Origin of the sequence: Sphingopyxis sp. P1IMeth2 (genome assembly GCF_900185685.1) — a bacterium.
GTDB lineage: Bacteria > Pseudomonadota > Alphaproteobacteria > Sphingomonadales > Sphingomonadaceae > Sphingopyxis > Sphingopyxis terrae_A.
On record NZ_FYAT01000016.1, the window covers coordinates 1 to 55755 of the forward strand.

Below are 55755 nucleotides of genomic sequence, written 5' to 3' on the forward strand. Positions count from 1 at the left end.
GCCCAAGCTCCCCAGCGGTCTCGAGAACCTAGGTGGCAACGGGCTCGCAGACGGCGCGGGAGGGTCCGCTAGCGGACCCTCCCGCAAACGCGCTTATGCATCATTATCAAGATACAAGGTGGCAGCCTGAAGGGCTGACGGAGGGGCGGCAACGTCGCGCCCCTCCACCATCCTTCGGATGGTCCCCCTCCCCATCGCGTCGCGACAGGGAGGACCGATATCATTTCACCGGAACCAGCCAGATGGCGACATTGGCGAACATGATCAGCGCCGCGACAACCATCAGCAGCGCGCGGCGGCGGTCGCCGCTGCGAAACACCATGACCCCACCGCCCAGCAGCGCGATTCCGCCCAACATGACGATAGAAAGCAATAGGTCGCCCATGCCCGGCGCTCTACGGGCGGCAGGCCGGCCGGTCAAACCCGCTTTGTGACAAAATAGCGGCGAAAAAGCCGCTGCCGCTTATGGCCAATCCGCGGCGCTTCGCTTAAAGCGCGCTCATCCGATTCCCTCAACGCCCCAGCGGGAGACGCGCCGTGCGCATCGCCATTGCATCCGACCATGCCGCCACCGACCTGAAGGCGCTGCTCGCCGACTGGCTGCGCGGCGAAGGGCATGAGGTTGCCGACCTCGGCACCCATGGTCCCGAGAGCGTCGATTACCCCGATTATGGCTACCGCCTCGCCGCTGCGGTCGCCAATGGCAGCGCCGATAAAGGCATTGCGCTGTGCGGGTCGGGCATTGGCATCTCGATCTCGGTCAACCGCAATCCGGCGTGCCGCTGCGCCCTGGTGTCCGAGCCGCTGTCGGCGAAGCTTGCCCGCGAACATAATGACGCGAACGTCATCGCGATGGGTGCGCGGCTGACGGGCATCGACATGGCCAAGGCCTGCGTCACCGCCTTCCTGACCACCGACTTCGCCGGCGACCGCCACGCGCGCCGCGTCGACAAGCTTTCCCACCCGCCCGTCCTGGAGAACAGCCAATGACCACCGACACGCTCGACAAGCCCATCAAATCGGCCGGCTATTTCACCGACGGCGTCGCCGCTACCGACCCTGCAGTCGCCGCAGCGATGAAGCATGAGCTGGAACGCGAACAATATCAGATCGAACTGATCGCCTCGGAAAACATCGTCTCCAAGGCGGTGCTCGAGGCGCAGGGGTCGGTCTTCACCAACAAATATGCCGAAGGCTATCCGGGGCGCCGCTATTATCAGGGCTGCGCGCCGTCGGATGAAGTCGAACAGCTCGCGATTGATCGCGCGAAGCAGCTTTTCGACTGCAACTTCGCGAACGTCCAGCCACACTCGGGCGCGCAGGCGAACGGGGCGGTGATGCTGGCGCTGACCAAGCCCGGCGCGACGATCCTCGGCATGAGCCTCGATGCCGGCGGCCACCTCACCCACGGTGCGGCGCCTGCCATGTCGGGTAAATGGTTCAACGCCGTCCAATATGGCGTGCGCGCCGACGATCATCTGGTCGATTTCGACCAGGTCGAGGCACTGGCGAAGGAACATCGCCCCGCGCTCATCATTGCGGGCGGCTCGGCCTATCCACGTACGCTCGACTTCGCGCGCTTCCGCGCCATCGCCGACGATGTCGGCGCGCTGCTGATGGTCGATATGGCGCATTTCGCGGGCCTCGTCGCCGGCGGCGCCCACCCTTCGCCGATGGAACATGCCCATGTCGTCACCACGACGACGCACAAGACGCTGCGCGGCCCGCGCGGCGGCATGATCCTGACCAATGACGAGGCGATTGCGAAGCGCATCAACTCGGCGGTGTTCCCCGGCCTGCAGGGCGGCCCGCTGATGCACGTCATCGCGGCCAAGGCGGTGGCATTCGGCGAGGCGCTGCGCCCCGAGTTCAAGGACTATGCGAAGGCGACGATCGCCAACGCGCAGGCGCTCGCCAATCGGCTCAAGGCGCGCGGCGCCGACGTCGTCGCGGGCGGCACCGACACGCACCTCGCCCTCATCGACCTGCGTCCGCTCGGCATCACCGGCCGCGACGCCGACGAGGCGCTCGAACGCTCGGCGATCACCTGCAACAAGAATGGCGTGCCCTTCGATCCGCTGCCGCCGGTCAAGACCAGCGGCATCCGCGTCGGATCGCCCGCGGGAACGACGCGCGGCTTCGGGATCGCCGAGTTCGAGGAAATCGGCGACATGGTCGCCGACGTGCTCGAAGCGCTGCGCGACAAGGGCGAGCATGGCGATGCCGATGTCGAAGCGAATGTCCGCGCCCGCGTCCGCACGCTGTGCGAACGCTTCCCCATCTATCAGGGATAACGGCGATGGCGCGGCAGCACCCCGAGGAACCGACGCTGGTCGAACTGACGATCGAAGAGGTCAAGGCGATGGGCAAGCAGGGGATCGACCATCCCTCGACGCGGCCGGTCATCACCGGCGGCGTCGTGGGTGCGATCGCGGGTGCGGTGCTGCCCGTCGTGACCTGGCCGGTCGGGTTGTTCGCGGGCGCAGCCATCGCACTCTATGCGCGGGTGAAGCGATAGCCCATGCGCTGCCCCTATTGCGGACATGAAGACAGCCAGGTGAAGGACAGCCGCCCGACCGAGGACGGCGCCGCCATTCGCCGCCGCCGCCAGTGCGAGGATTGCGGCGCGCGCTTCACCACCTTCGAGCGTATCCAGCTGCGCGAGGTCGCCGTACTCAAGGCCGACGGGCGGCGCGAACCCTTCGACCGCGAAAAGCTGATGCGCAGCGTCCAGATCGCGTGCCGCAAACGCCCGATTGACGGCGCGCGGATCGAACGACTGGTGTCGGGCATCCAGCGCCAACTCGAAACCTCGGGCGACAACGAGGTCCAGGCGACGCAGATCGGCGCGATGGTGATGGAGGCGCTCAAGGGCTTCGACAATGTCGCCTATATCCGCTTCGCCAGCGTCTATCGCGACTTTACCGAAGCCCGGGATTTCGAGGAATTCGCCTCGTCGATCACCGAGGCAGCGAAGCAGGGCTGACCGTGACGGATCTGGCCCCTCCCCCCGTCATTGTCCTCGTGCGCCCCCAACTTGGCGAGAATATCGGCAAGGCAGCGCGCGCGATGCTCAATTTCGGGTTGACCGAACTGCGCCTTGTCGCGCCGCGCGATGGCTGGCCGAACCCCGATGCGGGGCCCGCCGCATCGGGGGCCGACGTGGTGCTGGCCGAGGCGCAGGTATTCAATACGCTGGCCGATGCGGTCGCCGATTGCCAGACCATCTATGCGACCACCGTGCGCAAGCGCGGGGTTTCCAAGCCCGTGTTCACGCCCGAAGAGGCGGCAAGGCAGGTTCATGCCAGCGCCGGACGGTCGGCCTATATCTTCGGGCCCGAGCGCTCGGGACTGGAAACCGACGACGTCGCGTTGGCCCACAGCATCGTCACGGTGCCGATCAACCCCCAGTTCGGATCGCTCAATCTGGCGCAGGCGGTGATCCTGCTCGCCTATGAATGGTCGAAGCATGTCCCGAGCGGGGGCAAGGGAGGCATCGCGCTCGCCAGCCCGCCGGACGTCCCGCTCGATCCCCCCGCCCCGCACGGCGAGCTAGAGGAGTTGATCCAGCATTTCGTCCGCGACCTCGACAAGGCCGGCTATTTCTTTCCCGAGGAACGGACCGAGGCAACGCTGCGGACGCTGCGCACCGCGCTGACGAAGACCGGCTGGTCGCACAACGACATCCGGATGATGCACGGGATCGTGACCATATTGGGCCGCACGCCCCGCGCGCGGTAAGTCGTCCGCCGCAACGGAATTGACAATTTCTTCGCATCGTGCTGCGGTGCAGCATCGTTGGCCCGCCGCCGCAGAATTGCGACGCGGCTCTCCCCGGGAGTAGACTGAAGATGATGAGCCTGATGCTTTCGCTCGCCTTTGCAGCGGCGGGAACCGAAGCCCCTCCGCCGGCAAAGTCGGCCAAGCCGAAGAAGATTTGCGAAAAGGTCGAAAGCACCGGCAGCGCGGTGCCGAAGCGCATCTGCCGCACCGTCGTCGAATCGGCACCGCCAAAGGACGATGCCCACGCCGATGGCGACAAGCCCGGTACCGCCGCCACCAATTGAGCGACGGTTAGTCGGCGCGCAGGCGGTCCCAGCGGACGGCCTCATAGGCGATCGACTGTTCGACCAGTTCGTTCCACACCGCGCGGATACGCTGCGGATCGAGGCCCGCGCTTTCGGCTTCGCGCGCGACATTGTCGAGCACCTGCGCCTTGCGCGGCTCGTCGCGAACGGCGCTCCGCTCGGTCTTGATCCGCGCCGCCGCGTCCATATAGCCGAACCGGCGCACCAGCAGCGCGACAAGCTCGCGGTCGACCTGATCGACGCCGGCGCGCACGTCGGCCATGGTTTCGCATTGGTCTGGAAGTTTGGCAGAGGTCATGCGCGCTGCCTTTAGCGCCTTTTTGCGCGCCGTCCAGCGTCCGGCACGACTTGACTCGGCCGCGCCTACGGTCTAACCGCGCGCCTTCGCAAATTGACCCCGCACCCCGGTGAAGCGGCGGTCGCACAGGACAGCGGACCTGTGGTGCGATCCGGGATCCGCCGAAATCCTTCGGCACACAGCAAATTGGAGACGACATATGTCGAAGCGCCAGAGCGCCAAGTACAAACTCGACCGCCGGATGGGCGAAAACATCTGGGGTCGCCCGAAGAGCCCGGTCAACCGCCGCGAATATGGCCCCGGCCAGCACGGTCAGCGCCGCAAGGGCAAGATGTCGGACTTCGGCATCCAGCTCCGCGCCAAGCAGAAGCTCAAGGGCTATTACGGCGACATCACCGAAAAGCAGTTCAAGAAGAACTATATCGAAGCCGCGCGCATGAAGGGCGACACCGGCCAGAATCTGATCGGCCTGCTCGAACGCCGCCTCGACGCGCTTGTCTATCGCGCCAAGTTCGCGCCGACGATCTTCTCGGCGCGCCAGCTCGTCAGCCATGGTCACGTCTATGTGAACGGCGTGAAGTGCAACATCGCGAGCCGCCTCGTGAAGCCGGGCGACGAAGTCACCCTCGGCAAGAAGGCGCAGGAAATGGCGCTGGTTGCCGAAGCGCAGAGCCTGCCCGAGCGCGACCTGCCCGAATATCTGGCGCTCGACGGCACCAAGGCGACTTTCGTCCGCGTGCCGACGCTCGACGAAGTACCCTATCCGGTGAAGATGGAACCCAATCTGGTCGTCGAATTCTATTCGCGCTGATCCGGTTTCCACCGAAGCGACATCAAGGGGGCGGTCCGAAAGGGCCGCCCTTCTTGCATCGGGGCGGCCCGGCTGGCAAAAGCCTCCCGTCAAACACGAAAACCCAAGGAAATTCCATGCTTCGCTTCCCCCGAACCACCGCAGCTCTTGCGGTTCTGCTCGGCGTTGCCGGGTGCAATGCCGATGCGCCGACGACCGGGGCCACGGCGGCCGACGCTGTTGCCGTGCTGCCCGATGTCCAGTTCCCCGAGTTGTCGCTCCAGACTTTGCAGGATGTGACCAAGGAATTGTCATCGGACGCCTATGAGGGCCGCGCACCCGGGACGAAGGGCGAAGAAAAGACGATCGCTTATCTGACGAGCCAGTTCGCGGCGGCAGGGCTGAAGCCCGGCAACAACGGCCAGTGGACGCAGGAAGTCCCGCTTGTCGAGATCACAGCGAAGAATGCGACGCCGCTGCACTTCACCGGCGGCAAGGCGCCGGTCACGCTGCAATATGCGAAGGATTATGTCGCCTTCAGCTACCGCGTGCAGCCGAAGACCGAAATCAAGGACAGCGACGTCGTCTTCGTAGGCTATGGCATCAACGCGCCTGAAAAGGGCTGGAACGATTATGCCGGGCTCAATGTGAAGGGCAAGACGGTGGTCATCCTCGTCAACGACCCCGACTGGCAAACCCCGGAAACCAAAGGCGAATTCAACGGCCGCGCGATGACCTATTACGGCCGCTGGAGCTATAAATATGAAGAAGCGGCGCGCCAGGGCGCCGCCGCCGCGCTGATCGTCCACGACACCGAACCCGCCGCCTATGGCTGGAACGTCGTGGAAAGCAGCAACACCGGCACCCAATATCTCGCCGAAAAGAAGGATGGCGGCGCCGATCAGACTGCGGCGAACGGCTGGATACAGCTCGACAAGGCGAAGGAATTGTTCGCAAGCGCCGGGCAGGATTTCGACGCGCTGCGCGAAGCGGCGGGCAAGAGGGGTTTCAAGGCCGTCCCGCTCACCGGCGTCAAGGCCTCGCTCAGCTTCGACAATCAGATTTCCAAGAAGCTGTCGCATAACATCATCGGCATTCTGCCTGGCAAGAAGCGGCCCGACGAATATGTGCTCTATACCGCGCATTGGGACCATCTTGGCCGCTGCACGCCGGTGAACGGCGACGACATCTGCAACGGCGCCGTCGATAATGCGACCGGCACCGCCGCCTTGGTGACGCTGGCGCAGGCCTATCAGAAGGCGGGCGCGCCCGACCGCAGCATCGTGTTCCTGGCGGTGACGGCGGAGGAATCGGGTCTGCTCGGATCGGAATATTATGCCGCGAACCCGGTGTTTCCGCTCGCGCAAACGGTTGGCGGCGTGAATATGGACGCGCTCAACCCCAATGGGCCCGCGAAGGACATCGTCGTCGTCGGCCGCGGCAAGTCGCAGCTCGACGCCTATCTGGAGAAGATCGCCAAGGCGGCGAAGGTGACGATTGTCGATGAACCGACCCCCGAAAAGGGCTTCTACTATCGCTCGGATCACTTCAGCTTCGCCAAGCGCGGCGTGCCCTTCTTCAACTTCGGCGCCGGCGAGGATCTGTTCGCGGGCGGCAAGGACGCCGGCAAGAAAGCCGCCGAGGATTATGAGAAGAACCGTTACCACGCGCCCGGCGACGAATATGCTGCGATAAAGAATTGGGACGGCATGCTCGCCGATCTCCGCCTCTATTATGCCGCCGGCCGGATGCTCGCATCGACCGATAGCTGGCCCAACTGGAACGAAGGCGACGAGTTCCGCGCCGCGCGCGACAAATCGCGCGAAGGCAAATAAGCGAGGCGGCGCCCATGACGCTCCATATGCCCGCCGAATGGGCGCCGCACGCCGCAGTGTGGATCGGCTTTCCGCACCTCGATGACGAGTGGGCGGGGCAAATCGATGCGGCGCGTGCCGATGTCGCTGCTTTTGCCAACGTTGTCCACGACGGCGGCCGCGGCGAGGAGGTGCGGCTAGTGGTCAATGACGAGCGGCAGGCGCAGATTGCTGCGGCTCTCGTCGACCACGGGGTGCGCATCCTGGTGCAGCCGCTCGGCGACATCTGGCTGCGCGACACGGGACCGATCATCGTGGGAGCGGGCCTGAAAAGGCGCGCGCGCAACTTTCGTTTCAACTGGTGGGGCGAGAAATTCGTCATGCCGGGCGATCAGGAAGTCGGCGCCGCGCTGGCGACCGAAAGCGGCCTGCCCTTCGATGAGCAGGATTGGGTGCTCGAAGGCGGCGGGATCGACGTCGACGGCACCGGACTTTGCGTCACGACCGAGGAATGTCTGCTCAACATCAACCGCAACCCGTCTCTGACGCGCGCGGACATTGCCGTAAGGCTGCACCAGTCCCTCGGTATCGACCGCCTGCTGTGGCTCGGCAAGGGGCTGGTCGGCGACCATACCGACGGCCATGTCGACAATCTCGCCCGCTTCGTGGGCGAGGGGCGGCTTGCCTTGCCCGTGGCGGCGGGCAGCGACGACCCCAACGCCGATATTTACGAGGATGCGCGCGTGCGCGCCGCGGCGTTCGGTGGCATCGAGATCGTCGACCTCCCCTCGCCCGGCCGGGTCGAGATGGACGGCGAGATCGTCGCGGCGAGCTATATGAACTTCTACATCGGCAACACGGTTGTTGTCGTCCCGACCTATGGCGTCGCCAACGATGCTGCTGCAGTCGAGGCACTCGCGGTGCTGTTCCCCGATCGCCGCGCCGTCGGCGTTCCAGCGCGCGGAATCATCGCCGGCGGCGGCAGCTTCCATTGCTCGAGCCAGCAGGTGCCGGCGTGAGGCGACGCGTGGGCACGGATGGTGGTGCAAGCGTCGGTGTTGGGGTAGGAAACCGACGAAAGCGCGAATAGGTTTTGGCGCGGAGGACGAATACCGGGCCCACACGACAAGATCATTGCCAACGCCGCAACAGCGGCGCTGAGGCCCTTAGGCTTTCAGCGCAAAGGGCAATCGCGCTTATGGTTCTTCGATCATTCTTGGTGGCTCACTGTTGTCGAGTTCCAGCCAAGCTCTTGGAGCAAGGGCAGCTATCTTAACGTCGGAGCACACTGGCTTGGGATGGACGTTGCGCCGATCAGCTTCGACTTCGGCGGACGCTTGGAAGGCTTCGAGGAATACTTATCGGACGAACAATTTGCGGTGGCAGTCGCGCGCCTCGCCGACAGAGCGGCCGATGGAGCACGGCGACTTGCGGCAATGTTTAGTTCCCTACCCGATACGGCCGAGATTCTCCTGGAACAGGGACGGACCGAAGCGCGACAGGCACCGGCGCACCCAAGTTGGATGCTCTACAACGCCGGGGTCGCAGCAGGGCTAGTCGGGCGTAACGATGAAGCAGCCGAAATGTTCGGGCGTGTGTTGAATGGCCCCGGGGATCGAACATCGGTGCTTCGTCTAAAGGCCGAGCGCATGTCCAACCTCGCATCGGACGCGGCGACGTTAAGGCAGGAAGCGGCTTCGACGATCGTGCAACAAAGAGAACCTTTACGGCTGTCGCCGTGGGACGCGTCACAGCTTTGATGGCCCAATGACCGCCATCGGTCGCTAGCCGACGCCCCCGATCCTAACAACGCCAACCGCTCATCCGCTTTTGCGGTGGCAAGATGCGCTGGCTTGCTTATATCCGCCTCATGACCCGTACCATCACCGTCGCCGCGCTCCAGCTCCCCCTTCCCGGACCCGTGCAACCCAATATCGACGCGGTCACGGCGCTCGTCGAGGAGGCGGCGGCCAAGGGCGCGCAGGTCATCCTGCCGCCCGAGCTGTTTGAAGGCCCCTATTTCTGCCAGGTCGAAGAAGAGGCGCTGTTCGCTAGCGCCCACCCGACCGCCGAGCATCCGAGCGTCAAGGCGATGCAGGCGCTCGCCGCGAAGCTGAAGGTCGCGATCCCGACCAGCTTCTTCGAGAAGGACGGGCCGCATTATTACAACACGCTCGCAATGATCGGCCCCGATGGCGCGATCATGGGTATCTATCGCAAAAGCCACATCCCCGATGGGCCGGGCTATGAAGAGAAATATTATTTCCGCCCCGGCAACACGGGGTTCAAGGTGTGGGACGTCTTTGGCACCCGCATCGGCGTCGGGGTGTGTTGGGACCAATGGTATCCCGAATGCGCGCGTGCGATGGCGCTGATGGGCGCCGAACTGCTTTTCTACCCGACCGCGATCGGCAGCGAGCCCTATGACGCCGACCTCGACACCCGCCACATGTGGCGCCGCGCGATGCAGGGTCATGCGGTGTCGAACTGCATGCCGGTGATCGCCGCCAACCGCATCGGCGCAGAGGGTGACGCGAATTTCTATGGCCACAGCTTCATAACCGACGAATGGGGCGATCTGACGCAGGCGTTCGGCGCCGCCGAAACGGGGGTGCTGGTCGAAACGATCGATCTCGACCGCGCGGCGAAGCATCGTGCGGGCATGGGCTTTTTCCGCGACCGCCGGCCCCAGCTTTACGGACGGCTGGCCGAGGACATCTGACCGCGCGGATTGGGGGGATAACGCATGGACGTGCCGAACGACATCTTCACCGAGCCCGAGAATGTCGATCCCGACACGCTCGCCAATCTCGGCCCGCTGCGCCACTTCGCCGGTATCTGGGAAGGAAAGCGCGGCGTCGATGTCAATCCGAAGGCCGACGGCCCCGAAACCCGCAACTATTACGAACGGGTCGAAATGCAGCCGATCGACCCGCAAGCGAACGGGCCGCAGCTATTCTATGGCCTGCGCTACCATCTGCACATCAACACGCCCGAAGAGGATATCACCTTCCATGACCAGGTCGGTTACTGGCTCTACGAACCGGCGACCGGGCTGATCCTGCAGACGCTGGCGATCCCGCGCGGCCAGATCGCGATTGCGGCGGGGCACGCGGTGCCCGATGCGCGCAAGCTGTCGGTCCGCGCCGAGCGCGGCCAGACCGAATATGGCATCTGCTCGACCGCGTTTCTGGAAGCGGCGTTCCGTACCGACAGCTATCAGCTCGACGTCGAATTCCATGCTGACGGATCGTGGAGCTATGTCTCCGACACGATGCTGATGGTGCATGGCCGCGACGAGCCTTTCCGGCACCGCGACCACAACCGGCTGGTCAAGGTTGCCGAAGCCGATCTCAACCCTTGGGCGAAGATCGTCCGCGACGGCACGGCAAAGGCGATCGCCTGAACGGTTCAGCCCTCGAAGCGGCGAATGCTTTCCAGATCGACGCGGTTCAGCGGTTCGGTAAACCAGAGTCCCCCGCGGCCGCCGCGCGCCCATCGCACGATCGCCTTGCGCTCCAGCCCGTCGGCCAGCGTCAGGTGCAGATGGCGCCCGACCTCAAGATGTCCACCATGGACGAAGCCCGCGCCGCTTTGCGACATGTCGACAAGCTCGATGATGCTTTCGACCCCATCGACCTGCGCCTTGGCGCGCGAGTGGAGCGGGATGCGCGGGGCGCGATAGCCATAAGCGCGCTGTTCGGCAGCAAGCTGTTTGAGCACGCCGGCGCCGTCGATCTCCTCGTGAAAGGCGACGCCGCAGCGGCCACCGTCGGCCCATACGATCTTGCCCTTCAGCACGACACTGTCGGACAGATAGATGTCCAGATTTTCGTCGACATGGACGGGAACGTCGGCCGCAAGCTGCATGCCGCGGTCGGAAATATTGCGCACGCGCCACAGCCCGACATCATTGTCGCGCACGACTTTTGCGATCCGCCAGACCGTCCGGTAACGGTCCCCCCCACGACGATCGCCATCGGTCGCGGCCCTGGGTTCGTGCGCCGTGCCCGAAAAGCGGGGTTCGATCATTCCATCCTCCTGATCCACAATGCCATCCCGATGGAAGGAAATGGCATCGAACTAACGGAGAATATTCACGCCTAGTCGGGCAAGAATATCCGAATTCTGCAAAATATTCAAACATGTCCCGAGTAAGGTTAACCTGCTTTCAACAAGTTGACCGAACCACCCGATAAGCATGCATCCCGATTATGAATAATTTGCACATTTTCTCCATTTTAACGGTGCCAGAATTGCAACATTAAATGGCTAAGCATCGTTATTTTGCGGGCCTCGAAAGCGGGAGGATCGCAGCGCCGATGCGGGGTCAGATCGCGGGCAGCGCCTGCCGCGCAAATCCCCATCCCTTCAGCGTGGGGCTCGCGGCGCGATCGAGCAAGGCGCGGGCGTCTGCGATGGTCCAGTGACGCGCGCTGTCGATGGCGGCCAGCCCGTCCCAATCGATGGGAACCGCCACCGGCGCCCCCGCCCGCGCGCGCGCCGAATAGGGCATGATTGCGGTGCTGCCGCGCTGGTTGCGCAGCCAGTCGATGAAGATCTTTCCCTTGCGCTTTGCCTTGCTCATCGTCGCGACGAAGCGCTCGGGTTCGGCAAGGCTCATCGCCTCGGCAAAGCGTTTCGAGAAATCCTTATGCGCGTCCCAGCTGTGCCCCGGATCGAGCGGCACGACGACATGGACGCCCTTGCCGCCCGAGAGCATCGCGAAGCTGACGAGGCCGATGTCGGCGAGTTGGCGCTTCAAATTCGCCGCGGCCTTTTTGACGTCGGCGAAGTCGAGCCCTTCGTCGGGGTCGAGGTCGAAGACCATACGGTCGGGCTGTTCGAGCGTATCGACGTGGCTGCCCCAGCCGTGAAATTCGATCGTCCCCATCTGGACGCAGGCGAGGATGCCGTCCGCATCCTCGACATAGAGATAATCCTCGACGGCGCCGTCCTTCTCTTCGATCGGGACGTGGTGGACGTGCGGGCCGAAGCTGCCCGAGTCATGCTTCTGGAAAAAACATTGCTTCGCGCGCCCCTGCGGGCAGCGGACGAGGCTGACCGGGCGGCGCGCGAGGTGGGGGAGCATGACCGGCGCCACCGCGGCATAATAGTCGGCGAGGTCGCCCTTCGTCGCCTTTGCCTCGGGGAAGATGACGCGCTCGCGGCTGCTGATCTTCACGTCGCTGACCGGGCCGGGAGCCTTGGCCTTGGTTTCGGGTTTCACGTCCTTCGCCTCCTTGTCGGCGCGCAGCCCGACGAAGCTCGCGTGGCGGACCGAGCCGCCGGCGGTATATTCGGCGAAGGCGATCTCGGCGACAAGGTCGGGCTTTACCCAATGGACCTTGCGCGCCGCCACCTTGTCGACCTCGACCGGCGCAGTCTTGCGCGCGCGGCCCGCGAATTTCGCCGCGAGCATCGCCATCGTATCGGCATCGAAGCCGGTGCCGACATTGCCCTTATAGACGAGTTCCCCCTTTTCGCGCTGCGCAAGGAGCAGCGAAGCGAAGGGGCGTGCCTTCGTCGAACTCTCCTTCCAGCCGACGATGACGAATTCCTGGCGACGGGTGCATTTGACCTTCACCCAGTTTTTCGACCGGCGGCCGGCATAGGGTGCATCGGCGCGCTTGGCGATGATGCCTTCCTGCCCCGCGCCGCACATCGCCGCATAGAGCTTTTCGCCCGCGCCGATGACATGATCGGCGACCGCAATGGGCGGCGCTGCATCGCAGAGCAGCGCCTCGAGACGTTCCTTGCGTTCGAGATTGCCGAGCGCGGTGAGCGATTTTCCGTTCTCTTCGAGCAGGTCGAAGGCGAAGAAGTGGAGGTCGGTCGCCTCGTCCTGCGCGCCGTGGCCGCGTTTCAGGACCGCCTGGAGCGAGGAGAAGTCGGGATTGCCGTCCTTGCCATAGGCGACGATCTCACCGTCGATCAGGCACGGCGGCAGGTCGAGCGCGGCGATGTGGCGCGCGAGCGGCGCAAACTTGTCGGTCCAGTCGAGCCCGCTGCGCGTATAGACGACGACCCGCTCGCCCGCCGCGGCGACGAGCGCGCGATAGCCGTCGAACTTGATCTCGTGGAACCAGTTGTTGCCCGCCGGCACGCTGTCGACGAGCGTCGCCAGCTGCAGCTTGCGGAATTTGGGCGGCTTGGCGCCGGCTTTTGAGCCTTTGGCGACCTTGCGATTGTGCGCCGCCGCTGCCGCCATCTTCTTCGCGAAGGCTTCACCCTTTGCGTCCTTCAGCGATTGCTCGCCGTCTTCGTCGCCCGCAATCTCGGCCATCGGGCGGTCGGTGAGGACGCTGGTGAGGTATCGGCCGGTCAAGTCGTCGCTGCCGCCCGCATAAGCGTCGTCGATCTTGCGGAGCAGCCAGTTTTCGCGCTTTTCACCGGCGCGGGGCTTCATGCGGACGAGCAGCCATTCGCCCTTCATCCGCTCGCCGTCGAGGGTGAAGTGAAGATGGCCCTTTTCCAGGTCCTTCGCGCTCTTCCCCGCGACCGGCGCCCAGGTGCCGCGATCCCACAGCATCACCGAACCGCCGCCATATTCGCCCTTGGGGATCGCCCCCTCGAAATCGGCATAGGCCATCGGATGATCTTCGGTGCGCACCGCGAGCCGCTTGTCGTCGGGGTTCGCGCTCGGGCCCTTGGTGACCGCCCAGCTTTTCAGCACACCATCGACTTCGAGCCGGAAGTCGTAATGGAGGCGCGTCGCGTCGTGTTTCTGGACGATGAAGCGATTGCCGCCCCCCTTCGCAACCTTGCCCGCGGGTTCGGGGGTCAGCTTGAAATCGCGCTTCTTGTTATATTGGGCGAGAGGGTCGGCACGGGTCATCGCGTTCCACCTTGTCTGCGCCCCTGCGAAGGCAGGGGCCCATCACCGAAGCGGGCGATGCGAGCCGAACCGTAGGAAAATGGCGCGAGGCCGGATGATGGCCCCCTGCCTTCGCATGGGCACACAATAGCCGAGGGCAATCCGGCGCTCACGAGACTATGCCCGCTTTTTCGCCGGCGCCTTTTTGGCGGGCGCCTTCTTCTTCGTCGCAGCGGCGACCTTTTTCTTGCCGTCGACCGACGCCTTGAGCGCTGCCATCAGATCAATGACATTCGATCCTTCGCGCACGTCGGCGGGTTCCCCGACATCCTCGAGCACGCGCTTGCCCTTGGCTTTCGCTTTCTTGGAAATGACGCGCTTCAGCGCATCGACGTAGTGATTGTGATAGTCGGCGGCGTCGAACTTGCCGCTCTTCTTGTCGATCAGCGTTTCGGCGAGATCGAGCAGGTCGGCGTCGGGCTTGCTCGCGGGGACGTCGCGGAAATAGCTGGCCGCCTTGTTCACTTCCTCGGCATAGCGCAGCACTTCGAGCACCAGCCCCTTGCCGCAGGGACGCAGCCCGACGAGCTGTTCCTGACCGCGCAGCGCAAGCTGTCCCAGCCCCACCTTCTTCGTTCGCCGCAGCGCTTCGCGCAGGACGATATAGGCTTCCTCGGCCAGATCGTCGGCGGGGACGACATAATAGGGCTTTTCATAATAGAGGATGTCGATGTCGCTCGCATCGACGAATTGGACCAGCTCGAGCGTCCGCTTGCTCTCCAGCTTGACCGCCTCGATCTCTTCTTCGTCGAGCAGGACATACTGGCCCTTCGACACCTCATAGCCCTTGACGATATCATCGGTATCGATGGCGCCGATGCCGGGCACGACCTTTTCATATTTGACCGGTTTGCCGCTCGGTTCGTGGATCTGGCGGAAGCTGACGCTCGCCCCCGATTTGGTCGCCGGATAGATTTCGACCGGGATCGACACCAGTGCGAGGCGGATCTGACCCTTCCAATAGGCGCGTTGCACCATCTGCAAACCTCCATAGCGGAATGCGAGTGCAATGCGCGGCCTGCCATGCGGGTTCCGCCGGGGCCGTTACGCGCCTGAAGGTCGATGATCGGTTATGGTGCCCCTGGCCGGACTCGAACCAGCACTCCTTGCGGAACTCGATTTTGAGTCGAGCGCGTCTACCAATTTCACCACAGGGGCCTGCCACGGGCGCATCGCCCGAAAGCGCGGCGCTCCCCCTAGGGCGAAGCGCCGCCGCTTGCCAAGCTATTTCTTCAATTCCTTCGCCAGCGTCTTGGCGGTCGCTTTGCCATAGGGCGGCTTGAAGCCGGCGAGCCCGGCGACGTCGAGCTTGGGCTGGCGATAAACGGCGCGCGCGTGGCTGAAGGTGCGGAAGCCGTCCAGCCCATGATAATTGCCCATTCCCGACGGCCCGACCCCACCGAAGGGCAGGTCTTCCATCGCATTATGAAACAGCACGTCGTTGACCGTGACACCGCCCGAAATCGTCCGCGTCAGCACGCGGTCCTCCTCGCTTTTGTCCTGCCCGAAATAATAAAGGCCGAGCGGACGGTCGTGCGCATTCACATAATCGATCGCCTCGTCGATCGTCTTGTAGGTCTTGACCGGCAGGATCGGGCCGAAGATTTCCTCCTGCATCACCTTCATATCGTCGGTCGCGCCGCGCACGATATGAAGCGGCATCTTGTGGCCGTTGGCGCTCGCGAAATCCTCGTTCGCGGGATTGACCTCGATCACCTCGGCGCCCTTTTCGCGCGCGTCGGCCAGATAGCCCTGCAGGCGGTCGAAATTGCGGCCGTTGACGACCGACGTATAGTCGTCATTCTTGAGCAGCGTCGGATAGAGCGACGCGACGCCCTTGCTCACACTGTCGATCACCTCGCCCTCCTGATCTTCAGCGACGAGCAGATAGTCGGGCGCCAGGCAGATCTGCCCCGCGTTCATCATCTTGCCGAGCGCGACGCGCTGCCCAACAAGATCCTTGTTCGCGCTGCGCCCGATGAAGGTCGGCGACTTGCCACCCAGCTCGAGCGTCACGGGCACGAGATTATCCGCCGCCGCGCGCATGATATGCCTGCCGACGCTGGTCGCCCCGGTGAAGATCAGATGGTCGAAAGCCAGCTTCGAGAAAGCGACGCCAACGTCGGCCCCGCCCGTGAACACCGCCATTTCGCTCTCGTCAAAATAGTCGGGGACGAGGCGCGCCATCAGGTCGGAGACATTCTCGGTAAACTCGCTCGGCTTGATCATCGCGCGGTTGCCCGCCGCCAATATCCCCGCCATCGGCACGAAGACCATGCCGACCGGGAAATTCCACGGAGCGACCACACCGACGACGCCCTTCGGCTGATAGACAACCTCGGCTTTCGCGCCCAGCAGGCCGAGCGGAAAGGTGGGCTTGCGCTTTTCGCCGCGCGACCAGGCCGCCATATGCTTCTTGGCATGTTTGAGGGCGCTGACCGACGGCATGATGTCGGTCATCAACGTCTGTTCGCGGCTGCGATGGCCGAAATCTTCGCTCACCGCCTTGGCGAAATCCTCGGCATGATCGACCAGCAGCGCGATCGCGCGGTCGATGCGGTCGGTACGGACCGACAGGCTTTCGGGCATCGCGGCGGTAAAGCTGGCGCGCTGCGTTTCGAGCACGCGCTGCATCCGCGCGCTTTCGCTGGCGATATCTTCCTTGATGGCAGTGGCCATGACCCGTCTCCCCATGTGATTGCGCCTGTTTGACCACGCTCTGCAGCGGGTTTCAAGTTGAAACGCGCATCGTTTAGGGCGATCCCCCTACCCCACCCCCTTTCGCAAGTGCAGCAAAGGCGCTAATCGAGCCACCGATGACCTTTCCCCTACGGAGTCTTTTGCCATGACCGCCACCGATCCCGTCGTTTTCCTCTCCTATGCCCGCACCCCGATGGGCGGCATGCAGGGCGTGTTGTCGGACGCGAGCGCGACCGATCTCGGCGCGACCGCGGTGAAGGCGGCGGTCGAGCGCGCAGGCGTTGCCGGCGACGATGTCGAACGCATCTATATGGGCTGCGTGCTGCCCGCCGGGCTCGGCCAGGCGCCGGCGCGCCAGGCCGCGATCAAGGCAGGCCTGCCCAAGTCGGTGCAGGCCACCACCGTCAACAAGGTGTGCGGTTCGGGCATGCAGACCGTTATCATGGGTGCCGAGGCGCTCGCCGCGGGCAGCATCGACCTCGTCGTTGCAGGCGGCATGGAGTCGATGACCAACGCCCCCTATCTGCTCAAGAAGCATCGTTCGGGCGCGCGCATCGGCCATGACACCGCCTATGACCATATGTTCCTCGACGGGCTGGAGGACGCGTATGACGCCGGCCGCGCCATGGGCACTTTCGCGCAGGACACCGCCGACGCCTATCAGCTCAGCCGCCAGGCGCAGGACGATTATTCGATCGAATCGCTGAAGCGCGCCCAGGCGGCGATCGCCGACGGCGCCTTCGCCGCCGAAATCACGCCCGTCACGCTGACCACCCGCAAGGGCGAGGTTGTCGTCGACACCGACGAACAGCCCGGCAAGGGCAACCCCGACAAGATCCCGACGCTGCGTCCTGCCTTCGCCAAGGACGGCACGATCACCGCGGCGACCAGCTCGTCGATCTCCGACGGCGCTGCCGCGGTCGTACTGACGCGCCAGTCGGTCGCCGAAGCAAAGGGCAAGAAGCCGATCGCCAGGCTCGTCGCGCATGCCGCGCACGCACAGGAACCCAAGGATTTCACGGTCGCTCCCGTCGGCGCGATCAACAAGGTGCTGGCGAAGGCCGGCTGGTGGATCGGCGACGTCGACCTGTTCGAAGTCAACGAAGCCTTCGCCTGCGTCGCGATGTTCGCGATGCACGACCTTGGCATTTCGCACGACAAGATCAACGTCCACGGCGGCGCGACCGCGCTCGGCCATCCGATCGGCGCCAGCGGCACGCGCATCATCACCACGCTGATCGCCGCGCTTCAGCGCCACGGCAAGAAGCGCGGTATCGCCAGCCTGTGCATCGGCGGCGGCGAAGCCACCGCGGTCGCGGTAGAGCTGGTTTAGGCCAGCTTGATGCTGTCATTGCGAACCCGGCGAAAGCCGGGTGAAGCAATCCAGAGCGGTTTATGCCGGCTCTGGACTGCCGCGCGGCTCCGCCGTTCGCAATGACGAAGCATGGCGACGATCGCGCCGCGGCCATTTTCAACCCGCGCGACACTTTGCGACACTAATGTCCTCAAAATAAACGCGGCATTCCGGCTCCGTTCAAATCGACTCGCCTAATCCTTTCCCTGTCATCGGGCAGATCCCCTCCCCCTGACGGCAAGACAAGGAATGGCATTATGAAGAGCAAAATTCTCACCGCCGGCCTGATCGCCGCGATGATGGTACCCGCCATGGCGCAGGCCCAGACCCGCGAGCTCGCCCGCGACCGGCAGGATATTCGCCAGGAACAGCGCGACCTCAACCATGCGAAACGCTATGGCGATCGCCATGATGTGCGCGATGCCCACCGCGACGTGCGCGACGCGAAGCGCGAATATCGCGAGGACAAGCGCGACTGGCGCCGCGACAATCGCTACCAGAACTGGCGTGCGCCGTTCAGCTATCACCGCTTCGCGGTCGGCAATTCGCTGCATTCGACCTATTACGCCCCGACCTATCGCCTGAACTATGATGCGCGCTGGGGTGTGCCGAAGGCGGGCCGCAACCTGGCCTATGTCCGCCACTATAACGACCTGCTGCTGGTCAATGTGCGCACGGGCAAGGTCGTTCGCGTCTATTACAACCACTTCCGCTGGCGCTAAACGCCAACGGTGACGAGAGAAGGGGCCGGCGGGCGACTGCCGGCCCCTTTTGTCATGCGTTGCGGGGTCATGCGTTGCGGGCGATCAATCGCCCCAGATATGGTCGGTTTTGATCCAGCCCTTGCGGCCCTTCACGTTAAACAGGCACCAGCCGTCCTTGCAGTCGGTGATGCGGCCGACCACACCGGCCTCGGCGCGAAAGGCGATCGCCGCGGCGGCGTCGGGCTTTTCGCGCATCGGACGGATGCCGCCGGTGACGATCGCGGTGCGCGTGCGGCTGAGCAGCCGCGCCGCCATCCACCCCTGCGTCCCGTCGGGATCCTCGATCTTGCGCCATATATCGTGGCGCGCGACCACTTTGACGGGCAGATCCTTGCGCCGATATTCCCACACGACGGGCACATCGGGCGACGGCCCCTTGCGCATCCGCGCCTCGTCGACGCTGATCGACGCCCAATAGGGCAGTTCAGGGTCGCTTTGCGCCGCGGCGGGTCCGGTCGCCACGGCCAGCGTCAGGAGGGCGAATATCGTGCGGCTGGTCATTCGCCTGCCTTGTCAAAATCGGGGGCGCTTTTCAACCGTTCGCCGCAGCCTTCGCCCCGTTCGTCCACAGCGGCTTTCGCGTCGGCGCACGCTTGGCCCTCTTGACCCCCACGCGCCGCCGCGCTCTATCGGCGCCATGCCCGATTCATCCCGCCCCAAACGCCCGCGCGTCATCGTCACCCGCCAGTTGATGCCGGCGGTCGAGGCGCGCATGGCCGAATTGTTCGATGTCGCCCTGTCGGCGCACGATCACGCCTTTACCAAGGACGAGCTCAAGGCCGCGGTCGCCGACTGCGACGTGCTGGTGCCGACCGTGACCGACGAGATCGATGCCGAGATCATCGGCGCCGCGGGCGATCGGCTCAAGCTGATCGCCAATTTCGGGGCCGGGGTCGACCATATCGACCTCGCCGCGGCGCGCGCGAAAGGCATCATGGTCGCCAACACCCCCGGCGTCTTTACCGAGGACACCGCCGACATGACCATGGCGCTGATCCTGTCGGTCCCGCGCCGGCTGGCCGAGGGCGAAAAGCTGATGCGCTCGGGCAAATGGCAGGGTTGGGCGCCGAGCGCGATGCTGGGTCACCGCGTCGGCGGCAAATTGCTCGGCATCGTCGGCATGGGACGCATCGGCCTCGCCGTCGCGCGGCGCGCCCGCGCCTTCGGCCTGTCGATCCACTATCACAACCGACGTCGCCTGCCCGAAACGATCGAAGAGGAATTGGGCGCGAGCTATCATGCGAGCGTCGACACGCTGCTGCGGATCAGCGACGTGGTCACGATCCACTGTCCGCACACCGCCGAAACCCATGAGATGGTCAGCGCGGCGCGTATCGGTGCGATGAAGCCGACCGCCTATCTGATCAACACCGCGCGCGGCGAAATCATCGACGAAAAGGCGCTGATCGCGGCGCTCAAGACCGGCCGCATCGCGGGCGCGGGGCTCGACGTCTATACGCACGAACCCGCGGTCGACCCCGACCTGCTCGCGCTCGACAATGTCGTGCTGCTGCCGCACCTCGGCTCGGCGACGATCGAGGGCCGCGAGGCATCGGGCGAAAAGGTCATCGCCAATATCCGTGCCTGGTGCGACGGGCACCGACCGCCCGATCAGGTGCTGGAGGGGTGGGCTTAGCCTGAGCTACGATAACCGTTCGCCATACCGCTCTGGATTGCTTCGCTTCGCTCGCAATGACGTAGCATAATAGCGCTTCGTCATTGCGAGGAGCGCAGCGACGAAGCAATCCAGAGCGTCATTCGCTGCCGTCAATGATTTGAAACCACAAGTCCTGCCAAAGCGGATTGTCGGCTTCGATCAGTCCCAGCTTCTTGTTCCGATTTCCGGCCTTGATCTGCTTTTCGCGGGCGATGGCGGTTTCCATAGCCACGTGCATTTCGAACCATACCAACATCTTGCAATCGTAACGATTGGAGAAACCACCATGGCCATCGCGATGCTGCGCCACCCGCTGAAGCAAGTTCGACGTTACGCCCGTATAAAGCGTCCCGTTGCGCCGGTTGGCCATGATGTAGACCGCCGGTTGGCGTTCGCGCATGGCTCCATCCTCTCAAACCGCATCATTGCAACCCCCGCGAAAGCCTGAGGAAAAAATCCAGGGCAGTTTACGCTACTCTGGATTGCTTCGTCGCTGCGTTCCTCGCAATGACGGGGTCTATCAATCCCCCGTCAGAATCCGGTCGACCAGTTCCTTCACCGTCGGGGTGAAGTTGTTCGAATAAAAGGGATCGGTCTTGAAGTTGAACGCGGCATGGCCCGCGAACATCAGATTCTGGTCGACGTCGCCGCCGTGCGCGATGTCCTGCAGCGTTTTCTGGATGCAGAAGCTGCGCGGATCGGCGAGGTAGCCGGTCGAATAATCGTCATGGTCCTTCCACGCCGAAAAGCCGCAGTGCGACAGGCAGCCCATGCAATCGGCCTGATCCTTTCGGATCACCGTCCTATCCTCTTCGGTGACGAAGACGACCGTATTGTCGGGCGTCTTGAGCGCGGTGGTATAGCCTTCGGCCACCCAGTCGCGCGCGCGGTCGCGGTCGTGCGGGGTCACCCAGAAATTGCGGCCCTTCACGCCGACGTCGAGCTGCGCGACATGGTCACCCGCTTCCTGCTTCGAATAGGGAATCTGCCGCTCCGACCGCGCTTCGAGATCGCGCAGGAAAGGATTGCGCACCGCGCTCGAATAAAAGCCGGTGGGCGAGAAGCGGTGGAGCAGCACATCGCCCTCGTCGAGCGTGCGCAGCCGGTCCTTCCACTCCTGCGGGATCGGGCTTTCCTGCGTCAGCAGCGGCCGCGTGCCATATTGAAAGGCGATCGAGCCCAATTCGGGATTGTCGATCCAGTCGTTCCAGTCGCGCAGATACCAGACGCCGCCCGCCATCACGATCGGCACCTCGTCCGAAATCCCCTCGGCGCGCATCGTGTCGCGCAGCGCCTTGACGCGCGGATAGGGATCTTCGGGCTTGAGCGGGTCTTCGGCGTTCGACAGGCCGTTGTGCCCGCCCGCGAGCCACGGATCTTCATAGACGACCGCCGCCATCAGATGCGCGACCTTGTGATAGGCGCGCTTCCAGAGCGCGCGAAACGCGCGCGCCGACGAAATGATCGGCAGATAATGAACATTGTGCCGCGCCGCGATTTCGCTGAGCTTGTACGGCATGCCCGCGCCGCAGGTGACGCCGGTGATCAGCCCCTTGGTGCGTTCGAGCACGCCTTCCAATACCTGCTGCGCTCCGCCCATTTCCCACAGGACGTTGATGTTGATCGCGCCCTTGCCGCTGGCGAGATCATAGGCGCGCTTCACCTGTTCGACCGCGCCGTCGATGGCGTAGCGGACCAGTTCTTCGTGCCGTTCGCGGCGCGTCGCAGCGCGATAGACCTGCGGCACGATCTTGCCTTCGGCGTCGTAGCTGTCGGCGTTGACCGCCGAAACGGTGCCGATCCCGCCGGCCGCGGCCCAGGCGCCGCTCGACATATGGTTGGTCGCCGACACGCCCTTCCCGCCCTCGACCAGCGGCCAGACTTCGCGTCCGCCGTAAAGGATGGGCTTCAAACCTTTGAACACTATAAACCTCTTTCTCTCCGCCGGCTGCGCAGCCGCGCGCCAGCCCCCATTTGCCGTTTCCGTAAGCGGAACCTGGCCGCCTTTGTCAATCGAAGGCGGGGTCGAAACCCAGGAAACGCCCCGTAAAAACGTCATAACCTTCCATCGCACGAGCATAGAGGCTTTGATAGCCCGCGACCATCCCGGATTCGGTGAAGCGCTCGGCGGCAACGCGCCGATTCTCCGCGCCGAGCGCTGCGCGCAACGCCGCATCGCTCGTGAGGCGCGCCAGCGCGGCGCGAAAACCCGCCTCATCCGCCGCAATGAACGGGCGGTTCGCCTCGCCCGCCATCGCCGCCACGTCGCCGACCGCCGGGCTGACAAAGGGCAGCCCCGCCGCCATCGCCTCGATCACCGCAATCGGCGCCTGTTCGCTCCGCGACGAGAGCGCGAGCAGGTCGAAATGACCGATCCAGCGCGCCGGTTCGGGCATGAACCCCGCAAGCACCAGCCGGTCGGCCATACCGCACGCCGCCGCCTCGGCGGCGATCGCCGCGCGCTCAGGCCCCTCCCCCACGATTACCAGTCGCACATGCGGCGGCAGCGCCGCAACGGCGCGCACGAGGCGCGGCAGGTCCTTGACCTTGCGCAGCCCCGCTACCGTCCCGATCACCACCTCGCCCGGCCGGCGGACGAAGCCCGGGATGGGCACCGATGGCGCGGCGGCATAGGCCGCGACGTCGATTCCGTTGCGAATCAGATGGATGCGATCGGGAGGCAGTTTCCACTCGTCCACCGCAATCCCGGCGAGCAGCGTTGAAGGCACGACGACCCCCGCGGCGTTTCGCAGCGCATAGCGGCGATAGAGGTTGCGCTTCCAGTTGCGCCGGACGCTTTCGTCCTCGTTGAACCCATCCTCGTGATGAATCAGGCATGGCGGCATCTGATACCACCAGCGATGCCAGTAGAGCCGGTGCGCCATCGCCCCGTCCATCGCGCCCCAATTATAGCTGAGCGCCAGGTCGAACCGGTAGATATAGGCAGCAAGATCGCGGAAACGCGCCCGCGACGGCCGCCCGGCCAACGGCGGCGCATCGGTCGGAAAGCTGACGTCGATCCCCGGATCGATCGCATCGCGCGCGCCGAGCGCATCGGGGACCGCCGACAGGATCGTGTGCTGCGCCCGGTCGCCCATCAGGTTCATCAGGCGAACCGACCGCGCCTCCTTGCCGCCGAGCGAAAAGCTCGAGTGAAGGTGAAGGATGCGGACCGGATGCTCCCGCTCCTCGATCGCGCCGACTTCGGTCACGCGGCGGGAAGCGCCGCGATCCAGGCGTCGATCGCCGCGCGCGCCGCGGGCTCGTCCATCGTCGGCGCATGACCGACACCCGGAACCTCGACCAGCGTCGCGTGGGGCAGCGTGGCCTGCATTTTTGCGGCAGCCGTTCCGGCGAGAATGTCCGACAGCGCGCCGCGCAGGATCAGCACCGGTGCATCGCCAAGCGCGCGATAGGCGGGCCACAGGTCGATACCCTCCTGATCGCCGGCAAGGCGCAGCGGCGCCGCAATCTGCTTGTCGTAATCGGTGACGATGCGTCCTTCGGGGGTCAGCCGGTGGGTGCGCTTGGTGATGCGCAGCCAGTCGTGAATGTCATAGTCCGGATAAACCGCGGCGTTGAGCTCGGCATAGGCGCGCGCCGCGTGCATCCAGGTCGGCTGGCTGCCGCCGGCCCCGATATAGTCGCGGATGCGATCGAGTCCTGCCGCCTCGAGTTCGGGACCGACATCGTTGAGCACGGCGCCGACGAGCCGACCCGGCAGGCTGGCGGCAAGGAACATCGCCACCAGCCCGCCGAGCGACGTGCCGACCGTCGCGAAACGCGCGATCGCCAACTCGTCGAGCAGCGCGACGACATCCTGGACATAGGTCAGCGGGACATAGGTCATCGGATCCTTGGCATAGGCGCTCTCGCCCCGCCCGCGGAACTCGATCACGATCACGCGTCGCTGCGCCGCCATATGCGGTGCGAGCGCCTCGAAATCGCGGGCGTTGCGCGCCAAGCCGGGCATGCACAGGATCGGCGGCGCCTCCGCCGCGGTCGGGGGTCCGTCATAGATGCGCGCGTGCAGGCGAACGCCATCGGCCGACCACCAATAATGATCGCTCCATTCGCGCCGTGCATCCTGTCGCGCCAAAATCGCCCGTCCCCTTAAGCCGATACTCACCGCCTCTATCGCGAACCGCGCGCGCCGGTGCAAGCCACCGTGTCGCGCCCGTGACAATCGGCCCGATTTCCCTGTTGCCGGGCCTATCGCGGTTGCCGCCGTACGCTTTCGCAGATAAGAGGGCGACAATGCTTTTGCCGCCCCCCAATGATCGAGCGCACCGGCGCCTTTGTGGGCCCAAATCGACGGGGGAACGGGGATGAGCGAAGACCTTCTGTCCTTCGAGCCGGCAACCGGCGCCGAATTATGGCGCGGCCGTATCAGTGACATCGACGCCGAAGTTGCAACCGCGCGCGCCGCCTGGCCCGCTTGGGCCGCGAAGCCCGTCACCTTCCGCACCGAAACGCTGCGCCGCTTTGCCGACCGGGTGAAGGCCGATGGCGAACAGCTCGCCGATCTGATCGCGCGCGAGACCGGCAAACCTTTGTGGGAAGCGCGGACCGAGGTCGAATCGGTCGCGAACAAGGTCGATATCTCGATCAAGGCCTATGCCGAACGCACCCCCAACCGCCGGATCGAAGGCGCGATGGGGCTGCGCAACGCGGTGCGCCACAAGCCGCACGGCGCGCTTGCCGTCCTCGGCCCCTATAATTTCCCCGCGCATCTGCCGAACGGCCATATCGTGCCGGCGCTGATCGCCGGCAATTCGGTGCTGTTCAAACCGTCTGAAAAAACCCCTGCCGTTGGCGCGCGGCTTGTCGAACTGCTCCACGGCGCCGGCGTTCCCGAAGAGGTCGTGCGGCTCGTCATCGGCGGACCCGACGCGGGCAAGGCTCTGGCCGCGCATCCCGGCATCGACGGATTGCTGTTCACAGGGTCGGCGCGCACCGGGGTCGCGATCAACCGCCAGTTCGCCGATCAGCCGGGGAAGATCGTCGCGCTCGAAATGGGTGGCAACAATCCGATCGTCGTCTGGGACACCGCCGACATCGCGACCGCGGCAACGATCGTTGTCCAGTCCGCCTTCCTGAGCGCGGGCCAGCGGTGCAGCAATGCCCGGCGGCTGATCGTCAAACAGGATATGGCCGACCAACTGCTCGCCGAGGTCAAGACGCTCGCGGGACGGCTGATCGTCGGTCATCCCCACGCCGACCCTGCGCCCTATATGGGGCCGGTAATCGATAACGAGGCCGCCGACGGCCTGACCGAGAGCTTTCTGATCCTGATGTCGAACGGCGGCCAGGTGATCCGGCACATGACGCGGCCCGATGCGAACCGCCCCTTCCTTACCCCCGGTATCATCGACGTCACCGCGATGCCCGAACGCCCCGATATCGAGCTGTTCGGACCGCTGCTCCAGGTGATCCGCGTCGACAGTTTCCAAGCCGCGATTGCCGAAGCAAACAACACCGCCTTTGGCCTCTCGGCGGCGCTGATCGGCGGGACGCCCCAGCTTTACGACCAGTTCTGGGCCAATGCCCGCGCCGGCGTCATCAACTGGAACCGGCCGACCAACGGCGCCTCGTCGGCCGCACCCTTTGGCGGCGTCGGCCTGTCGGGCAACCACCGGCCGAGCGCTTTTTACGCCGCCGACTATTGCGCCTATCCGGTTGCCAGTTCCGAAAGCGATGCGCTGCGCGCCTCGATCGGGGTCGGCCTGCGCGATGACGACACGCCGAAGCTGGTGACGAAGAAATATCTCTGACCGCCAAGTCGGAGGCAATTTTAGCTTCACCCTCGCCAACAAAGCCTGCTTTGCGATTCCGGCGCCCCCCGACCAATTAGGGTGGCATGGAAAAGCAACCTTCTTTGGCGGGCAAGCTGTGGCTCGTCGGCGCCGGGCCGGGCGATCCCGACTTGCTGACGCTACGCGCCGCGCGGCTGTTGGCAAGCGCCGACCTTGTCGTTCATGACGGGCTGGTCGGGGCGGGCGTGCTCGCGCTGATCCCGCCGCATGTCGAACGGATCAGCGTCGCCAAGCAGCGCAGCCGCCACACGATGAAGCAGAACCTGATCAACGCGCTGATCGTCCGCGAGACGCAGAGCGGCAAGCAGGTCGTTCGGCTGAAGGGCGGCGATCCCTTCATTTTCGGCCGCGGCGGCGAAGAGCTTGACGCCGCGCGCGGGGCGGGCATCGCGGTCGAGGTCGTTCCCGGCATCACCGCCGCGGCGGGTTGCGCCGCGCAGGCGGGCCTCCCGCTCACCCACCGCGAGGATGCGAGCGCGGTGAGCTTCGTTGCAGGCCAGTGCAAGGACCTCTCGGATCAGGACTGGTCGGGCCTTGCCGGCCACGGCCGTACCCTCGTCATCTACATGGGCCTCGCGACCGCGCATGCGATTGCCGACAAGCTGATCGCCGACGGCGTTTCACCGGGCCTGCCCGTCGCGGTGATCGAACGCGGCACCACCGCCGATGCGCGCGTCCTGCGCACCCTCCTCACCGACCTTGGCGACCTTGTGGCGCGCGAGGCGGTGCAAAGCCCGGCGCTGATCGTCGTGGGCAAGGTCGCGGCGCGCGCCGACGCGCTCGATTGCCTCGGCGCGCCGGGGATCGCCGAACAGATAAGGGACTTCACATGAAATTGCTCACGGGCAACGACCTGAAAACAGGATTTGTCACCTGGTGGACCGGCGCGGACTGGTCGCTCCATATCGAGGACGCCGCCGATGTCGGCGAGCATGGGGAGGCAATCCTCGCTGCCGAAGAAGGCGCGCGCCGTGTCAATGCGCCCTATATCATCGCGGGCGAAGCGACGCCCGAAGGTCCGCGCCCCGCGCATATCAAGGACCGCATCCGCGCGCTCGGCCCGACCGTGCGCCCCGACCTGACGCTGAAACCGGCCGATCCCAATGCCGGCGACTGGGTGATCTGACATGTATAAATATGACCAATATGACCAGGCAATGGTCGATGCCCGCGTTGCCGAATTTTCGGATCAGGTGAAGCGCCGCCTTGCCGGCGAGATCACCGAGGACCAGTTCAAGCCGCTGCGCCTGATGAACGGCCTCTATCTCCAGCTCCACGCCTATATGCTGCGCGTTGCGGTGCCTTACGGGACGCTCGACAGCCGCCAGATGCGGATGCTCGCGCATATCGCGCGCAAATATGACCGTGATTACGGCCATTTCACCACGCGTCAAAATATCCAGTATAACTGGATCAAGCTGGAGGATGCGCCCGCGATCCTCGAAGACCTCGCGTCGGTCGAGATGCATGCGATCCAGACGAGCGGCAACTGCATCCGCAACATCAGCTCGGACCAATGGGCCGGTGCCGCCGCCGACGAGATCACCGACCCGCGTCCGTGGGCCGAGCTGCTGCGCCAATGGTCGAGCTTCCACCCCGAATTCAGCTATCTACCTCGCAAGTTCAAGATCGCCGTCATCGCCGCCGAGGAAGATCGCGCCGCGATGCGGCTGCACGACATCGGCATCCAGATCGTCGAGCGGGACGGCGTCCACGGCGCCGCCTTCTACGTCGGTGGCGGCATGGGCCGCACGCCGATGATCGCGCCGCTGATCAAGGATTTCGTGCCGCTCGAGGACATGCTGAGCTATGCCGAGGCGTGCCTGCGCGTCTACAACCGCTACGGCCGCCGCGACAATATCTACAAGGCGCGGATCAAAATCCTGATCCACGAACTTGGCGCCGACGAATATCGCCGTCAGGTCGAGGAAGAATTCGCGCATGTGAAGTCGCTGGGCATCGATCCGCCGAAGGCCGAGTTCGATCGCATCGCCAAGCAGTTCGCGCCGCCTGCGCTCGATGCGTCGGCGCCCGGCGAAATCGACCGCAGCGACCCCGACTTCGCGGTCTGGGTCGACCAGAATGTCGCCGCGCACAAGGTGCCGGGCCATGCGATCGTCAACATCAGCCTGAAGCCCGTCGGCGGCATCCCGGGTGACGCCAGCTCGGCGCAGATCGACCTGATGGCCGATCTCGCCGAGAAATACAGCCACGACGAATTGCGCGTCACCCACGCGCAGAACATCGTGCTGCCGCACGTCCGCAAGGCCGATCTCTATGCGATCTGGCAAAAGCTCGACGCAGCGGGGCTCGCGACGCCGAACCTCGACCTGATCAGCGACATTATCGCCTGCCCCGGCCTCGATTATTGCAGCCTCGCCAACGCACGCTCGATCCCGGTCGCGCAGAAGATTGCGGCGCGCTTCTCGGACCTTGGCCGCCAGAAGGAACTCGGCGAGCTCAAGCTCAAGATTTCGGGCTGCATCAACGCCTGCGGGCACCACCACGCCGGCCACATCGGTATCCTGGGTGTCGACCGCAAGGGTACCGAAAACTACCAGCTTTTGCTCGGAGGATCGGGCGCGGAGGACGTCAGCCTCGGCACGATCACCGGCCCCGGCTTCGACGAGGATGGCATCGTCGATGCGATCGAGCGCGTCACCGACAAATATCTGGCCGAACGGAGCGAGGGCGAAAGATTCGTCGACACCTTCCGCCGTGTCGGCATGGCCCCCTTCAAGGAGGCGATCTATGGTTGAACGCGCCGATAATCAGTCCCTTCCGCAAGCGGAAGGGTGGCATACCGACGGCGAAGAGCCCTGCGTCACGCTCGATGCCTTCCTGTCGCAATCGAACGCGACCGCGGTGCGGCTGGAACCCGACGAGGATGCGCGTGCGCTGATCCCGCACCTCGACCGGTTGACGCTGATCGAGATTGCATTCCCGAAGTTCCGCGACGGCCGCGGCTATTCGTCGGCGCGCATTCTTCGCGAGGCGGGCTATGCCGGCGAGCTGCGCGCGCAGGGCGACGTTCTGGTCGATCAAATCGCTTATATGAAGCGCTGCGGCTTCGACAGCTTCGCGCCCGAAAAGCCGCTCAACAATGCCGATGTCGAGGCGGCGCTGACCCGCTGGCCCGAACATTATCAGGGAGCAGCCGACGGCGCCGTGCCGATCTGGAAGCTGCGGCATGGCTGAGGTGAAGGCTGAACCCCGCACCCGCGACCGGATCGACGTCGCGCCGCGTTTCACGCAGGCCGATGTCATCCGTCTCAACAACCTGTTCCGCGGCCAGGACGCGGGCGAGGCGGTTGCAAGCGTGATCGGCGCGGGGCTGATCGGCGACACTGCGATCGTATCGAGCTTCGGCGCCGAAAGCGCGGTGCTGCTCCATCTCGTGACGCGCGTCGCGCCCGACATGCCGGTGCTGTTCCTCGACACGGGCAAGCATTTCCCCGAAACGCTGGCCTATCGCGACGAACTTGCCGCGCGGCTCGGTCTCAATCTCGTCAATCTCACGCCCGATGCCGCCGAACTCGCCGAAAAGGACGCGACCGAACTGCGCTGGTCGTATGATCCCGACGGCTGCTGCGAAATCCGCAAGGTCAAACCGCTCGAAAAGGCGCTCGCCGATTTCGACACGTCGATCACCGGCCGCAAGGGCTTCCAATCGTCGACGCGCACCGGCCTGCCGCGCTTCGAGCTCGACGGCAACACCGGCCGCCTGAAATTCAACCCGCTCGCCAACTGGACGCGCGAAATGCTCGACGATTATTTCGCCGAGCACGACCTGCCGCGCCATCCTCTCGAGGCCGAGGGCTATCCCTCGATCGGCTGCTCGCCCTGCACCTCGAAGGTCAAACCGGGCGAAGACCCGCGCGCGGGCCGCTGGCGCGGCTGGGACAAGACCGAATGCGGCATCCACGAAGCCGTGACGCCGATCGACGACAATCCGGCGAACGATCCAGCGTTCTGAGAACAGACCCGCGTGCCCCTGCGAAGGCAGGGGCCCATCTCCTGCCCCTTCGTCAGACGCAGGCTTTTGATTGCAAAACCTCGTGATGGGCCCCTGCCTTCGCAGGGGCACAGGGCGCGGCTATCTACTCATAATCCGCATAGGCCATGCTCTCGTCCGCCAGATCCTGGAATTTCGTCGTCTTGGCGTCGAAGTGGAGGCGCACCTTGCCGGTCGAGCCGTGACGCGACTTGGCGACGATCAGTTCGGCGAGGCCGAAGACACGTTCCATTTCGGCGGCCCATTCCTCATGCGCCGCGTGAATCTTGATATCGTCGCCCTCGACCGGGCGCTTGGGCTCGCGCGCCGCGACATAATAATCCTCGCGGAACACAAAGAGCACCATGTCGGCGTCCTGCTCGATCGAGCCCGATTCGCGAAGGTCGGAGAGCTGCGGCCGTTTGTCCTCGCGGCTTTCGACCTGACGGCTGAGCTGCGACAGCGCCATCACCGGAACGTGAAGTTCCTTTGCCAAGGTCTTCAATCCGCGTGAAATTTCCGAAATTTCCTGCACGCGATTGTCGCCGCTCTTCGACGAGCCCTGCAGCAGCTGCAAATAGTCGACGACGATGAAACCGATGCCGTGGCGGCGCTGCAGGCGGCGCGCGCGGGTGCGCAGGCTGGCGATCGTCAGGCCGGGGGTGTCGTCGATGAACAGCGGCAGCGTTTGCAGCGCCTGCGCGGCGCGCGACAATTGCTGGAACTGCTCCTTGCTGATCTTGCCCATGCGCAGCGCTTCGCCCGATACCCCCGACTGTTCGGCCAGCACGCGCGTCGCGAGCTGGTCGGCGGACATTTCGAGGCTGAAGAAGGCGACCTTGGCGCCCATATTCTTTTCGGGCGGAATCCCGTCCTCCTCGTCGCGCCGCCAGCGTTCGGCGGCGTTATAGGCGATGTTGGTCGCAAGTGAGGTCTTGCCCATCCCCGGACGCCCGGCGAGGATCATCAGGTCCGAATTGTGCATGCCGCCGATCTTGGCGTTGACGCTCGAAATGCCGGTGGTGATCCCCGACAGATGGCCGCCCGAATTGAGCGCGCGCTCGGCGGCCTGCAAGGCGGTGAGGCTCGCGGTGCTGAAGCTCTTGACCGACCCCATTTCGGCCTCGCCGCCTGCGACGCGGTAAAGCGCGGTTTCGGCTTCCTCGATCTGCGCGTGCGGGTCGACGCTTTCGCTGGTGTCGAGCGCACCCTCGACCAATCCGCGCCCGACGCCGACCAGTTCGCGCAGCAGCGCCAGGTCGAAAATCTGCCGGGCGAAGTCGCGCGCGCCGATGAGGCCCGCGCCGCTGCCAGTCAGCTGCGCCAGATAGCCGACCCCGCCGACCGCCTTCATCGCCTCGTCATTTTCGAAAAAGGGCTTCAGCGTCACCGGCGTCGCGATGCTGTTGCGCTCGATCAGCGCCATCGCCTGCCCATAGATGCGGCCGTGCAGCGGTTCGAAGAAATGCGCCGCGGTCAATTGCACCGGCAGATCCTCGACGACTCGGTTGTCGATCAGGATCGCGCCCAGAAAGGCGGCCTCAGCCTCGATATTGCGGGGCAATTGGCGTTCGTTCCCGGTCGAGACCGGGGCAGGAAAAAGGGCAAGCTCGGGCATGACAGCTTTCATGCGTCGAAGGCGGGCACAGCGCAATCGACGATATCGATCAACCTATCATAACTGTGGAATGCTGTGAATAAGTCGCCCTTGCCCTTCGCGCCCGGCCAAGTAGAAGCACGGACAGCATGACCGACGCCGACCCATCGAAACAGCGCATCATTTCGGTAGAGCTCGACGAGGGCTCGATCGTCTGGCGCAACCCCGATGTCGAACAGGAGCGGCGCGTCGCAATCTTCGATCTGATCGAGGACAACAAGTTCGTGCCGCAGCGCGGCCACCCCGATGGCTATGCCGGCCCCTATCGCCTGATGCTCCGCGTCGAGGACGGCCGCCTGATCTTCGAGATCAGCCGCGAGGACGGCTCGCCGCTCGAAGCGGTGATCCTCGGCCTCGGGCGCTTCCGCCGTCCGATCCGCGACTATTTCGCGATCTGCGACAGCTATTATCAGGCGATCAAGACCTCGACCGCGCAGCAGATCGAGACTGTCGACATGGCGCGCCGCGCGCTGCACAACGAGGCCGCCGAAATGCTGATGGACCGGCTCGACGGCAAGATCGCGGTCGATTTCGACACCGCGCGCCGTCTATTCACGCTGATCTGCGTGCTTCACATCAAGGGATGACGATGCGCGCGGGGGCAAAAACGAAGGGCAAAACCGCAACGAAAGGCCTGTCCGACTGGCGGGCACGCGCCGCCCGGCTGGCGCGCCGGATCGGCGGCGGGTTCGTCCTTGTCCTGCTGTTCGCGGGTCTCGCGCTGTGGTGGGCGGCGCGTTGGACGCCCGACCGCGCGCTCTATCCGATTCAGGGCGTCACCATTTCCGCCGACAATGGCAAGGTCCATTGGGGCTCGATCAAGGCGGCGGGCGCCGATTTCGCCTATGTCATGGCGACCGACGGCGCCGACGGCATCGATCCGCAATATGCCCGCAACGCCGCGCAGGCGCGCGTCGTCGGGGTGCAGGTCGGCGCGATCCATCGCTACAGCCTGTGCAAGCTGGCAACCGACCAGGCGGCCAATTTCATCCGCCACGTCGCGCGCCGCGCCGATGCGCTGCCGCCGGTGGTATGGCTCGACTATGACGACCGCTGCCCCGACCGGCCGACGCGCGCGCTGCTGCTCAGCGAACTCGCGACCTTCCTCGCCCAGATCGAAGCGCATACGGGCAAGCGCAGCGTGATCGCGCCCGGCCCCGCCTTCGAGGCCGATTATCGCGTCACCGCTGGAATTGCCCGCACGACCTGGCTCCGCCGCGACTTTTTCGAACCCGATTATGGCGCCCACCCCTGGGCGATGTGGCAGGCGAACGACTATGTCCGGCTGACCGGCGCCGGCGGAACGGTGGGCTGGAACGTGCTGCGACCCGAAGGACAGGAACAATGACTGACACCCGCGATGCCCTGATCGATGCGGCGCGCGATGCCGCGCGCCGCGCTTATGCCCCCTATTCGGGCTTCCATGTCGGCGCTGCGCTGCTGCTGAAAAACGGCGATGTCGTGACCGGTGCCAATGTCGAAAACGCGAGCTACGGTCTGACGCTCTGCGCCGAAACGACCGCCATCGCCAAGATCGCCAACGAAGGCTGGATCGGCGAACTCGCCGAGGTCGCCATCATCGGCGGGCGTCCCGAAGGTGATGCGCTGATCGGCAGCGATCCGGTCAACCCCTGCGGCCGCTGCCGCCAGATATTGAACGAAGCCGCCGAACGGTCGAAAACCGATATCCTCGTCCACTGCGCATCGGGCGACGGCAGCGCGGTCGCCACCTATCGCCTGAGCGAACTGCTCCCCGCCGCCTTCGGGCCGAAGGATCTGGGGATGATCCCCGACTGACCGCTTGCGCAAGCCGCCGAGGACCGACAAGACAGCGGCATGAGCATTCTTTCCGATAAATGGATTCGCGAAGCCGCCCGGACGCAGGGCATGATCGAACCCTTCGTGGAGGCGCAGCGGCGTGACGGCTGCATCAGCTACGGCCTGTCCTCCTACGGTTATGACGCGCGCGTCGCGCCCGAATTCAAGATTTTCACCAATGTCGACAGCGCGGTCGTCGATCCCAAGGATTTCGCGGCGAACAGCTTCGTCGACCGCGAAACCGACGTCTGCATCATCCCGCCGAACAGCTTCGCGCTCGCCCGGACGGTCGAATATTTCCGCATCCCCCGCGACATCCTCGTCATCTGCCTCGGCAAATCGACCTATGCGCGCTGCGGCATCATCGTCAACGTCACCCCGCTCGAACCCGGTTGGGAGGGCCATGTGACGCTGGAGTTTTCCAACACCACCCCGCTGCCCGCCAAAATCTATGCCAACGAAGGCGCCTGCCAGTTCCTGTTCCTGCAGGGGAACGAGCCGTGCGAGACGAGCTACGCCGACCGCGCCGGCAAATATATGGGGCAACAGGGCGTGACGCTGCCCAAGCTGTAGATCGCTCGAGCGTACCAGCTGGCGCGGGCGCTGCGTGCGCCCGCGCCGCCGGGATCATTCGGCTTCGCGGGTTTCCGCCGCAGGGCCGTTCTTCTTGATCGACTCGATGGCGTTCTTCGCCGATGCCTTGCTGCTATAGCCTTCGGTCCAGAAGATCGTTTCGCTGTTATATTTGAAATAGGCGACGAACTCGCCAGCCTTGTTCTTCTTGATCTCGAAATAATGGGCCACGGGTACCTCCACTGGTCAGCCGCGCCACGGGCGACGCGGCTCCCGCATCCTAAACCCCTGATTTGCGCGCGCAAGCGCCGAGTGTCAGCGCGCGCCGAACCGGCCCGGCGCATAGGCGGCGGCATCGACCGCACCGATCGCTCCGCCCGGCGCCGGCGCGCCGAGCTGTTCGGCAAGCAGCGCGCCGATTGCGGGCGACGTCTGGATGCCGAAACCGCCCTGCCCCGCGCACCAGATGAAAGCGGGCTCCGCCGGGTCGGCGCCGAAGACCGGCAGGCGATCGGGGGCGAAGCTGCGCAGCCCGGCCCATTTGCGCTCGACCGCGGCGACGGGCCAGTCGACCACCGACTGCATCCGTTCGATCGCAACCGCCACGTCCCACTCCTCGGGCGCGGCATCGCACGGCTCGGACGGCGTCTCGTCGTGCGGGCTCAGCCAGACGCGCCCCTCTCCGGCGCCCTTGAAATAAAAGTCGCCGCCGACGTGGACGATCAGCGGCAAGTCAGCGGTGATGGGCACGCCCAGGCGAAGCTGCGCCACCGTCCGGCGATAGGGCTGGATGCCGACCGGCGCGATCCCGCAGCGCGCGGCGACCATATCGGCCCACGCCCCCGCCGCATCGACGATCAGCTCGGCGCGCAGCGTTTCGCCTCCGACGCTCACCTCCCAGCCGCCGGCGACCCGGCGCGCCCCATCGAAGCGCGCGCGCGGCGCCAGCACCGCGCCGCCGCGCTTCGCCGCGCGCAGATAGGCCGCGTGCAACGCACCGACGTCGATGTCGCTGCACGCCGCTTCATAGGCGGCGGCGGTCCATTCGGGTCGCAGACCGGGCACCAGCCCCGCCATCGCGTCGAACCCCATGCGGTCGACCGCCACCCCCTTGGCGCGAAATTCGGCGACGAAGGCATCGACCGCCGCGGTCTCCGCACCGCCGCGACCGATGGTCAGCGCGGTGCGCGGCGTCAGGAAAGGCTTGTCGGAAAAATCGGGGGCGGGCCGCGCCAGCGCCTCGAACGACGCGGCGGACAGCGGTTGCACGCCGGGGCCGCCATAGCTTTCGTGCCAGAAGGCCGCCGACCGGCCTGTCGCATGATAGCCGGGCACCTCCTCGGCCTCGACCATCAGCACGCGGCGGTGCGGCGCCAGCGCGGCGGCCAGGCTTGCACCGGCTATGCCCGCGCCGACGATCAGCACGTCGGTGGAGGATGGGCGCGGGTCGGACATGCGACGCCGCATATCCGCTGGCCCGCGGAATGCAACCCGGCGGGCGCACGCTCATGGTTACTATTTGATAAGCCATAGTCGCTACAGCGGCGGGATGGACCAGAAAATCATCGCATTGGGCCTGATGGCGCTGCTCGCCTTGTTGATGATCGCCGCGGCGGTCAGCGACCTGCGCTCGCGCACTATCTCGAACGGCCTCAATGCGACCATCGCCCTCTTCGCTATCCCCTTCTGGATCGTGTCGGGCATGGCTTTCTGGCCCGACATGCCGATGCAGTTCGGTGCCGCTTTTGCTGTCTTCGCGGTGTTCGCCGGTCTCTTCGCTCTGGGAGCGATGGGCGGCGGCGACGTGAAGATGATCGGCGCCGTGATGCTCTGGATTCCACTTTATTTGTACTTTCCCATGCTGACCATCATGGCGATCGGGGGCGGAATCCTGTCGGCTGTGATGCTGATTCAGTCCAAAATTCGTCCTACGGACAAAGCGATAGAGGTTCCCTACGGGCTTGCGATCGCCGTCGGGGGCCTTTGGGCGCTTCACCAACACTATCTTAACCAGTTTCAGTTTATCGGATCGACCTGAGGGCAAGCATCCCCGCGTCCGGTGGGTGTAGGAGGCGAAAAACCGTCATGGATACGCGAAAGATTATGCTGATCGTCGGCGCGTTGATCATTGCGATCGGCGCGGCGTTCGGGGTCAACCAGATGATGCGGGGTTCCTCCGCACCGACGGCGCGCGCAGCAGCGGCGCCCGAAATCAACGGCCCCATGATCCTCGTCGCGACGCGGCAGCTGCCGACGGGCACGATCATCGGCCCCGACAGCTTCCGCTATCAGCCGTGGCCGAAGGAGTTGGTCGAGAAGGCCTACTTCCTGAAGGACAAGACCGACGTGAATACGCTGGTGGGCACCGTCGTGCGCTACCCGATCACCGCCGGCCAGCCGCTGACCCAGGGCTCGCTCGTCCATCCCGATGACCGTGGCTTCCTCGCCGCCGCTCTCGCACCGGGCATGCGCGCCGTCACGGTCAAGGTTTCGCAGGAACAGGGCGTTGCCGGCTTCGTCTTCCCGGGCGACCGCGTCGACGTGCTGCTCGCCCAGACCATCGCGGTCAAGGAAGGCAGTTCCTATCCCGACGACCAGCTCTACACCGCCGAAACCATCGTGCGGAACGTCCGCGTCCTCGCAACAGACCAGCGCTACGACGCCGAAGACGAAACCGGCAAGACGCCGGTGCGCACCTTCGGCTCGGTGACGCTGGAAGCAACGCCCGACATCGCCGAACGCATCGCGGTCGCCGAAAATATGGGCAAGCTATCGCTTGCGCTGCGTCCGCTCGCCGAGAACACCGGCGAACTCGAAGCGGCGATCGCGTCGGGCGCAGTGAATGTGCCGACCAAGGGCGGCAGCGCGGCCGAGCGCCGGATGATGGCCGATGCGGCCGGTCGTCCGACCGCGTCGCGCACCGCGACCACGGGCGGCGACGTATCGCGCTTCTGGGTTCCGGTCAGCGGCCGCGTCTCGGCGCCGCGTCCGCCCGCCGGCATGCCGATCGCAGCCGGCAGCCCGCAGGCCGCCGCCGTGCCGATCGGCCCGGTGGTCCGCGTGACCCGTGGCGATAAAGTGACCGCAGTTCCGGTTGGGGGTAAGTAAGATGCACAGCAAAGCCAATTTCAAGGCGGCGGCCCTCGCCCGCACCCTGGCCGTCGGCCTGGTTGCAGCGACGCTGATCTCCGCCCCCGCGCAGCAAGCCGTTGCGCAGGCCATTCAGAACGCCAGCAGCAGCATCGACCTGTCGGTCGGCCGCGGCCGCCTGGTCAGCCTGCCGGCCGCGATGTCGGACGTCTTCGTCGCCAACGACCAGGTTGCCGACGTTCAGGTCCGCTCGGCGCGCCAGCTCTACATCTTCGGCAAGGCGCCGGGTGAAACGAGCATCTATGCGACCGACGGCAACGGCCGCGTTGTCTATTCGACCGTTGCGCGCGTCGGCAACAATATCGAAACGATCGACCAGATGCTCGCGCTCGCAATGCCTGACGCGAAGATCCAGTCGAACACGATGAACGGCTTCGTCCTGCTGACCGGCACCGTCCAGTCGCCCGACGATGCGGCCGAGGCCGAACGCCTCGTCCAGGCGTTTGTCGGTGAACAGACGAAGGTGCTTTCGCGCCTGCGCACCGCGACGCCGCTGCAGGTCAACCTGCAGGTCCGCATCGCCGAGGTAAACCGCACGCTCGTCAAGGAAATCAGCGGCAACGTGCTGTCGCGCGATCGCGACGGGGCGATGGGCAACGGCTTCCTCGGCAGCATCGTGCGCGGCCGCTCGCCGGGCTCGATCCTATATCCCGGCGAAGGCGAACCGCCGGTTGCGCCTGGCACGACCGCCTATAATTTCAATGTTCCCGCTGGCACCAACAGCTTTGGGGCCGCCGGCCGCCTGTTCGGCATGGACCTGATGGCTTCGCTGGATCTCGGCGAACGCTCGGGCATGGTGGTGACGCTGGCACAGCCGAACCTCACGGCCATTTCGGGTGAAACCGCCGACTTCCTGGCGGGCGGCGAATTCCCGATCCCGATCCCCGGCAACTTCGCCGGCACGACGATCGAATATCGCAAATATGGCGTCAGCCTGGCCTACACGCCGACGGTGCTGTCGAACGGCCGCATCAGCCTGCGCGTCCGTCCCGAAGTGTCGGAACTGTCGACCGAAGGCGCGATCGAAATGGATGGCTTCCAGATCCCCGCGCTGACCATCCGCCGCGCCGAAACGACGGTCGAACTCGGTTCGGGCGAAAGCTTCATGATCGCGGGCCTGATGAACAACCGTTCGATCGGCGCCATCGACAAGGTGCCGGGCCTCGGCGACGTGCCGATCCTGGGCATGCTGTTCAAATCGGACAGCTTCCGCCGCGGTGAAACCGAACTGGTGATCGTGGTGACGCCCTATCTCGTCAAGCCGGTGTCGGCGAACGAGATCAAGCTGCCGACCGATGGCTATCAGGATGCAAGCGACCTTCAGCGCCTGCTGCTCAATCAGCAGACCGATGGCGTGACGGGCGGCGATCGTCCCAAACCGCGCCTCGACACCTCGGTGAACGATGCCGACCGGCCGCGCGCGGGCTCGCCCGATGCGGCGCCCGGCTTCAACCTGAAGAAGTGATGCTGGCAAACAGGAGCAACGTGATGAAGAAAATCGCAACTTGGACCGTCCTGGCGCTGGCAACCACTCTCGCCGGCTGCGCAGGCGCCGCGAACAGCAATCGCAGCCTTGAATCGGTACATCAGCCGGTCGTGCGCAACGACATCTACCAGTTCGACGTCGCGGCGGCTGGCGGTGACCTCGCCCCCAGCGAGCAAGGCCGTCTGCAGGGCTGGCTCGATGCCATGAACGTCCGTTACGGCGACCGTATCGCGATCGAGGACCCGTCGGCCTATGGCAGCAGCGGCGCGAAGGAAACGATCCGCGAGATGGTCGAACGCCGCGGCCTGCTGCTCAGCGGCGATGTGCCGGTGACGACGGGCGCGGTCGCGCCGGGCTATGTTCGCGTGATCGTGACGCGCGCTTCGGCCTCGGTGCCGAGCTGCCCCAACTGGTCGAGCCGTTCGGCGATCAACGTCAACAACGCGACCTCGGCCAACTATGGCTGCGCGACGAACAGCAATCTGGCCGCGATGGTCGCCGATCCCAACGATCTGATCAAGGGCACCAGCGAGCGCGACAATGATCCGACGACCGCCACCCGAGCGATCAAGACCTATCGCGACAAACCGCCGACGGGCGCAGGCGACCTGCGCGGACAGGCGACCAGCAACAGCGGAGGAAGCCAGTGAACGCGCCTTTCAAAGCAGCCGGGCTGCGTGACCCGTTCAACGCCTTTGTGTGCGACGACGATACGCTGGAGCTGATCCGCGTCGCCGCCGCCGACATGGGCTGGCCCATCGAGAAGTGCAACAAGGGCGGCCTGCGCAACGCGGTGCAGTCGCTGTCGGTCTCGGCGAGCCCGAACATCCTGTTCGTCGACATGTCCGAGTCGGGCGATCCGATCAACGACATCAACGCGCTGGCAGAGGTCTGCGAACCCGGCACCGTCGTCATCGCGGCGGGCCAGGTCAACGACGTTCGCCTCTATCGCGATCTCTTGTCGAGCGGCATTCAGGATTACCTCCTGAAACCGCTGTCGCTCGATCAGGTCCGCGACGCGCTGACCAATGCGCAGGCGATCCTTTCGGCCCCCAAGCATGCCGACATGCATGACGACAAGCCGCACCACATGATGGCGGTCGTCGGCGTGCGCGGCGGCGTCGGCGCCTCGATGGTGTCGACCTCGCTCGCCTGGGCAATCAGCGAACAGGCCGACCGTCAGACCGCGCTGCTCGACCTCGACGTGCATTTCGGCACCGGTGCGCTGACGCTCGATCTCGAACCCGGCCGCGGGCTGATCGACGCGATCGACAATCCCAGCCGTATCGACGGGCTGTTCATCGAACGCGCCATGGTGCGCGCCTCGGACAAGCTCAGCCTGCTGTCGGCCGAAGCGCCGATCCACCAGCCGGTGATGACCGACGGTTCGGCCTTCTATCAGCTCGAGGAAGAGCTGCGGAACGCGTTCGAGATGACGATCGTCGATATTCCGCGTCAGGTTCTCATCCCCTTCCCGCACCTCGTGTCGGAATGCGGGACGATCCTGCTCGTCACCGACGTCACGCTGGCTTCGGCGCGCGATACGATCCGTCTTCTGTCGTGGTTCAAGCAAAATGTGCCGGGCGCGCGCGTCGTGCTCGTCGCGAATAAGTTCCAGACCACGATCGGCGAATTGTCGCGCAAGGAGTTCGAATCGTCGATCGAGCGCGCGATCGATATCGTGGTCCCCTTCGACCCCAAGCTTGTCGCGCAAGCGGCCAAGCTCGGCAAATCCTATGCCGAGGTGTGCAAGGGAACCAAGGCCGGCCAGGTCTGGGCCAATCTGACGCGCGTCGTCCTCGACGGCGCCGATGCCGAAGCCGAAGAGGTGGCACCGGCGAAAGCAAAATCGGGCGGCTCGCTGCTCGGCAAGCTGGGCGGTCTGGGTACGCTCGTCAAAAAAGGCGCGAAATAAGCACGTGACGGGGGCCGGCGCAGGCCGGCCGCCGCCGCGACCACAGCGGGAACGGGGCAAAGGGCGATCATGAACCTGCCAATCATCCTAACATTCGGCGCCGCGTTGCTGGCGGTCGGCATGCTGGCGCTGGCTTTTGCCGGACCTTCTGCCGGCAAGGCCAAGAGCCGCCGCCTGTCGTCGGTGAAGGATCGCCACGCGGCCTCGACCGAGGCGGTCGTCGCAGCGCAGATGCGCAAGACGATCGCTGCCGCTGGCAATAGCGGCAACGCCAGCATCAGCAGCCTGATGCCGCGGCGCGAATTGATGGAACTGCGCCTTCGCCGGACCGGCAAGGGCTGGACGCTCAGCAAATATATGTTTGCGTCGATGGCGTTGTTCGTCGTCGTTGCGGGCGGAATGCTGTCCGTGCGTGCGCCTTTCATGCTGGCGCTGATGTTCGGGCTGCTCGCCGGTGTCGGACTTCCGCATATGGTGGTCGGGCGGATCATCAAAAAGCGCGTCCTCAAATTCAATGCGCGTTTTCCCGACGCGATCGACCTGCTCGTTCGCGGCCTGAAATCGGGGCTTCCCGTGACCGAAACCTTTCAGGTGGTGAGCCAGGAACTGCCCGGCCCCGTCGGCGAGGAGTTTCGCGGGATCGTCGAACGCATCCGCATCGGCAACACGATGGAACAGGCGTTGCAGGAATCGGCAGAAATGCTGGGCACGCCCGAATTCCAGTTCTTCTGCATCACCATTGCGATCCAGCGCGAAACGGGCGGCAATCTTGCCGAAACGCTGGCCAATCTGTCGGACGTGCTGCGCAAGCGCGCGCAGATGAAGCTGAAGATCAAGGCGATGTCTTCGGAAGCCAAGGCTTCGGCCTATATCGTCGGCGCCCTGCCGTTCTTCGTCTTCGGCGTCGTCTGGTCGATGAACCCCGGCTATCTGCAGGGCTTCTTCTTCGAACAGCGGCTGATCGTCGCTGGCCTGGGCGGTTTGGTGTGGATGAGCATCGGCGCCTTCATCATGTCGCGCATGATCTCGTTCGAAATCTGAGGAAGGACGCAGCATGAACAGCACCCTCCTCCTCACCGCCTTCTCCGGAGCGCAGCAGGGCCCGACGCTATTGGGCGTCGACGTCGTCTGGGCCTCGACCATGCTCGTTGCGGTCGGCATCTTCGCGGTCATGGTGGCCATTTACGGCGCGTTGACCGTTCGCGACCCGATGGCGAAGCGCGTGAAGGCGCTCAACGATCGCCGCGAACAGCTGAAGGCGGGGATCACCGCCTCGACCGCCAAGCGCCGCGCGCGCCTCGTCCGCAAGAACCATACCGCCGACAAGATGCGCACCTTCCTCGGCAAGCTGCAGGTGCTGCAGGACAGCCAGATCAAGGAAGTGCAGCAAAAGCTGGCGCAGGCCGGCATCCGGTCGAAGGATCTGGCCGTCGCGGTCATTTTCGGCCGCCTCGTCCTGCCGATCGTCTTCGGCGGTATCGCGGCACTGCTGATCTATTGGGTCGACTTGTGGCCCGACCTGACGCCGTTCAAGCGTTCGGGCGCGACGATGGCCATGCTCATCCTCGGTTACAAGGCGCCCGACCTGTTCATCCAGAACAAGCGGCAAAAGCGCACCGACGCGATCCGCAAGGGCCTTCCCGACGCGCTCGACCTGCTGGTCATCTGCGCCGAAGCGGATCTGACCGTCGACTCGGCCTTTTCCCGCGTGTCGAAGGAACTCGGCCGTGCCTATCCCGAACTGGGCGAGGAATTCGCGCTGACCTCGATCGAACTCGGCTTCCTGACCGAACGGCGGCAAGCGTTCGAAAATCTGGCGTATCGCGTGAACCTCGAATCGGTGAAGGGCGTGGTCACCACCATGATCCAGACCGAGAAATACGGGACGCCGCTTGCCAGCGCGCTGCGTGTCCTGTCGGCGGAATTCCGCAACGAACGCATGATGCGCGCCGAAGAAAAGGCCGCGCGCCTGCCCGCGATCATGACGGTACCGCTGATCCTGTTCATCCTGCCGGTGCTGTTCATCGTTATCCTGGGCCCGGCGGCCTGCTCGCTCAGCGATGCAATGTCGGGCGGCAGCCTCGGCGGCGGCAAGCCCTGACGAACGCCGCATCGCAAACCCAACAAAAAAGGGGCGGGATCATTCCCGCCCCTTTTTTGCTGCCGGCGCGTCAGGCGACCGTCTGTTCGATCGCGCCGAAGATGCTGTGGTGGCGCTCGTCATCCATCCAGATCCGCACCGTATCGCCCGCCTGCATGAAGGGCGTTTTCGCCTCGCCGTCGCGGATCGTCTCGACCGTCCGCACTTCGGCAAGGCAGCTGTAGCCGAGCCCGCCCTCGCCGATCGGTTTGCCGGGTCCGCCATCGGCGTCGCGGTTCGACACCGTCCCCGATCCGATGATCGTCCCCGCGCGCAGGTCGCGCGTTTTCGCGGCATGGGCGATCAGCTGGCCGAAGTCGAAGGTCATGTCGACGCCGGCATCGGCGCGGCCGAGCGGCTGGCCGTTGAGGTCGACGCACAGCGTGCCGTGCAGCTTGCCGTCCTGCCACCGGTCGCCGAGCGCGTCGGGTGTAACGAACACCGGCGACATCGCACTCGACGGCTTCGACTGGAAAAAGCCGAAGCCTTTGGCCAGTTCGCCGGGGATCAGCCCGCGCAGCGACACGTCGTTGGTCAGGCCGACGAGCAGAATGTGGCTCCGCGCCGTTTCGGCATCGACGCCCATCGGCACGTCGCCGGTGACGACCACCACCTCGGCCTCCATGTCGCAGCCCCACGCCGGATCGCCGAGCGGGATCGGATCGCGCGGCGCCAGAAAGGCATCGCTGCCGCCCTGATACATCAGCGGATCGTGCCAGAAACTTTCGGGCATTTCGGCGCCGCGCGCCTGCCGCACCAGCGCGACATGGTTCACATAGGCGCTGCCATCGGCCCATTGATAGGCGCGCGGCAGCGGCGAAGCGGCGTCGCGCTCGTGAAAGCGCTCGCGCGGGATCGCCTCGTGATTGATGTCTTCGGCAAGCGCCTTCAGCCGCGGCGCCGTTTCCGCCCAGTCGTCAAGCGCCGCCTGCAGCGTCGGCGCGATATGGGTCGCATAGGCATACCAGGCGAGGTCGTCCGAAACGACGACGAGCCGGCCGTCGCGCCCGGCTTTCAGCGAAGCTAGTTTCACATCTGTCCCTTTGTCTGCGATGCCGGCGAACCATCATCGCAAAGGGGGAAGCGACGATCAGCGCGGCATCTGGATGGATGCGAAACAGGTAAAGCCGCTCTGCCCCGCCTGCAAGCGCCGGATATATTGCAGATAGGCCTGCGACTGGTTGTAGCTGGTGCCTGGCAGCGTCTGGCCGCGAAAGGCGCGCTTGACTTCCTCGCCGGTGAACGGCCGCGGTGCGCCCGGAAACGCCCCCTGCGTCCCCGGCGGGACAAGCTTGCCCGCCGCGTCGATGTAGCGGCCGGCGGCCGACGCGTCGGGCACCGGAATCTGGCAGTTCATCACCGATACCGCGGTCTGTGCAAAGGCGGGGCGGATGGTCAGCGCCGCCGACACGCCGACCGCGCCGAGCGCGAGCATCTTGCGCCGCGAGGGAACGGCTTCGTCGCCGGTCGCGGGCGCTTCGTTCGGGATGTCGCTGTTTTCCATGGCCGCGCATTAAACCAGTGAAGCCTTTAGGAAAAGCAAAAGACCGGCCGCCTCCCGCGCCCTTCCCGCTTTGGGACAGGCTGCGCCGCGATGGTAACCCGATGCACCGCCCCGCGAAGCGCCTTGCGCGCCGCGCCGCTTCGTGCGAGGCGCAGCGTCGATGTTCGACCGCCTGTCCAGCCTGGTTGCGGCGCTGACGCTTGTCGCCGTCGCGGCGATTTTCGCGGCGCTTGTCGGCGGCGACCTCGCCTCGATCGCGATCCTGGCACTCGCAGGGGCGCTCGGCGCGGTCCTTGTTTATGGCGCACAGCCGCCGCCCGCCGCGGCGCCGCCTGTCGCCGCCTCTCCGGTCCCCGTCGAACCGCCGCTGCTGCTGCGCCATCCCGATTTCACCCGCTGGGCCGATCAGGAGCGCGAACCGGTGCTGGGGGTAATCGACAATGTCGTCGCCATCGCCAACGATGCAGCGGTCCGCCTGCTCGGACGCCACATCGTCGGCGCCGACATCCGCACCGCGATCCGCCATCCGGTGGCGGCCGAATGGCTGTCGGCTGGCGACGTCGACACGGGCGCGATGACCGTCGATCTCGCCGACTATCCGCGGCCCGGCCAGCGCTGGACGATGCGGATCGCGACGCTGTCGCACGGCGGCCGCATCATCTTTCTATCCGACCGCTCGGCGATCGATGCCGCCGACCGCATGCGGTCCGATTTCGTCGCCAACGCCAGTCACGAACTGCGCACGCCGCTTGCCGCGATCCTCGGCTATGTCGAGACATTGCAGGACATGAACGACGAGGCCGATGCCCCGACGCGCAACCGTTTCCTCGCGATCATCGAGCGCGAGGCGCGGCGGATGCAGCAGCTCGTCATCGACCTGCTGTCGATCTCGCGGGTCGAAGCCGATCGCTTCCGCCGCCCGACCACCCCGGTCGATTTCGCCGCCATCGTCCGCCATACGCTTGCGCAGATGAAGGACAGTGCAGAGGCGCGGCCGCAGGACATTGTCGATCGCCTCGGCGACGCTGCGCAGCCGGTGCTGGGCGACGCGGCGCAGCTCGGCCAACTCGTCCACAATATCGTCTCCAACGCGATGAAATACGGCCGCCCCGGCACCCCGGTGACGGTCGAACTGACGCGCGAGGGCCGCCGCGTCCGTTTGGCGGTCCAGGACGAAGGCGAAGGCATCGCGCCCGATCACCTCCCGCGCCTCACCGAACGCTTCTACCGCGTAGACGAAGCACGCAGCCGCTCGGTCGGCGGCACCGGGCTGGGGCTGGCGATCGTCAAGCACATCAGCGAACGGCATAACGGCCAGCTCGATATTCAAAGCGAAGTCGGTAAGGGCACACGCGTGTCCGTGTCCTTTCCGCTGTCCGAAGCGCACTGACAAAGGACCGCATCGATGACGAACCGACCAACACATCTCGACGAAAGCGGCGCGGCGCATATGGTCGATGTCGGCGCGAAGGCCGCGACCGGTCGGCGCGCCGTCGCCAGCGGTCGCATCGCGATGGCGCCCGAAGCGCTCGCCGCGATCCGCGCCGGCGACGCGCCCAAGGGCGACGTGCTGTCGACCGCGCGCATCGCCGGGATCATGGCGGCCAAGCGCACCGCCGAGCTGATCCCGCTCTGCCACCCGCTGGCGTTGACCAGCGTCGCGGTCGAATTCGACTGGGAAGCCGACGGCATTTCGGTCCGCGCGACCGCCGCGACGACCGGGCCGACGGGGGTCGAGATGGAGGCGCTAACCGCCGCGTCCGTCGCATTGCTGACGCTCTACGACATGGCGAAGGCGCTCGACCGCGCGATGGTGCTCGGCGATATCCGCCTGCTCGAAAAGAGCGGCGGCCGGTCGGGCGACTGGCGCGCCGCATGAGCGCGCTGCTCGCGGTCGAAGAGGCCCAGGCGCGGCTGCTGGCGCTGAAGCCGCCGCTCGGCGCCGACAATATCGGCGTGGCGCAATGCGCCGGACGCTATCTTGCGCAGGACGTCGTCGCCGGGCGCGACCAGCCCGCGGCGGCGCTGTCGGCGATGGACGGCTATGCGATCCACTTTGCCGATATGCCCGGCCCGTGGACGATCGCCGGCGAAGTCGCCGCCGGCACCGCGCCCGCCCACGCGCTCGGCCCGGGCGAAGCGATCCGCATCTTCACCGGCGCGATGCTGCCGGCCAATGCCGATACCGTGGTGGTGCAAGAGGATGTCATCGCCGATGGCGCGCGCCTGACGCTCACCGGCGATGGCCCCGCGTCGCGTGGACGCCATGTCCGCGCCCGGGCAAGCGATTTTGCAGCGGGAGCGCATTTGCTCACGGCGGGATGTCGCCTCTCTCCCGGCGCGCTCGCCGCCGCCATCATGGGCGGTGCGGGCGACCTGATCGTCGGGGGACGCCCGCGCGTCGCGATCCTGACGACAGGCGACGAACTGGTCGCGCCCGGGCGTGCGCTCGCGCCCGGTCAGATACCCGACAGCAACGGCACGATGCTCGCCGCGATGCTCGCCGCCGAACCCGCCGACGTCACGCTGCCGCTGCGCGCGCGCGACGATCGCGGCGTTCTCGCCAATATATTGGGCGATATGGCGCGGCGGCACGATGTCATCGTTACCGTTGGCGGCGCGTCGGTGGGCGATCACGACCATGTCCGCGGCGCGCTCGACGATGCGGGCGGGCAGCTCGATTTCTGGAAGATCGCGATGCGCCCCGGCAAGCCGCTGATCGCCGGCCGGATCGGCGACGCGATCCTGCTCGGCCTGCCGGGTAATCCGTCGTCGGCGTTCGTAACCGCGACGCTCTTTCTGCTACCGCTCGTCCGCTACCTTGCCGGGGCGGCCGCGCCGTTGCCGGAGGTCAGCCAGGCCCCCCTCGCGGTTCCACTCGGCCCCGGCGGGGCAAGGCGCGATTATTTGCGCGCGCGCCTCGACAAGGGGCTGCTCACCCCCTGCGACGGACAGGACAGCGGCCAGACGCAACCGCTGATCTCCGCCAACGCGCTGATCGTCCGCGATATCGGCGCGGCACCCCGCGCGGCGGGGGAGCTTGCAAGCTATATCGCGATCGCTTGACAAGTTCCGGTCTGTTCCACTATCGTTCCCCTTATGTCCGGAAACGCCATCATGGAGAACGACCGATGTTGACCGCGAAGCAGCATGAACTGCTCCACTTCATCCAGGAACGGCTCGACGCCAGCGGCATCTCGCCGTCGTTCGAGGAAATGAAGGAGGCGCTGGGCCTCAAGTCGAAATCGGGCATCCACCGGCTGATCAGCGCGCTCGAGGAACGCGGCTTCCTGCGCCGCCTGCCCAATCGTGCGCGTGCGCTCGAAGTGTTGAAGCTGCCCGATGCGGCCAAGCCCAAAACGCGGAGCGACAGCGACAATGTGGTGCCGCTGCGCAAGCCCGCACCGGCGCTGAAGCCCATCGCCGCGAACGACATTATCGAAGTGCCGCTGCACGGCAAGATTGCCGCCGGCGTCCCGATCGAGGCGTTCGAAGATTATAACCGGCTCGCCGTTCCCGCCGCGTTGCTCGGCGCGGGCGAACATTATGCGCTCGAGGTGTCGGGCGACTCGATGGTCGAGGCGGGGATTTTCGACGGCGACTACGCGCTGATCCAGAAGGCGAGCACCGCGCGCGAGGGCGATATCGTCGTCGCGCTCGTCGACGGACAGGACGCAACGCTCAAATATTTCCATCGCGAAGGCCGGATGGTGCGCCTCGATCCCGCCAACAGCGCCTATGAACCGCAGCGTTACGAAGCCGATCGCGTCATGGTGCAAGGTCGGCTGTCGGGACTGCTTCGTCGTTACCACTAAGCTGGTGCGGGCGGCGCCAAGGATGCGCATCGCCCGCGCGCAGCGCCGAAACGAGCCGCGGCTTTGTACCCAGATAGAGCGCAAGGCCGCCGCTTTCTTCCAGCGTATCGCGGTCGATCGTCAGCCAGCGCGCGACGCATTCGCGCGGTAGCCAGCGTTCGCTGATGACCACATCGGCGGCTGCGCAGGCGGCCGCCATCTCCTCACCGGCGATCCGGTCGCGCCCATGCGCGGCAAGGATGACGCGCGGCGCATCGCCCCTGCCCTGTGTCCAACGGCAGAAATCGCGATTGCAATCGACATGGTCGAGATCGCCAAGCGCGACGAGCGGCGTGTCGATCCCCGCCGCTTCGGCCATCGCGTCGCGTACGAAATCGCCGGCACGATCGCGCAGCATGGCATAGCCGCCGCCCGGCACGGCGGCTGCGATATGCCGACCGTCGCCGGTCACGAGCAGGTCGGGGCGCGGCTGAGCGAGCAGCACCGCCATCCCCGCCACCAGCGGCACGGCGCCCGCCCAGCGCCACCCACTGCGCCACAGCAATATCCAAAGCCCGCCCGCCATTGCGACCCCGAAGGCCCATGGCGGGAACACAGGCAAGGTGGTGACGGCGCCAGGCGCCGCGGCGACATGATGCGCGAGCCCGATGAGCAAGCGCAGCGCATGATCGGCGACCCACCAGAAGGGCGCCCCCACCCCCACCGCGTCGAACAGCAGCGCCAAAGCCTCCGCCGGCATGATGACGAAGGTGGTGAGCGGGATCGCGACGACATTGGCGAGCGCGCCATAAAGCCCGGCCTTGTGAAAATGGAACAGCGCAATCGGCGACAAGGCGACCTCGACGACGATGCCGGTGATCAGCAAGCCGGCGACGCCACGCCCGAAGCGGAAGGCAAATGGCTCCTCGCGCCGCGCGACGAAGCGCTGCATCGCCCTGCTTTCGTGGAGCGCGACGATCGCGGTTACCGCCGCGAAGCTGAGCTGGAAACTCGGCCCGACCAGCGCCTCGGGCCGCCACAGTAGCACGAGCAGCGCGCCGGCGGCGACGAGCCGCAAGGTAATCGCCTCGCGCCCCAGCAGGATCGCCGCCAGCACCAGCAACGCCGCGATCAACGACCGCAGCGTCGGCACCTCGGCGCCAGCCAACCACGTATAGCCGCCCCCAGCGAGCGCCCCGGCGGCGGCAGCAAGCGGCAACACATAGCCCGCGAGCGCGAGCCGCGGGCTGAGCGCCAGCAACCGCATGGCGAGCAGCATCGCGAAGCCGACCACGGCGGTGACGTGCAGTCCGCTGATCGACAGGAGATGCGCCAGCCCGCTGCGCCGCATCGCCTCCTCGTCCTCGGGCGTGATCGCGCCGCGATCGCCCGTCACCAGCGCCGACGCGACGCCGCCCGGCGACCCCGCAACCTGGCGATGGATATGCTCGCTCAGCCGCGCGCGCAGCGGCTGGCGCGCATGCTCGGCGCCCGGCGGCAGTATGACATCGCCAAGCACTGTTCCGACCGCGCCGATGCGGTCGAACCACGCGCGCTGCGCAAAGTCGTAGCCGCCGGGCAGGCTCGCGGTTGGCGGCGGCATCAGCCGCGCGCGCACGCCGATCATCGTCCCCGGCACAATTAGGCGCCGCTGGTCGCCGCGCAGCGTCAGCCGCAGGCGCGGTGGCAGATCGGGACGCGCGAGCGGCCGCACGACAAGCCGCAATTGCTCGCGCGCGGGCAAGGGCTCGGCGGCTTCGACCCGCGCCGAAAATTCGGTCGTTACCGGCCGCGCAAGCACCGGCGCCTCGACCCACAGCGCGCGGCCCCAGATCAGCAGCAGCCCTGCCGCCGCAACCCCGCAACCGATGGTCAGCGCGCGGCCAACGCGGGTCTGCCAGCCGATTGCCAGGCCGAAGGCCATGCCCCCCGCCATGGCGCAAAGAAGTCCGATCCATTGCGCCGCGGTCGGCAAAGCGAACCACAGCGCGATCCCCGCGCCGAAGGCCACGGGAAGCCAGAGCGGCAGCCGCTCGCGCTCGATCTCCAGGCGCCTCTCGAGCGCCGCCGGAAACGCGCCGAACCATGAAAGCGTCCGCGCGGCAATGGGCGTTTGAAGCGTGCTTGTCGCCATGCTAGGGGCAGCCCCGAAATCCGCCGCGGTCCCTGTTCCGCGGCCGGCAGCCTGAGTGAAAGAGGCCAGAGTGGCAACCGAAAACAAAACCGAATTGGCAGAAGCGACCCCCGAAGCGACGGGCACCGCCGTCGTCACCCGCTTCGCCCCCTCCCCCACCGGATATCTGCACATCGGCGGCGCGCGGACCGCGCTGTTCAACTGGCTTTTTGCGCGCCATCACGGCGGCAAGTTCCTGCTGCGGATCGAGGATACCGACCGCGCACGCTCGACCGACGCCGCGATCGACGCGATTCTCGACGGGATGCAATGGCTCGACCTCGATTGGGACGGCGAGACCGTCTATCAGTTCGCGCGCGCGGCACGCCATGCCGAGGTTGCACACGAGCTGCTCGCCAAAGGCGCGGCCTATCGCTGCTATCTGACGCAGGATGAACTCGCCGCGATGCGCGCCGAAGCGCAGGAAAAGCGCATCCCCTTCCGCGTCCGCAGCCCGTGGCGCGACCGGGACGACGGCGATCCCGCCGCGCCGCATGTCATCCGCCTGCGCGCGCCGCAGGACGGCGCGGTGACGATCCACGACCGCGTGCAGGGCGAGGTGACGGTCCAGAATGCCGAGCTCGACGATTTCATCCTGCTGCGCAGCGACGGCACCCCGACCTATATGCTCAGCGTCGTCGTCGACGATAACGACATGGGGATCACCCATGTCATCCGCGGCGACGATCACCTGAACAACGCCTTCCGCCAACTCGCGCTGATCCGCGCGATGGCATGGCGCGAACCGGTTTATGCGCACGTCCCGCTGATCCATGGCGCCGATGGCGCAAAGCTGTCGAAGCGGCATGGCGCGCTCGGCGTCGATGCCTATCGCGACGAGCTTGGCTATCTGCCCGAGGCGGTGAACAATTATCTGCTCCGCCTCGGCTGGGGGCATGGCGATGCCGAAATCATCAGCCGCGAGCAGGCGGTCGAATGGTTCGATCTTGCCAATGTCGGCCGCTCGCCGTCGCGCTTCGATTTCAAGAAGCTCGAGAATCTGAACGGTCATTATATCCGCGAGGCCGACGATGCCCGGCTTGCCGGCCTGGTGGCGCCGCGCATCGAGGCGCTGGTCGGCCGCGCGCTCGACAGCGACGACCGCGCCTTGCTGGCGCGCGCGATGGACGTGCTCAAGCCGCGCGCGAAGACATTGGACGAGATTGCCGAGGGCGCCGTCTTCCTGTTTGCGGTGCGTCCGCTGGCGGTCGAAGAGAAAGCGGCCGCGCTGATCGCCGAAGCCCCGGAAGGCTTGCTGGCGAATGTGAGCGACCGCCTCCGCGCGCTCGGCGACTGGTCGCACGATGCCATCGAGGCGGCGGTGCGCGAGACGAGCGAGTCGGCCGGAGTCGGCCTTGGCAAGCTGGCTCAACCGCTGCGCGCCGCGCTGACCGGCCGCACCGTTTCTCCGGGCATTTTCGACGTCTTGCTGCTATTGGGGCGCGACGAGAGCCTGGCGCGACTTGACGCAGCGCACAATTATCCGGCAGGGGCGTAGCCACTCACTCTCCCGCCCGCAGATCAGGGGAAAAAATATGACCGACCAGACCGCGAAAATCACCCTGGGCGACAAGATTGTCGAGAGTCCGGTGCTGAAGGGCACCGTCGGCCCCGACGTCGTCGACATTCGCAAATTCTACGGCCAGACCGGCGCCTTCACCTATGATCCGGGCTTCACCTCGACCGCGAGCTGCGAGTCGAAGCTGACCTATATCGACGGCGACGAAGGCGTCCTGCTCCACCGCGGTTATGCGATCGGCGATCTTGCCGAGCATTCGACCTTCATGGAGGTCGCCTATCTGCTCCTGAATGGCGAATTGCCGAGCGGCGACGAACTGGCGAAGTTCGATACCACGATCACGCGCCACACGATGCTGCACGAACAGCTTGCGACCTTCTATCGCGGCTTCCGGCGCGACGCGCACCCGATGGCGATCATGTGCGGCGTGGTTGGCGCACTGTCCGCTTTCTATCATGATTCGACCGAAATCCACGATCCGCACCAGCGCATGATCGCGAGCCACCGCCTGATCGCCAAGATGCCGACGATCGCGGCGATGGCGTATAAATATTCGGTGGGTCAGCCCTTCATCTATCCGCAGAACGACCTCAGCTACACGCATAATTTCCTGCGCATGACCTTCGGCGTTCCGGCCGAGGAATATGAGGTTGATCCGGCGGTCGTCCGCGCGCTCGACCGCATCTTCATCCTGCATGCCGACCATGAGCAGAATGCGTCGACCTCGACCGTTCGCCTTGCGGGTTCGTCGGGCGCCAATCCCTTCGCGTGCATCGCGGCGGGCATCGCCTGCCTGTGGGGTCCGGCGCATGGCGGGGCCAACGAAGCCGCGCTCAACATGCTGCGCGAAATCGGCCGTCCCGAACGCATCCCCGAATATATCGCGCGTGCGAAGGACAAGGATGATCCGTTCCGCCTGATGGGCTTCGGCCACCGCGTGTACAAGAATTACGACCCGCGTGCGACGGTGATGCAGAAAACCGTGCGCGAGGTGTTCACCGCGCTCAAGGTCAACGACCCGGTCTTCGACGTCGCGCTGCAGCTTGAGGAAATGGCGCTCAACGACGATTATTTCGTCGAAAAGAAGCTCTTTCCCAATGTCGACTTCTATTCGGGCGTCATCCTGTCGGCGATCGGCTTCCCGACCACGATGTTCACCGCGCTCTTCGCGCTCGCCCGTACCGTCGGCTGGGTCGCGCAGTGGAACGAGATGATCTCGGACCCCGCGCAGAAGATCGGCCGCCCGCGCCAGCTCTACACCGGCCCGACGCAGCGCGCCTACGTCCCCGTCGACAAGCGCTGAGGACGGACCGGGAGCCTGTCCCGGTTCAGAACCGGTTGCAGAAAGGGGCCGCATATGCGGCCCCTTTTTTGTGCGCCCACCAGAGAGAGGCCGTCAATCGATGCGCTCCAGAAGCTCGGCAAGCTTGCCGAACATCGCGTCGATCTCCGCCTTTTCGACGATCAGCGGCGGCGACAGCGCGATGATGTCGCCCGTCGCGCGGACCAGAAGCCCATTGTCGAAGGCGGCGTGGAATAGCTCCATCGCCCGCGCCGTCGGAGCGCCGGGTCGCGGCTCGAGCTCAATGCCGGCGACAAGCCCGATCGTGCGGATATCGATGATGTGGCGCCGCCCCTTCAGGTTGTGCGCCGCATCCTCCCAATAGCCGGCGAGTTCGTTCGCCCGTTCGAACAGCCCCTCGCGCGCATAAAGATCGAGCGTCGCGAGCCCCGCCGCGCTCGCAAGCGGATGGCCCGAATAGGTATAGCCGTGGAACAGTTCGATCCCGCTCTGCACGCTTTCGATCACCGCGTCGTGGAGATCGCGCTTCACCGCGACCGCGCCCATCGGCACCGCCGCGTTGGTCAGCCCTTTCGCCATGGTGATGATATCGGGCGTCACCCCCCACGCCTCGGCAGCGGTCGCCGCGCCGACGCGGCCGAAGGCGGTAATCACCTCGTCGAAGATCAGGATGATGCCGTGCCGGTCGCAAATCTCGCGCAGCCGCTGGAGATAACCGGCCGGGGGAATCAGCACGCCGGTGGATCCCGCCATCGGCTCGACGATCACCGCCGCGATCGTTTCGGCGCCATGCAGGTCGACGAGCCGCTGAAGGTCGTCGGCGAGTTCGGCGCCGTGCGCCGGGAAACCGCGCGTGAAGGCATTGCGCGCCAGATCGTGCGTGTGCCGCAGATGATCGGTTCCGGGCAGCCCCGGCCAGGTGCGGCGATTGCTGACGATCCCGCCGACGCTGATTCCGCCGAAACCGACGCCATGATAGCCGCGCTCGCGCCCGATCAGCCGGGTGCGCGTCCCCTGCCCCTTCGCGCGCTGCACCGCGAGCGCGATCTTGAGCGCGGTATCGACCGATTCAGAACCGCTGTTGGTAAAGAATATCCGGTCGAGCCCTTCGGGCATCAGCGCCGCGAGACGCTGCGCCAGCTCGAAGGGCAGCGGGTGCCCCAACTGGAACGTCGGCGCGAAATCGAGCGTTGTCGCCGCCTCGGCGATGGCTTCGGCAATTTCGGGGCGGCAGTGGCCGGCATTGCTGCACCACAGGCCCGAGGTGCCGTCGAGGATCCGGCGCCCGTCGCCCGACTGATAATACATCCCGCTCGCCGCGACGAGCTGGCGCGGATGGGCCTTGTAGGAACGGTTCGCGGTGAAGGGCATCCAGAAGCTTGCCAGCTGGTCGTTGTCACCCTGCATCGTCATGTTCCTCTTCCCAAGAATCGTCATCGCGAGGAGCCGAAGGCGACGCGGCAATCCGTTCGCAATGACGATGCGTAATCTGGGCGCAATCTGGCGAGCTACCGTGCGACTGGCAATGCCCGAAATGACCGATAACGGCCCCTCTGGCGCTCCGGCGGACTTCGCTATACGCTGCACCTTCCACAAACGGGCCGGCTCCTCGGCCCAATCGGGGGCGCATGTCAGTCAATCTGGAACAATGGATCAGCGACCATAATATCGACGAAGTCGAATGTATCGTTCCCGACATCAACGGGGTCCAGCGCGGCAAGGTTCTGCCCGCCAAGAAATTCCTCGCTTCGGTCAAGGACAAGTCGCTGCGTATCCCCGGCAGCGTCTTCATCTGCACGATCGACGGCCATTATCCCGAGGATATCGACGATATCTGGGACAAGGATCCCGACAAGATCCTGCTTGCCGATCCCGATACCATCTGCGTCGCGCCGGGCTTCACCTCGCCGACGGCCTTCGTCATTGCCGATGCCTACAACGGCGACGGGACCGAGGTCGACATCGCGCCGCGAACGATCCTGAAAAAGGTGCTTGGCCTTTACCAGGACAAGGGATGGAAACCGATCATCGCACCCGAGGTCGAATTCTATCTCGTCTCGCAGAACACCGACCCCGACTTTCCGTTGACGCCGCCGACCGGCCAGTCGGGCCGGGCGGAAACCGCGAGCCAGCCCTATGGCCTTGAAGCCATGAACGAATATGAGGATATCATCGATCATATCTATGACGATTGCGAGCTGATGGGACTCGATATCGACACGATGATCCACGAAATGGGCGCCGCACAGCTCGAGGTGAATTTCATGCACGGCGATCCGCTGCGGCTCGCCGACGAGGTGTTTCTCTTCAAACGCGTCGTCCGCAACGTCGCGAAACAGCACAGCGTCTATGCGACCTTCATGGCGAACCCGATGGCCGGTCAGCCGGGAAGCGCGATGCACATTCACCAATCGGTCGTCGATGCCGAAACGGGGCGCAACCTGTTCGCGACCGCCAACGGCCGCGACAGCGCGGCCTTTCGATCCTATGTCGCGGGGCTGATCCGCTTCATGCCGCAAATCTCGCCCATGTGGGCGCCCAATGTGAACAGCTTTCGCCGGATGCGTCCCG

Annotated in this window: 57 protein-coding genes and 1 tRNA gene (1 of these 58 only partly in view); 39 read left to right on the top strand and 19 right to left on the bottom strand. The window is 65.4% G+C overall.

The annotated features are described in order from the left end of the window. Positions 1 to 220: 220 nt before the first annotated feature. Positions 221 to 385, bottom strand: coding sequence for a hypothetical protein (locus P1IM2_RS15845; protein ID WP_186403041.1), 165 nt, complete (start codon positions 383 to 385; stop codon positions 221 to 223). A 152-nt stretch (positions 386 to 537) separates the two neighbouring features. Here P1IM2_RS15845 and rpiB point away from each other — a divergent pair, with 152 nt between their 5' ends. The 6 genes from rpiB to P1IM2_RS15875 all read left to right on the top strand — a co-directional run bounded on the left by rpiB (position 538) and on the right by P1IM2_RS15875 (position 4067). After that, complete coding sequence (rpiB, locus tag P1IM2_RS15850) at positions 538 to 990, top strand: ribose 5-phosphate isomerase B (RefSeq protein WP_062902259.1); 453 nt, start codon at positions 538 to 540, stop codon at positions 988 to 990. Then, complete coding sequence (gene glyA, locus P1IM2_RS15855) at positions 987 to 2294, top strand: serine hydroxymethyltransferase (protein WP_186403042.1); 1308 nt, start codon at positions 987 to 989, stop codon at positions 2292 to 2294. Before rpiB ends, glyA begins: the two co-directional genes overlap by 4 nt. A gap of 5 nt (positions 2295 to 2299) precedes the next feature. Continuing rightward, positions 2300 to 2518, top strand: a complete 219-nt coding sequence (locus P1IM2_RS15860; protein WP_186403043.1) for a hypothetical protein — start codon at positions 2300 to 2302, stop codon at positions 2516 to 2518. Positions 2519 to 2521: 3 nt separating this feature from the next. Beyond that, the gene (gene nrdR, locus P1IM2_RS15865) at positions 2522 to 2986 is read left to right on the top strand and encodes a transcriptional regulator NrdR (RefSeq protein ID WP_062902257.1); all 465 of its coding nucleotides are present in this window, start codon (positions 2522 to 2524) and stop codon (positions 2984 to 2986) included. 2 nt (positions 2987 to 2988) lie between these two features. Further along, positions 2989 to 3741 carry an RNA methyltransferase gene (locus P1IM2_RS15870; RefSeq protein WP_186403044.1) on the top strand — a complete coding sequence of 251 codons (753 nt, stop codon included), beginning with the start codon at positions 2989 to 2991 and terminating at the stop codon, positions 3739 to 3741. Positions 3742 to 3851: 110 nt separating this feature from the next. After that, positions 3852 to 4067, top strand: coding sequence for a hypothetical protein (locus P1IM2_RS15875; RefSeq protein ID WP_186403045.1), 216 nt, complete (start codon positions 3852 to 3854; stop codon positions 4065 to 4067). Between the two features lie 7 nt (positions 4068 to 4074). On the opposite strand, the gene P1IM2_RS15880 is transcribed toward P1IM2_RS15875, so the two are convergent. Continuing rightward, positions 4075 to 4386: a chorismate mutase gene (locus P1IM2_RS15880; RefSeq protein ID WP_058811316.1), complete on the bottom strand. Its 312-nt coding sequence runs from the start codon at positions 4384 to 4386 to the stop codon at positions 4075 to 4077. A gap of 199 nt (positions 4387 to 4585) precedes the next feature. On the opposite strand from P1IM2_RS15880, the gene rpsD reads away from it, so the two are divergent. The 6 genes from rpsD to P1IM2_RS15910 all read left to right on the top strand — a co-directional run bounded on the left by rpsD (position 4586) and on the right by P1IM2_RS15910 (position 10396). Beyond that, complete coding sequence (gene rpsD, locus P1IM2_RS15885) at positions 4586 to 5197, top strand: 30S ribosomal protein S4 (RefSeq protein ID WP_003044490.1); 612 nt, start codon at positions 4586 to 4588, stop codon at positions 5195 to 5197. Between the two features lie 116 nt (positions 5198 to 5313). Then, entirely contained in the window at positions 5314 to 7011 is a 1698-nt protein-coding gene (locus P1IM2_RS15890) for a M28 family metallopeptidase (RefSeq protein ID WP_186403046.1), read from the top strand. Between the two features lie 14 nt (positions 7012 to 7025). Continuing rightward, positions 7026 to 8009: an agmatine deiminase family protein gene (locus tag P1IM2_RS15895; protein ID WP_186403047.1), complete on the top strand. Its 984-nt coding sequence runs from the start codon at positions 7026 to 7028 to the stop codon at positions 8007 to 8009. Between the two features lie 279 nt (positions 8010 to 8288). Beyond that, positions 8289 to 8750: a hypothetical protein gene (locus tag P1IM2_RS15900; protein ID WP_186403048.1), complete on the top strand. Its 462-nt coding sequence runs from the start codon at positions 8289 to 8291 to the stop codon at positions 8748 to 8750. Positions 8751 to 8860: 110 nt separating this feature from the next. After that, positions 8861 to 9712 carry an N-carbamoylputrescine amidase gene (aguB, locus tag P1IM2_RS15905; RefSeq protein WP_186403049.1) on the top strand — a complete coding sequence of 284 codons (852 nt, stop codon included), beginning with the start codon at positions 8861 to 8863 and terminating at the stop codon, positions 9710 to 9712. A 24-nt stretch (positions 9713 to 9736) separates the two neighbouring features. Next, positions 9737 to 10396, top strand: a complete 660-nt coding sequence (locus P1IM2_RS15910) for an FABP family protein (protein WP_186403050.1) — start codon at positions 9737 to 9739, stop codon at positions 10394 to 10396. A 5-nt stretch (positions 10397 to 10401) separates the two neighbouring features. On the opposite strand, the gene P1IM2_RS15915 is transcribed toward P1IM2_RS15910, so the two are convergent. The 5 genes from P1IM2_RS15915 to P1IM2_RS15935 all read right to left on the bottom strand — a co-directional run bounded on the left by P1IM2_RS15915 (position 10402) and on the right by P1IM2_RS15935 (position 16546). Further along, a complete protein-coding gene (locus P1IM2_RS15915) occupies positions 10402 to 11022 on the bottom strand; it encodes a PilZ domain-containing protein (RefSeq protein ID WP_058813295.1) in 621 nt (206 codons plus the stop codon). A 298-nt stretch (positions 11023 to 11320) separates the two neighbouring features. Then, positions 11321 to 13828, bottom strand: coding sequence for a DNA ligase D (gene ligD, locus P1IM2_RS15920; RefSeq protein WP_186403051.1), 2508 nt, complete (start codon positions 13826 to 13828; stop codon positions 11321 to 11323). 156 nt (positions 13829 to 13984) lie between these two features. Then, on the bottom strand, positions 13985 to 14845 hold the full coding sequence (locus P1IM2_RS15925) for a Ku protein (RefSeq protein WP_186403052.1): 861 nt from the start codon (positions 14843 to 14845) through the stop codon (positions 13985 to 13987). A 95-nt stretch (positions 14846 to 14940) separates the two neighbouring features. Continuing rightward, positions 14941 to 15025, bottom strand: a tRNA-Leu gene (locus tag P1IM2_RS15930). 66 nt (positions 15026 to 15091) lie between these two features. Continuing rightward, a complete protein-coding gene (locus P1IM2_RS15935; protein ID WP_186403053.1) occupies positions 15092 to 16546 on the bottom strand; it encodes a coniferyl aldehyde dehydrogenase in 1455 nt (484 codons plus the stop codon). A 166-nt stretch (positions 16547 to 16712) separates the two neighbouring features. Between P1IM2_RS15935 and P1IM2_RS15940 the strand changes: the two genes are divergently transcribed. Further along, positions 16713 to 17900 (top strand): acetyl-CoA C-acyltransferase, encoded by a 1188-nt coding sequence (locus tag P1IM2_RS15940; protein ID WP_186403054.1) that lies wholly within the window; start codon positions 16713 to 16715, stop codon positions 17898 to 17900. Positions 17901 to 18178: 278 nt separating this feature from the next. After that, a complete protein-coding gene (locus P1IM2_RS15945) occupies positions 18179 to 18643 on the top strand; it encodes an RcnB family protein (protein ID WP_186403055.1) in 465 nt (154 codons plus the stop codon). A gap of 84 nt (positions 18644 to 18727) precedes the next feature. On the opposite strand, the gene P1IM2_RS15950 is transcribed toward P1IM2_RS15945, so the two are convergent. Beyond that, positions 18728 to 19186, bottom strand: coding sequence for an SH3 domain-containing protein (locus P1IM2_RS15950; protein WP_186403056.1), 459 nt, complete (start codon positions 19184 to 19186; stop codon positions 18728 to 18730). Between the two features lie 136 nt (positions 19187 to 19322). On the opposite strand from P1IM2_RS15950, the gene P1IM2_RS15955 reads away from it, so the two are divergent. Further along, entirely contained in the window at positions 19323 to 20321 is a 999-nt protein-coding gene (locus P1IM2_RS15955; protein ID WP_186403057.1) for a D-glycerate dehydrogenase, read from the top strand. Positions 20322 to 20439: 118 nt separating this feature from the next. Here the strand turns inward: P1IM2_RS15955 and P1IM2_RS15960 are convergent, their stop codons facing one another. The 4 genes from P1IM2_RS15960 to P1IM2_RS15975 form a co-directional block, all read right to left on the bottom strand. Continuing rightward, complete coding sequence (locus P1IM2_RS15960; RefSeq protein WP_186403058.1) at positions 20440 to 20742, bottom strand: GIY-YIG nuclease family protein; 303 nt, start codon at positions 20740 to 20742, stop codon at positions 20440 to 20442. 120 nt (positions 20743 to 20862) lie between these two features. Then, the gene (locus P1IM2_RS15965) at positions 20863 to 22266 is read right to left on the bottom strand and encodes an NAD(P)H-dependent flavin oxidoreductase (protein WP_058813246.1); all 1404 of its coding nucleotides are present in this window, start codon (positions 22264 to 22266) and stop codon (positions 20863 to 20865) included. 85 nt (positions 22267 to 22351) lie between these two features. Continuing rightward, complete coding sequence (locus P1IM2_RS15970) at positions 22352 to 23554, bottom strand: glycosyltransferase (protein WP_186403059.1); 1203 nt, start codon at positions 23552 to 23554, stop codon at positions 22352 to 22354. Continuing rightward, on the bottom strand, positions 23551 to 24441 hold the full coding sequence (locus P1IM2_RS15975) for an alpha/beta fold hydrolase (RefSeq protein ID WP_186403060.1): 891 nt from the start codon (positions 24439 to 24441) through the stop codon (positions 23551 to 23553). The genes P1IM2_RS15970 and P1IM2_RS15975 overlap by 4 nt, the downstream gene beginning before the upstream one ends. Positions 24442 to 24652: 211 nt before the next feature. Here P1IM2_RS15975 and astD point away from each other — a divergent pair, with 211 nt between their 5' ends. The 6 genes from astD (at position 24653) to P1IM2_RS16005 (ending at position 30134) form a co-directional block, all read left to right on the top strand. Beyond that, positions 24653 to 26116 carry a succinylglutamate-semialdehyde dehydrogenase gene (gene astD / locus P1IM2_RS15980; RefSeq protein ID WP_260834183.1) on the top strand — a complete coding sequence of 488 codons (1464 nt, stop codon included), beginning with the start codon at positions 24653 to 24655 and terminating at the stop codon, positions 26114 to 26116. 86 nt (positions 26117 to 26202) lie between these two features. Beyond that, positions 26203 to 26991 (top strand): uroporphyrinogen-III C-methyltransferase, encoded by a 789-nt coding sequence (gene cobA, locus P1IM2_RS15985; RefSeq protein ID WP_186403062.1) that lies wholly within the window; start codon positions 26203 to 26205, stop codon positions 26989 to 26991. Then, positions 26988 to 27284 carry a DUF2849 domain-containing protein gene (locus P1IM2_RS15990; protein ID WP_058813249.1) on the top strand — a complete coding sequence of 99 codons (297 nt, stop codon included), beginning with the start codon at positions 26988 to 26990 and terminating at the stop codon, positions 27282 to 27284. The genes cobA and P1IM2_RS15990 overlap by 4 nt, the downstream gene beginning before the upstream one ends. Before the next feature lies 1 nt (position 27285). Beyond that, positions 27286 to 28917, top strand: coding sequence for a nitrite/sulfite reductase (locus P1IM2_RS15995; protein ID WP_186403063.1), 1632 nt, complete (start codon positions 27286 to 27288; stop codon positions 28915 to 28917). After that, positions 28910 to 29356 carry a DUF934 domain-containing protein gene (locus P1IM2_RS16000; RefSeq protein ID WP_186403064.1) on the top strand — a complete coding sequence of 149 codons (447 nt, stop codon included), beginning with the start codon at positions 28910 to 28912 and terminating at the stop codon, positions 29354 to 29356. The genes P1IM2_RS15995 and P1IM2_RS16000 overlap by 8 nt, the downstream gene beginning before the upstream one ends. Further along, positions 29349 to 30134 carry a phosphoadenylyl-sulfate reductase gene (locus P1IM2_RS16005; protein ID WP_086457724.1) on the top strand — a complete coding sequence of 262 codons (786 nt, stop codon included), beginning with the start codon at positions 29349 to 29351 and terminating at the stop codon, positions 30132 to 30134. Before P1IM2_RS16000 ends, P1IM2_RS16005 begins: the two co-directional genes overlap by 8 nt. Before the next feature lie 124 nt (positions 30135 to 30258). On the opposite strand, the gene P1IM2_RS16010 is transcribed toward P1IM2_RS16005, so the two are convergent. Beyond that, a complete protein-coding gene (locus tag P1IM2_RS16010; RefSeq protein WP_186403065.1) occupies positions 30259 to 31770 on the bottom strand; it encodes a replicative DNA helicase in 1512 nt (503 codons plus the stop codon). 128 nt (positions 31771 to 31898) lie between these two features. Here P1IM2_RS16010 and P1IM2_RS16015 point away from each other — a divergent pair, with 128 nt between their 5' ends. From P1IM2_RS16015 to dcd, 4 genes are read left to right on the top strand one after another with little or no spacing between them, the layout of a single operon-like run. Beyond that, the gene (locus P1IM2_RS16015) at positions 31899 to 32396 is read left to right on the top strand and encodes a UPF0262 family protein (protein ID WP_003044535.1); all 498 of its coding nucleotides are present in this window, start codon (positions 31899 to 31901) and stop codon (positions 32394 to 32396) included. Positions 32397 to 32398: 2 nt separating this feature from the next. Next, a complete protein-coding gene (locus P1IM2_RS16020) occupies positions 32399 to 33157 on the top strand; it encodes a glycoside hydrolase family 25 protein (RefSeq protein WP_186403066.1) in 759 nt (252 codons plus the stop codon). Further along, positions 33154 to 33606: a cytidine deaminase gene (locus P1IM2_RS16025; protein ID WP_186403067.1), complete on the top strand. Its 453-nt coding sequence runs from the start codon at positions 33154 to 33156 to the stop codon at positions 33604 to 33606. Before P1IM2_RS16020 ends, P1IM2_RS16025 begins: the two co-directional genes overlap by 4 nt. Before the next feature lie 39 nt (positions 33607 to 33645). Then, positions 33646 to 34200, top strand: coding sequence for a dCTP deaminase (gene dcd / locus P1IM2_RS16030; protein WP_058813255.1), 555 nt, complete (start codon positions 33646 to 33648; stop codon positions 34198 to 34200). Positions 34201 to 34254: 54 nt separating this feature from the next. Here the strand turns inward: dcd and P1IM2_RS16035 are convergent, their stop codons facing one another. Both P1IM2_RS16035 and P1IM2_RS16040 read right to left on the bottom strand, forming a co-directional pair. After that, entirely contained in the window at positions 34255 to 34431 is a 177-nt protein-coding gene (locus tag P1IM2_RS16035; protein ID WP_082657463.1) for a YegP family protein, read from the bottom strand. Between the two features lie 84 nt (positions 34432 to 34515). Beyond that, on the bottom strand, positions 34516 to 35655 hold the full coding sequence (locus P1IM2_RS16040; protein ID WP_186403068.1) for an FAD-binding oxidoreductase: 1140 nt from the start codon (positions 35653 to 35655) through the stop codon (positions 34516 to 34518). Between the two features lie 94 nt (positions 35656 to 35749). Between P1IM2_RS16040 and P1IM2_RS16045 the strand changes: the two genes are divergently transcribed. The 7 genes from P1IM2_RS16045 (at position 35750) to P1IM2_RS16075 (ending at position 42852) form a co-directional block, all read left to right on the top strand. Then, entirely contained in the window at positions 35750 to 36238 is a 489-nt protein-coding gene (locus P1IM2_RS16045; RefSeq protein WP_186403069.1) for a prepilin peptidase, read from the top strand. A 47-nt stretch (positions 36239 to 36285) separates the two neighbouring features. Further along, the gene (gene cpaB / locus P1IM2_RS16050) at positions 36286 to 37308 is read left to right on the top strand and encodes a Flp pilus assembly protein CpaB (RefSeq protein ID WP_186403070.1); all 1023 of its coding nucleotides are present in this window, start codon (positions 36286 to 36288) and stop codon (positions 37306 to 37308) included. A gap of 1 nt (position 37309) precedes the next feature. After that, the gene (locus tag P1IM2_RS16055; protein WP_186403071.1) at positions 37310 to 38815 is read left to right on the top strand and encodes a type II and III secretion system protein family protein; all 1506 of its coding nucleotides are present in this window, start codon (positions 37310 to 37312) and stop codon (positions 38813 to 38815) included. 23 nt (positions 38816 to 38838) lie between these two features. Next, complete coding sequence (locus tag P1IM2_RS16060; protein WP_040590037.1) at positions 38839 to 39486, top strand: CpaD family pilus assembly protein; 648 nt, start codon at positions 38839 to 38841, stop codon at positions 39484 to 39486. Next, a complete protein-coding gene (locus P1IM2_RS16065; protein WP_186403072.1) occupies positions 39483 to 40751 on the top strand; it encodes a pilus assembly protein CpaE in 1269 nt (422 codons plus the stop codon). The genes P1IM2_RS16060 and P1IM2_RS16065 overlap by 4 nt, the downstream gene beginning before the upstream one ends. Before the next feature lie 69 nt (positions 40752 to 40820). Beyond that, the gene (locus P1IM2_RS16070) at positions 40821 to 41792 is read left to right on the top strand and encodes a type II secretion system F family protein (RefSeq protein ID WP_062902231.1); all 972 of its coding nucleotides are present in this window, start codon (positions 40821 to 40823) and stop codon (positions 41790 to 41792) included. A gap of 13 nt (positions 41793 to 41805) precedes the next feature. Continuing rightward, positions 41806 to 42852, top strand: coding sequence for a type II secretion system F family protein (locus P1IM2_RS16075; protein WP_186403073.1), 1047 nt, complete (start codon positions 41806 to 41808; stop codon positions 42850 to 42852). A gap of 70 nt (positions 42853 to 42922) precedes the next feature. On the opposite strand, the gene P1IM2_RS16080 is transcribed toward P1IM2_RS16075, so the two are convergent. After that, entirely contained in the window at positions 42923 to 43924 is a 1002-nt protein-coding gene (locus P1IM2_RS16080; protein ID WP_186403074.1) for a fumarylacetoacetate hydrolase family protein, read from the bottom strand. Between the two features lie 57 nt (positions 43925 to 43981). Further along, positions 43982 to 44395 carry a hypothetical protein gene (locus P1IM2_RS16085; protein ID WP_186403075.1) on the bottom strand — a complete coding sequence of 138 codons (414 nt, stop codon included), beginning with the start codon at positions 44393 to 44395 and terminating at the stop codon, positions 43982 to 43984. Positions 44396 to 44555: 160 nt separating this feature from the next. On the opposite strand from P1IM2_RS16085, the gene P1IM2_RS16090 reads away from it, so the two are divergent. The 4 genes from P1IM2_RS16090 (at position 44556) to lexA (ending at position 48210) form a co-directional block, all read left to right on the top strand. Further along, a complete protein-coding gene (locus P1IM2_RS16090; RefSeq protein WP_186403076.1) occupies positions 44556 to 45785 on the top strand; it encodes a cell wall metabolism sensor histidine kinase WalK in 1230 nt (409 codons plus the stop codon). A 15-nt stretch (positions 45786 to 45800) separates the two neighbouring features. Next, positions 45801 to 46274 (top strand): cyclic pyranopterin monophosphate synthase MoaC, encoded by a 474-nt coding sequence (gene moaC / locus P1IM2_RS16095; RefSeq protein WP_186403077.1) that lies wholly within the window; start codon positions 45801 to 45803, stop codon positions 46272 to 46274. Then, the gene (locus tag P1IM2_RS16100; RefSeq protein ID WP_186403078.1) at positions 46271 to 47461 is read left to right on the top strand and encodes a molybdopterin molybdotransferase MoeA; all 1191 of its coding nucleotides are present in this window, start codon (positions 46271 to 46273) and stop codon (positions 47459 to 47461) included. Before moaC ends, P1IM2_RS16100 begins: the two co-directional genes overlap by 4 nt. Positions 47462 to 47526: 65 nt before the next feature. Then, positions 47527 to 48210, top strand: coding sequence for a transcriptional repressor LexA (gene lexA, locus P1IM2_RS16105; protein ID WP_058813269.1), 684 nt, complete (start codon positions 47527 to 47529; stop codon positions 48208 to 48210). On the opposite strand, the gene P1IM2_RS16110 is transcribed toward lexA, so the two are convergent. Continuing rightward, positions 48164 to 50323, bottom strand: a complete 2160-nt coding sequence (locus P1IM2_RS16110) for a ComEC/Rec2 family competence protein (protein ID WP_186403079.1) — start codon at positions 50321 to 50323, stop codon at positions 48164 to 48166. The two genes, lexA and P1IM2_RS16110, sit on opposite strands and share 47 nt — an antisense overlap. Before the next feature lie 70 nt (positions 50324 to 50393). Here P1IM2_RS16110 and gltX point away from each other — a divergent pair, with 70 nt between their 5' ends. Continuing rightward, complete coding sequence (gene gltX, locus P1IM2_RS16115; RefSeq protein ID WP_186403080.1) at positions 50394 to 51860, top strand: glutamate--tRNA ligase; 1467 nt, start codon at positions 50394 to 50396, stop codon at positions 51858 to 51860. A gap of 37 nt (positions 51861 to 51897) precedes the next feature. After that, entirely contained in the window at positions 51898 to 53184 is a 1287-nt protein-coding gene (locus P1IM2_RS16120; RefSeq protein ID WP_062902222.1) for a citrate synthase, read from the top strand. 93 nt (positions 53185 to 53277) lie between these two features. Here P1IM2_RS16120 and P1IM2_RS16125 read toward each other — a convergent pair whose 3' ends face one another. After that, the gene (locus P1IM2_RS16125; RefSeq protein ID WP_186403081.1) at positions 53278 to 54597 is read right to left on the bottom strand and encodes an aspartate aminotransferase family protein; all 1320 of its coding nucleotides are present in this window, start codon (positions 54595 to 54597) and stop codon (positions 53278 to 53280) included. A 215-nt stretch (positions 54598 to 54812) separates the two neighbouring features. On the opposite strand from P1IM2_RS16125, the gene P1IM2_RS16130 reads away from it, so the two are divergent. Then, positions 54813 to 55755 carry the 5' portion of a glutamine synthetase family protein gene (locus P1IM2_RS16130; RefSeq protein WP_062902220.1) on the top strand. It continues 404 nt past the right edge of the window, so only the first 943 of its 1347 coding nucleotides appear in the window; the start codon lies at positions 54813 to 54815; its stop codon lies beyond the right edge, outside the window.

Excerpts from the sequence above, each read along its gene's own strand:
- P1IM2_RS15845 (WP_186403041.1), bottom strand. The coding sequence starts at position 385 with ATGGGCGACCTATTGCTTTCTATCGTCATGTTGGGCGGAATCGCGCTG.
- glyA (WP_186403042.1), top strand. The coding sequence starts at position 987 with ATGACCACCGACACGCTCGACAAGCCCATCAAATCGGCCGGCTATTTC.
- P1IM2_RS15860 (WP_186403043.1), top strand. The coding sequence starts at position 2,300 with ATGGCGCGGCAGCACCCCGAGGAACCGACGCTGGTCGAACTGACGATC.
- nrdR (WP_062902257.1), top strand. The coding sequence starts at position 2,522 with ATGCGCTGCCCCTATTGCGGACATGAAGACAGCCAGGTGAAGGACAGC.
- P1IM2_RS15875 (WP_186403045.1), top strand. The coding sequence starts at position 3,852 with ATGATGAGCCTGATGCTTTCGCTCGCCTTTGCAGCGGCGGGAACCGAA.
- P1IM2_RS15880 (WP_058811316.1), bottom strand. The coding sequence starts at position 4,386 with ATGACCTCTGCCAAACTTCCAGACCAATGCGAAACCATGGCCGACGTG.
- rpsD (WP_003044490.1), top strand. The coding sequence starts at position 4,586 with ATGTCGAAGCGCCAGAGCGCCAAGTACAAACTCGACCGCCGGATGGGC.
- P1IM2_RS15890 (WP_186403046.1), top strand. The coding sequence starts at position 5,314 with ATGCTTCGCTTCCCCCGAACCACCGCAGCTCTTGCGGTTCTGCTCGGC.
- P1IM2_RS15895 (WP_186403047.1), top strand. The coding sequence starts at position 7,026 with ATGACGCTCCATATGCCCGCCGAATGGGCGCCGCACGCCGCAGTGTGG.
- P1IM2_RS15900 (WP_186403048.1), top strand. The coding sequence starts at position 8,289 with ATGGACGTTGCGCCGATCAGCTTCGACTTCGGCGGACGCTTGGAAGGC.
- aguB (WP_186403049.1), top strand. The coding sequence starts at position 8,861 with ATGACCCGTACCATCACCGTCGCCGCGCTCCAGCTCCCCCTTCCCGGA.
- P1IM2_RS15910 (WP_186403050.1), top strand. The coding sequence starts at position 9,737 with ATGGACGTGCCGAACGACATCTTCACCGAGCCCGAGAATGTCGATCCC.
- P1IM2_RS15915 (WP_058813295.1), bottom strand. The coding sequence starts at position 11,022 with ATGATCGAACCCCGCTTTTCGGGCACGGCGCACGAACCCAGGGCCGCG.
- ligD (WP_186403051.1), bottom strand. The coding sequence starts at position 13,828 with ATGACCCGTGCCGACCCTCTCGCCCAATATAACAAGAAGCGCGATTTC.
- P1IM2_RS15925 (WP_186403052.1), bottom strand. The coding sequence starts at position 14,845 with ATGGTGCAACGCGCCTATTGGAAGGGTCAGATCCGCCTCGCACTGGTG.
- P1IM2_RS15935 (WP_186403053.1), bottom strand. The coding sequence starts at position 16,546 with ATGGCCACTGCCATCAAGGAAGATATCGCCAGCGAAAGCGCGCGGATG.
- P1IM2_RS15940 (WP_186403054.1), top strand. The coding sequence starts at position 16,713 with ATGACCGCCACCGATCCCGTCGTTTTCCTCTCCTATGCCCGCACCCCG.
- P1IM2_RS15945 (WP_186403055.1), top strand. The coding sequence starts at position 18,179 with ATGAAGAGCAAAATTCTCACCGCCGGCCTGATCGCCGCGATGATGGTA.
- P1IM2_RS15950 (WP_186403056.1), bottom strand. The coding sequence starts at position 19,186 with ATGACCAGCCGCACGATATTCGCCCTCCTGACGCTGGCCGTGGCGACC.
- P1IM2_RS15955 (WP_186403057.1), top strand. The coding sequence starts at position 19,323 with ATGCCCGATTCATCCCGCCCCAAACGCCCGCGCGTCATCGTCACCCGC.
- P1IM2_RS15960 (WP_186403058.1), bottom strand. The coding sequence starts at position 20,742 with ATGCGCGAACGCCAACCGGCGGTCTACATCATGGCCAACCGGCGCAAC.
- cobA (WP_186403062.1), top strand. The coding sequence starts at position 26,203 with ATGGAAAAGCAACCTTCTTTGGCGGGCAAGCTGTGGCTCGTCGGCGCC.
- P1IM2_RS15990 (WP_058813249.1), top strand. The coding sequence starts at position 26,988 with ATGAAATTGCTCACGGGCAACGACCTGAAAACAGGATTTGTCACCTGG.
- P1IM2_RS15995 (WP_186403063.1), top strand. The coding sequence starts at position 27,286 with ATGTATAAATATGACCAATATGACCAGGCAATGGTCGATGCCCGCGTT.
- P1IM2_RS16000 (WP_186403064.1), top strand. The coding sequence starts at position 28,910 with ATGGTTGAACGCGCCGATAATCAGTCCCTTCCGCAAGCGGAAGGGTGG.
- P1IM2_RS16005 (WP_086457724.1), top strand. The coding sequence starts at position 29,349 with ATGGCTGAGGTGAAGGCTGAACCCCGCACCCGCGACCGGATCGACGTC.
- P1IM2_RS16010 (WP_186403065.1), bottom strand. The coding sequence starts at position 31,770 with ATGCCCGAGCTTGCCCTTTTTCCTGCCCCGGTCTCGACCGGGAACGAA.
- P1IM2_RS16015 (WP_003044535.1), top strand. The coding sequence starts at position 31,899 with ATGACCGACGCCGACCCATCGAAACAGCGCATCATTTCGGTAGAGCTC.
- P1IM2_RS16020 (WP_186403066.1), top strand. The coding sequence starts at position 32,399 with ATGCGCGCGGGGGCAAAAACGAAGGGCAAAACCGCAACGAAAGGCCTG.
- P1IM2_RS16025 (WP_186403067.1), top strand. The coding sequence starts at position 33,154 with ATGACTGACACCCGCGATGCCCTGATCGATGCGGCGCGCGATGCCGCG.
- dcd (WP_058813255.1), top strand. The coding sequence starts at position 33,646 with ATGAGCATTCTTTCCGATAAATGGATTCGCGAAGCCGCCCGGACGCAG.
- P1IM2_RS16040 (WP_186403068.1), bottom strand. The coding sequence starts at position 35,655 with ATGTCCGACCCGCGCCCATCCTCCACCGACGTGCTGATCGTCGGCGCG.
- P1IM2_RS16045 (WP_186403069.1), top strand. The coding sequence starts at position 35,750 with ATGGACCAGAAAATCATCGCATTGGGCCTGATGGCGCTGCTCGCCTTG.
- cpaB (WP_186403070.1), top strand. The coding sequence starts at position 36,286 with ATGGATACGCGAAAGATTATGCTGATCGTCGGCGCGTTGATCATTGCG.
- P1IM2_RS16055 (WP_186403071.1), top strand. The coding sequence starts at position 37,310 with ATGCACAGCAAAGCCAATTTCAAGGCGGCGGCCCTCGCCCGCACCCTG.
- P1IM2_RS16060 (WP_040590037.1), top strand. The coding sequence starts at position 38,839 with ATGAAGAAAATCGCAACTTGGACCGTCCTGGCGCTGGCAACCACTCTC.
- P1IM2_RS16070 (WP_062902231.1), top strand. The coding sequence starts at position 40,821 with ATGAACCTGCCAATCATCCTAACATTCGGCGCCGCGTTGCTGGCGGTC.
- P1IM2_RS16075 (WP_186403073.1), top strand. The coding sequence starts at position 41,806 with ATGAACAGCACCCTCCTCCTCACCGCCTTCTCCGGAGCGCAGCAGGGC.
- P1IM2_RS16085 (WP_186403075.1), bottom strand. The coding sequence starts at position 44,395 with ATGGAAAACAGCGACATCCCGAACGAAGCGCCCGCGACCGGCGACGAA.
- P1IM2_RS16090 (WP_186403076.1), top strand. The coding sequence starts at position 44,556 with ATGTTCGACCGCCTGTCCAGCCTGGTTGCGGCGCTGACGCTTGTCGCC.
- moaC (WP_186403077.1), top strand. The coding sequence starts at position 45,801 with ATGACGAACCGACCAACACATCTCGACGAAAGCGGCGCGGCGCATATG.
- P1IM2_RS16100 (WP_186403078.1), top strand. The coding sequence starts at position 46,271 with ATGAGCGCGCTGCTCGCGGTCGAAGAGGCCCAGGCGCGGCTGCTGGCG.
- lexA (WP_058813269.1), top strand. The coding sequence starts at position 47,527 with ATGTTGACCGCGAAGCAGCATGAACTGCTCCACTTCATCCAGGAACGG.
- P1IM2_RS16110 (WP_186403079.1), bottom strand. The coding sequence starts at position 50,323 with ATGGCGACAAGCACGCTTCAAACGCCCATTGCCGCGCGGACGCTTTCA.
- P1IM2_RS16120 (WP_062902222.1), top strand. The coding sequence starts at position 51,898 with ATGACCGACCAGACCGCGAAAATCACCCTGGGCGACAAGATTGTCGAG.
- P1IM2_RS16125 (WP_186403081.1), bottom strand. The coding sequence starts at position 54,597 with ATGACGATGCAGGGTGACAACGACCAGCTGGCAAGCTTCTGGATGCCC.